The 57671-nt window shown below is 58.4% G+C and carries 46 protein-coding genes and 1 riboswitch (2 of these 47 only partly in view); of the genes, 22 read left to right on the top strand and 24 right to left on the bottom strand.

Annotated features, from left to right (window positions below; translation table 11 throughout):
• The 4 genes from sgrR to thiQ form a co-directional block, all read left to right on the top strand.
• Window positions 1-92, top strand: the end of a protein-coding gene (gene sgrR / locus F3I21_RS14950) for an HTH-type transcriptional regulator SgrR (RefSeq protein ID WP_058770626.1). 1570 nt of this gene lie to the left of the window's left edge; 92 of the gene's 1662 nt are visible here — the last part of the coding sequence; its start codon lies beyond the left edge, outside the window; the stop codon is at window positions 90-92.
• 70 nt (window positions 93-162) lie between these two features.
• Window positions 163-256, top strand: a riboswitch (TPP riboswitch).
• Window positions 257-302: 46 nt separating this feature from the next.
• A complete protein-coding gene (gene thiB / locus F3I21_RS14945; RefSeq protein WP_150059242.1) occupies window positions 303-1289 on the top strand; it encodes a thiamine ABC transporter substrate binding subunit in 987 nt (328 codons plus the stop codon).
• On the top strand, window positions 1265-2875 hold the full coding sequence (thiP, locus tag F3I21_RS14940; RefSeq protein WP_150059241.1) for a thiamine/thiamine pyrophosphate ABC transporter permease ThiP: 1611 nt from the start codon (window positions 1265-1267) through the stop codon (window positions 2873-2875). The genes thiB and thiP overlap by 25 nt, the downstream gene beginning before the upstream one ends.
• Window positions 2859-3560, top strand: coding sequence for a thiamine ABC transporter ATP-binding protein ThiQ (thiQ, locus tag F3I21_RS14935; protein WP_150059240.1), 702 nt, complete (start codon window positions 2859-2861; stop codon window positions 3558-3560). Before thiP ends, thiQ begins: the two co-directional genes overlap by 17 nt.
• Here thiQ and F3I21_RS14930 read toward each other — a convergent pair.
• Complete coding sequence (locus F3I21_RS14930) at window positions 3557-4321, bottom strand: DedA family protein (RefSeq protein WP_058759640.1); 765 nt, start codon at window positions 4319-4321, stop codon at window positions 3557-3559. The two genes, thiQ and F3I21_RS14930, sit on opposite strands and share 4 nt — an antisense overlap.
• A 168-nt stretch (window positions 4322-4489) precedes the next feature.
• Between F3I21_RS14930 and polB the strand changes: the two genes are divergently transcribed.
• The 3 genes from polB to rluA all read left to right on the top strand — a co-directional run bounded on the left by polB (window position 4490) and on the right by rluA (window position 10589).
• Entirely contained in the window at window positions 4490-6850 is a 2361-nt protein-coding gene (gene polB, locus F3I21_RS14925) for a DNA polymerase II (protein ID WP_150059239.1), read from the top strand.
• Between the two features lie 151 nt (window positions 6851-7001).
• Window positions 7002-9908 (top strand): RNA polymerase-associated protein RapA, encoded by a 2907-nt coding sequence (gene rapA / locus F3I21_RS14920; RefSeq protein WP_058770630.1) that lies wholly within the window; start codon window positions 7002-7004, stop codon window positions 9906-9908.
• 21 nt (window positions 9909-9929) lie between these two features.
• The gene (gene rluA / locus F3I21_RS14915) at window positions 9930-10589 is read left to right on the top strand and encodes a bifunctional tRNA pseudouridine(32) synthase/23S rRNA pseudouridine(746) synthase RluA (RefSeq protein ID WP_150059238.1); all 660 of its coding nucleotides are present in this window, start codon (window positions 9930-9932) and stop codon (window positions 10587-10589) included.
• A 14-nt stretch (window positions 10590-10603) separates the two neighbouring features.
• Here the strand turns inward: rluA and djlA are convergent, their stop codons facing one another.
• Window positions 10604-11416 carry a co-chaperone DjlA gene (gene djlA, locus F3I21_RS14910; protein ID WP_150059237.1) on the bottom strand — a complete coding sequence of 271 codons (813 nt, stop codon included), beginning with the start codon at window positions 11414-11416 and terminating at the stop codon, window positions 10604-10606.
• Window positions 11417-11598: 182 nt separating this feature from the next.
• Here djlA and lptD point away from each other — a divergent pair, with 182 nt between their 5' ends.
• The 6 genes from lptD to apaH are packed head-to-tail and all read left to right on the top strand — an operon-like array spanning window position 11599 to window position 18424.
• Window positions 11599-13971, top strand: a complete 2373-nt coding sequence (gene lptD / locus F3I21_RS14905) for an LPS assembly protein LptD (protein ID WP_223815704.1) — start codon at window positions 11599-11601, stop codon at window positions 13969-13971.
• Between the two features lie 54 nt (window positions 13972-14025).
• Window positions 14026-15321, top strand: a complete 1296-nt coding sequence (gene surA / locus F3I21_RS14900) for a peptidylprolyl isomerase SurA (protein ID WP_031279707.1) — start codon at window positions 14026-14028, stop codon at window positions 15319-15321.
• Window positions 15311-16303, top strand: a complete 993-nt coding sequence (gene pdxA / locus F3I21_RS14895) for a 4-hydroxythreonine-4-phosphate dehydrogenase PdxA (RefSeq protein WP_059010320.1) — start codon at window positions 15311-15313, stop codon at window positions 16301-16303. The genes surA and pdxA overlap by 11 nt, the downstream gene beginning before the upstream one ends.
• A complete protein-coding gene (gene rsmA, locus F3I21_RS14890; protein ID WP_021507587.1) occupies window positions 16296-17120 on the top strand; it encodes a 16S rRNA (adenine(1518)-N(6)/adenine(1519)-N(6))-dimethyltransferase RsmA in 825 nt (274 codons plus the stop codon). Before pdxA ends, rsmA begins: the two co-directional genes overlap by 8 nt.
• Window positions 17121-17124: 4 nt before the next feature.
• A complete protein-coding gene (apaG, locus tag F3I21_RS14885; RefSeq protein ID WP_150059235.1) occupies window positions 17125-17502 on the top strand; it encodes a Co2+/Mg2+ efflux protein ApaG in 378 nt (125 codons plus the stop codon).
• Between the two features lie 52 nt (window positions 17503-17554).
• Window positions 17555-18424 carry a bis(5'-nucleosyl)-tetraphosphatase (symmetrical) ApaH gene (apaH, locus tag F3I21_RS14880; protein WP_058759644.1) on the top strand — a complete coding sequence of 290 codons (870 nt, stop codon included), beginning with the start codon at window positions 17555-17557 and terminating at the stop codon, window positions 18422-18424.
• A 176-nt stretch (window positions 18425-18600) separates the two neighbouring features.
• On the opposite strand, the gene folA is transcribed toward apaH, so the two are convergent.
• From folA to ribF, 10 genes are all read right to left on the bottom strand, one after another.
• Window positions 18601-19083, bottom strand: a complete 483-nt coding sequence (folA, locus tag F3I21_RS14875; RefSeq protein ID WP_031279709.1) for a type 3 dihydrofolate reductase — start codon at window positions 19081-19083, stop codon at window positions 18601-18603.
• A gap of 288 nt (window positions 19084-19371) precedes the next feature.
• Window positions 19372-20514 (bottom strand): porin, encoded by a 1143-nt coding sequence (locus F3I21_RS14870; protein WP_058774843.1) that lies wholly within the window; start codon window positions 20512-20514, stop codon window positions 19372-19374.
• 235 nt (window positions 20515-20749) lie between these two features.
• Complete coding sequence (gene carB, locus F3I21_RS14865; RefSeq protein WP_021507592.1) at window positions 20750-23974, bottom strand: carbamoyl-phosphate synthase large subunit; 3225 nt, start codon at window positions 23972-23974, stop codon at window positions 20750-20752.
• 13 nt (window positions 23975-23987) lie between these two features.
• Window positions 23988-25136 carry a glutamine-hydrolyzing carbamoyl-phosphate synthase small subunit gene (gene carA, locus F3I21_RS14860; protein ID WP_031279710.1) on the bottom strand — a complete coding sequence of 383 codons (1149 nt, stop codon included), beginning with the start codon at window positions 25134-25136 and terminating at the stop codon, window positions 23988-23990.
• A 470-nt stretch (window positions 25137-25606) separates the two neighbouring features.
• A complete protein-coding gene (dapB, locus tag F3I21_RS14855; protein ID WP_150059234.1) occupies window positions 25607-26422 on the bottom strand; it encodes a 4-hydroxy-tetrahydrodipicolinate reductase in 816 nt (271 codons plus the stop codon).
• 223 nt (window positions 26423-26645) lie between these two features.
• Window positions 26646-27599 (bottom strand): 4-hydroxy-3-methylbut-2-enyl diphosphate reductase, encoded by a 954-nt coding sequence (gene ispH, locus F3I21_RS14850; protein WP_021507596.1) that lies wholly within the window; start codon window positions 27597-27599, stop codon window positions 26646-26648.
• A complete protein-coding gene (gene fkpB / locus F3I21_RS14845; protein ID WP_021507597.1) occupies window positions 27580-28050 on the bottom strand; it encodes an FKBP-type peptidyl-prolyl cis-trans isomerase in 471 nt (156 codons plus the stop codon). The genes ispH and fkpB overlap by 20 nt, the downstream gene beginning before the upstream one ends.
• A gap of 9 nt (window positions 28051-28059) precedes the next feature.
• Entirely contained in the window at window positions 28060-28560 is a 501-nt protein-coding gene (gene lspA / locus F3I21_RS14840; protein ID WP_021507598.1) for a signal peptidase II, read from the bottom strand.
• Entirely contained in the window at window positions 28560-31379 is a 2820-nt protein-coding gene (ileS, locus tag F3I21_RS14835) for an isoleucine--tRNA ligase (RefSeq protein ID WP_088516070.1), read from the bottom strand. Before ileS ends, lspA begins: the two co-directional genes overlap by 1 nt.
• Before the next feature lie 27 nt (window positions 31380-31406).
• Window positions 31407-32345, bottom strand: a complete 939-nt coding sequence (gene ribF / locus F3I21_RS14830) for a bifunctional riboflavin kinase/FAD synthetase (RefSeq protein WP_150059233.1) — start codon at window positions 32343-32345, stop codon at window positions 31407-31409.
• 319 nt (window positions 32346-32664) lie between these two features.
• On the opposite strand from ribF, the gene rpsT reads away from it, so the two are divergent.
• Window positions 32665-32928, top strand: coding sequence for a 30S ribosomal protein S20 (rpsT, locus tag F3I21_RS14820; RefSeq protein WP_013507813.1), 264 nt, complete (start codon window positions 32665-32667; stop codon window positions 32926-32928).
• A gap of 64 nt (window positions 32929-32992) precedes the next feature.
• On the opposite strand, the gene nhaR is transcribed toward rpsT, so the two are convergent.
• The 7 genes from nhaR to F3I21_RS14785 form a co-directional block, all read right to left on the bottom strand.
• The gene (gene nhaR / locus F3I21_RS14815; protein ID WP_150059232.1) at window positions 32993-33895 is read right to left on the bottom strand and encodes a transcriptional activator NhaR; all 903 of its coding nucleotides are present in this window, start codon (window positions 33893-33895) and stop codon (window positions 32993-32995) included.
• Between the two features lie 29 nt (window positions 33896-33924).
• Window positions 33925-35103 (bottom strand): Na+/H+ antiporter NhaA, encoded by a 1179-nt coding sequence (nhaA, locus tag F3I21_RS14810; RefSeq protein ID WP_031279712.1) that lies wholly within the window; start codon window positions 35101-35103, stop codon window positions 33925-33927.
• A 190-nt stretch (window positions 35104-35293) separates the two neighbouring features.
• Complete coding sequence (locus F3I21_RS14805; protein WP_164861030.1) at window positions 35294-35437, bottom strand: hypothetical protein; 144 nt, start codon at window positions 35435-35437, stop codon at window positions 35294-35296.
• A 251-nt stretch (window positions 35438-35688) separates the two neighbouring features.
• Entirely contained in the window at window positions 35689-36555 is an 867-nt protein-coding gene (locus F3I21_RS14800; protein ID WP_058780419.1) for a helix-turn-helix domain-containing protein, read from the bottom strand.
• 400 nt (window positions 36556-36955) lie between these two features.
• Window positions 36956-37123: a DUF2474 domain-containing protein gene (locus tag F3I21_RS14795; protein ID WP_021507606.1), complete on the bottom strand. Its 168-nt coding sequence runs from the start codon at window positions 37121-37123 to the stop codon at window positions 36956-36958.
• Between the two features lies 1 nt (window position 37124).
• Window positions 37125-38129 carry a cytochrome d ubiquinol oxidase subunit II gene (gene cydB, locus F3I21_RS14790; RefSeq protein ID WP_058759654.1) on the bottom strand — a complete coding sequence of 335 codons (1005 nt, stop codon included), beginning with the start codon at window positions 38127-38129 and terminating at the stop codon, window positions 37125-37127.
• Window positions 38130-39554, bottom strand: coding sequence for a cytochrome ubiquinol oxidase subunit I (locus tag F3I21_RS14785; protein ID WP_150059231.1), 1425 nt, complete (start codon window positions 39552-39554; stop codon window positions 38130-38132).
• A gap of 568 nt (window positions 39555-40122) precedes the next feature.
• Here F3I21_RS14785 and yghX point away from each other — a divergent pair.
• Window positions 40123-41013 (top strand): YghX family hydrolase, encoded by an 891-nt coding sequence (gene yghX, locus F3I21_RS14780; protein WP_150059230.1) that lies wholly within the window; start codon window positions 40123-40125, stop codon window positions 41011-41013.
• 22 nt (window positions 41014-41035) lie between these two features.
• On the opposite strand, the gene F3I21_RS14775 is transcribed toward yghX, so the two are convergent.
• Window positions 41036-41407 carry a helix-turn-helix domain-containing protein gene (locus tag F3I21_RS14775; protein WP_021507610.1) on the bottom strand — a complete coding sequence of 124 codons (372 nt, stop codon included), beginning with the start codon at window positions 41405-41407 and terminating at the stop codon, window positions 41036-41038.
• Between the two features lie 100 nt (window positions 41408-41507).
• On the opposite strand from F3I21_RS14775, the gene F3I21_RS14770 reads away from it, so the two are divergent.
• Together F3I21_RS14770 and treF are read left to right on the top strand one after the other, a co-directional pair.
• Window positions 41508-42362 (top strand): SDR family oxidoreductase, encoded by an 855-nt coding sequence (locus F3I21_RS14770; protein WP_150059229.1) that lies wholly within the window; start codon window positions 41508-41510, stop codon window positions 42360-42362.
• Window positions 42363-42710: 348 nt separating this feature from the next.
• The gene (treF, locus tag F3I21_RS14765) at window positions 42711-44369 is read left to right on the top strand and encodes an alpha,alpha-trehalase TreF (RefSeq protein ID WP_058759659.1); all 1659 of its coding nucleotides are present in this window, start codon (window positions 42711-42713) and stop codon (window positions 44367-44369) included.
• Between the two features lie 198 nt (window positions 44370-44567).
• Here the strand turns inward: treF and F3I21_RS14760 are convergent, their stop codons facing one another.
• Window positions 44568-45389: an alpha/beta fold hydrolase gene (locus tag F3I21_RS14760; RefSeq protein ID WP_010616452.1), complete on the bottom strand. Its 822-nt coding sequence runs from the start codon at window positions 45387-45389 to the stop codon at window positions 44568-44570.
• 215 nt (window positions 45390-45604) lie between these two features.
• Between F3I21_RS14760 and F3I21_RS14755 the strand changes: the two genes are divergently transcribed.
• Entirely contained in the window at window positions 45605-47194 is a 1590-nt protein-coding gene (locus F3I21_RS14755; RefSeq protein ID WP_150059228.1) for an MFS transporter, read from the top strand.
• On the opposite strand, the gene F3I21_RS14750 is transcribed toward F3I21_RS14755, so the two are convergent.
• A complete protein-coding gene (locus tag F3I21_RS14750) occupies window positions 47195-48103 on the bottom strand; it encodes a LysR family transcriptional regulator (protein ID WP_021507614.1) in 909 nt (302 codons plus the stop codon).
• Window positions 48104-48265: 162 nt separating this feature from the next.
• On the opposite strand from F3I21_RS14750, the gene F3I21_RS14745 reads away from it, so the two are divergent.
• Complete coding sequence (locus F3I21_RS14745) at window positions 48266-50134, top strand: amidohydrolase (protein WP_021507615.1); 1869 nt, start codon at window positions 48266-48268, stop codon at window positions 50132-50134.
• A 27-nt stretch (window positions 50135-50161) separates the two neighbouring features.
• On the opposite strand, the gene F3I21_RS14740 is transcribed toward F3I21_RS14745, so the two are convergent.
• Window positions 50162-51124, bottom strand: a complete 963-nt coding sequence (locus tag F3I21_RS14740) for a sensor domain-containing diguanylate cyclase (protein ID WP_150059227.1) — start codon at window positions 51122-51124, stop codon at window positions 50162-50164.
• Window positions 51125-51494: 370 nt separating this feature from the next.
• Between F3I21_RS14740 and F3I21_RS14735 the strand changes: the two genes are divergently transcribed.
• From F3I21_RS14735 to uxuA, 3 genes are all read left to right on the top strand, one after another.
• Entirely contained in the window at window positions 51495-54746 is a 3252-nt protein-coding gene (locus F3I21_RS14735) for a transporter substrate-binding domain-containing protein (RefSeq protein ID WP_058759663.1), read from the top strand.
• Window positions 54746-55450 carry a response regulator transcription factor gene (locus F3I21_RS14730; RefSeq protein WP_058759664.1) on the top strand — a complete coding sequence of 235 codons (705 nt, stop codon included), beginning with the start codon at window positions 54746-54748 and terminating at the stop codon, window positions 55448-55450. The genes F3I21_RS14735 and F3I21_RS14730 overlap by 1 nt, the downstream gene beginning before the upstream one ends.
• A gap of 132 nt (window positions 55451-55582) precedes the next feature.
• Complete coding sequence (gene uxuA, locus F3I21_RS14725; RefSeq protein ID WP_150059226.1) at window positions 55583-56647, top strand: mannonate dehydratase; 1065 nt, start codon at window positions 55583-55585, stop codon at window positions 56645-56647.
• 18 nt (window positions 56648-56665) lie between these two features.
• On the opposite strand, the gene F3I21_RS14720 is transcribed toward uxuA, so the two are convergent.
• Window positions 56666-57671, bottom strand: the 3' portion of a protein-coding gene (locus F3I21_RS14720; protein WP_223815703.1) for a DHA2 family efflux MFS transporter permease subunit. It continues 551 nt past the right edge of the window; only the last 1006 of its 1557 coding nucleotides appear in the window; its start codon lies off the right edge, out of view; it ends in the stop codon at window positions 56666-56668.

Genomic DNA, 57671 nt, shown 5'->3' with positions numbered 1-57671 from the left:
TGGAGGGCCAGCGCAGCATGCGTGGCGTGCGGCTGAACACGCTCGGCTGGTTTGACTTCAAGTCCGCCTGGTTCGCCCCGCCGGAGCTGTAAAAAGGGCAGCAGGAGACAACACGACCGGCAGGTGAACCTTTCGCGTTGTCCTGTAAATGTCTAGAATATGTCGTTCTCAACGGGGTGCCGGTTAACTGGCTGAGAGAGACCCGTCGAACCTGATCCGGCTCGTACCGGCGTAGGGATTTGAGATGCTCCGCCCTCAGATCCTTTGCGACGCAACCTTACCTTCTCCTTAAGGAACGCAAAGTGTTAAATAAAGTTCTCCCCCTGTTGCTGCTGATCGCTGCGCCGGCTCTGGCGGCCAAACCCGTCCTCACGGTTTATACCTACGACTCGTTCGCCGCCGACTGGGGCCCCGGTCCGGCAGTGAAAAAAGCTTTTGAGGCCCGGTGCGGCTGTGAGCTGAACTATGTGGCGCTGGAGGATGGCGTATCGCTGCTTAATCGCCTGCGCATGGAAGGAAAGAACAGCAAGGCCGACGTGGTGCTGGGGCTGGACAATAACCTGATTCAGGCGGCGGAAAAAACCGGCCTGTTCAGCAAAAGTACAGTGGATACCCGCGGGCTACAACTGCCGGACGGCTGGCACAATGACACTTTTATCCCGTTTGATTACGGCTACTTCGCGTTCGTTTACGACAAAAACAAGCTGAAGAATCCGCCGCACAGCCTGAAGGAGCTGGTCGAAAGCCCGGAAAAATGGCGGGTGATTTATGAAGATCCGCGCACCAGCACGCCGGGGCTCGGCCTGCTACTGTGGATGCAGAAAGTGTACGGCGATGACGCGCCGGCGGCCTGGCAGAAGCTGGCCAGCAAAACCGTGACCGTGACCAAAGGCTGGAGCGAAGCTTATGGTCTGTTCCTCAAAGGCGAAAGCGATCTGGTGCTGAGCTACACCACCTCGCCGGCTTACCACATTATTGAAGAGAAAAAGGATAACTACGCCGCCGCGCCGTTCAGCGAAGGCCACTACCTGCAGGTAGAAGTGGGGGCGCAGCTCGCCAGCAGCAAACAGCCGCAGCTGGCGCAGCAGTTCATGCAGTTTATGGTGTCGCCAGCGTTTCAGAGCACCATTCCCACCGGCAACTGGATGTATCCGGTGATCAAAAGCGATTTACCCGCCGGTTATCAGGCGTTACCGGTGCCCGCGAATGCGCTGCAATACACCCCGACAGAGGTGGCTGACCATCGCGTGGCGTGGATTAGCGCGTGGCAGCGCGCCGTCAGCCGCTGATGCCCGGCTGGCTGCTGCCCGGAGCGCTTAGCGCACTGCTATTGTGTGCGGTCGCGCTGCTGGCGCTCGGTGCCCTGCTGCTCGCCGCGCCGGCCACCGACTGGCGCGCGCTGCTCAGCGATAGCTATCTGCACCATGTGCTGGCGTTCTCCTTTGAACAGGCGCTGCTGTCAGCGCTGCTCTCGGTGCTGCCAGCCATTCTGCTGGCCCGCGCGCTCTATCGCCGCCGTTTTACCGGCCGCACCCTGCTGTTGCGCCTGTGCGCCATGACACTGGTGCTGCCGGTGCTGGTCGCCGTATTCGGTCTGCTGAGCGTCTATGGGCGCAGCGGCTGGCTGGCGCAGCTGAGTGCCACCGTCGGTATCGACTATCACTTCTCGCCCTATGGCCTGCAGGGTATTTTGCTGGCGCACGTGTTCTTTAATCTGCCACTGGCGACGCGCATGCTGCTGCAGGCGCTGGAGAGCATTCCCGGCGAGCAGCGCCAGCTGGCGGCGCAGCTCGGTCTGCGCGGCTGGTCGCTGTTTCGCCTGCTGGAGTGGCCGTGGCTGCGCCGTCCGCTGCTGCCAACGGCAGCGCTGATCTTTATGCTGTGCTTCGCCAGTTTTGCCACCGTGCTGGCACTGGGCGGCGGTCCGCAGGCCACCACGCTGGAGCTGGCCATTTATCAGGCGCTTAGCTTTGATTACGATCCCGGCCGCGCCGCGCTGCTGGCACTGTTGCAGCTCGGCTGCTGTCTGCTGCTGGTGCTGCTCAGCCAGCGCTTCAGTAAAGCGATTCCGGCCGGTAGCCAGACGGTGCGCGGCTGGCGCGATCCGCAGGATTCCTGGCACGCACGCGTTGCGGATACGCTGCTGATTACGCTGGCACTGCTGTTACTGCTGCCACCGCTGGCGGCGGTGCTGGTCGACGGCTTACGCGGCGGCATTGCCGGCGCGCTGCAACAGCCCGCGCTGTGGCAGGCCACGTGGACGTCGCTGCGTATCGCACTCGGTGCCGGTGTGCTGTGCGTGCTGCTGACCATGATGCTGCTGTGGAGCAGTCGCGAACTGCGCCAGCGTCAGCAGCGCTTCGCCGCGCAGGCCATGGAACTCAGCGGGATGCTGATTCTGGCGATGCCGGGCATCGTGCTGGCGAGTGGGTTCTTCCTGCTGTTCAACGCCACCGTTGGCCTGCCGCAGCGTGCCGATGCGCTGGTGATCTTCACCAACGCGCTGATCGCCATCCCCTACGCCATGAAAGTGCTGGAAAATCCGATGCGCGATCTCAGCGCGCGCTACGCTCAGCTGTGCGCCTCGCTGGGCATCAGTGGGTTTACTCGCCTGCGGCTGATTGAACTGCGGGCGCTGAAACGTCCGCTGGCACAGGCGCTGGCCTTTGCCTGCGTGCTGTCGATTGGGGACTTCGGCGTGGTGGCGCTGTTCGGCAGCGCCGATTTCCGCACCCTGCCGTTTTATCTATTCCAGCAGATTGGCGCCTATCGCGGTGCCGATGGCGCGGTGACCGCGCTGCTACTGCTGCTGTTATGCCTGCTGCTGTTTACGCTGATGGAAAAATTACCGGGTCGCCATGCTGACACTGAATAACCTTACTTATCTCTACCATCATCTGCCGATGCGCTTCAGCTTTAGCGCACAGGCCGGTGAACGTCTCGCCATTCTCGGCCCGAGCGGCGCGGGCAAAAGTACCCTGCTGAGCCTGCTCGGCGGCTTTCTGCCGGTGAGTCAGGGCAGCCTGCTGATCGATGGCGTCGACCATACCCGCAGCGTGCCTTCTGCGCGACCGGTATCGATGCTGTTTCAGGAGAACAATCTGTTTCCGCACCTGACGGTGCAGCAAAATCTGGGGCTGGGCCTGCATCCCGGCCTGAAGCTGACGCGCGAACAGCAGCAGCAGGTACAGCAGATTGCGGAGCAAACCGGGCTGGAATCGATGCTGACGCGTCTGCCCGGCCAGCTCTCCGGCGGTCAGCGACAGCGCGTGGCGCTGGCGCGCTGCCTGCTGCGCAATCAGCCGGTACTGCTGCTGGACGAACCGTTTTCGGCACTCGATCCGGCGCTGCGCAGCGAGATGTTACAGCTGGTGCGCGCGGTGTGCGAGGCGCGCACTATCACGCTGCTGATGGTGTCGCACAGTCTGGAGGATGCGCAGCAGATTGCGTCACGCAGCCTGGTGATTGTTGACGGTCGGGTATACTGGGATGGCAGCATCGCCAGCCTGCTGCGCGGTGAAAGCCCGGCGGCCGCCATCCTTGGCGTCCAGCCGCGTTAAGCGAAGAACACTTTCCACAGCAGCTGCAGGAAAATTGGCATCATCGGGTGGAACAATAGCGCAATAAAGGCACCCACGCCGATGAGCGCCATTAGCGGAGCCAGCCAGCGCAGCCGCGCCTGCGGCAGATAAGGCGTAGCCCAGTCGACGCTTTTGCCGCTGCGCCACCAGCGCCACAGCAGCCAGCCGCCGATCCACAGCAGCAGCGCCACCGCCAGCAGCAGCCATTTGAAGCTGTCGCCCTGCGCCGCCTGCGGCACGTCGATCGCCACGCCCGCCAGAATGCCCGGCATCAGGTAGGCCGGCGGCCACAGGATGCAGCCGATAATGTTCGGCGGCAGGAATTTACGCACCGGCAGCTCCAGCATGCCGGCCGCCAGCGGAATCAGCGGACGCGTCGGTCCGACAAAGCGCCCCACGAGGATGGTAAACATGCTGTGCTGATGCAGCGCGTGCTCGGTTTTATCCAGCAGCCCTTTGTATTTTTGCAGGTATTTCCAGCGGTGCAGCGGTCCCTGGAATTTCCAGCCAATGCCGTACGACACCCAGTCGCCAATCAGACAGCCGGCCAGCCCGGCGGCCCACGCCGGATAGAGCCCGATTTGTCCGCTGCCCACCAGCGCGCCGAGGCTGGCCATCAGGACCGTTCCCGGCAGCAGCAGGCCGACAAACGCCAGCGACTCAAGAAAGGTCACCAGCGCCACGGCAATCAGCGCGTACTCCAGCGATTGCGTAAACAGGTGTTGGATCCAGGCTTCCATAACTATCCTCTGCGGAATATAGAGGCTGGATTGTCCTGAGACAGCCCCACAGCGTCAAGCAATTCCCCGCGCTGCCGCACGCCCGCGCCGCACAGACGACGGCACCACCGCAGTACACTGTATAAACATCCATGATATACTGAAATGAATTCATTCTCCGGAGTTAACGTGACCGAACCGCGCGCAGGATTTTTGCTGACTCGCCACTGGCGGGATACCCCGACCGGCAGCGAAGTGGTGCTGTGGCTGGCCACCGACCAGGGCCCGCAGCGCCTGGTGCTGCCTGCGCAGGAGTCAGTGGCGTTTATTCCCCGGGAGTTCCAGGCGCAAACCGAAGCGCTGATTCGCGACGAGCGCCATACGCGCCTGCAACCGCTGGATCTGAAAGATTTTCGTCGCCGACCGGTGCTGGGACTCTATTGCCGCAGCCACCGACAGCTGCAAAGCATTGAAAAACGCCTGCGTGAAAACGGCATTGCGGTGTATGAAGCAGATATCCGCCCGCCGGAACGCTACCTGATGGAGCGCTTTATCACGGCGCCGGTGTGGTTCAGCGGCGAGCCGCGCGGCGACAGCCTCGTCAACGCGCGCCTCAAGCCGCATCCCGATTACCGTCCGCAGCTGAAATGGGTGTCGCTCGACATCGAAACCACCGAGCACGGCGAGCTGTACTGTATCGGGCTGGAGGGCTGCGGCCAGCGCCAGGTGTATATGCTCGGCCCGCCGAACGGTGATGCCAGCCAGCTGGATTTTGAACTGATTTACCTCGACAGCCGGCCACAGCTGCTGGAGCAGCTTAACGCCTGGTTCGCCCGTCACGATCCCGATGTCATCATCGGCTGGAACGTGGTGCAGTTTGACCTGCGCGTGCTGCAAAAACATGCCGACCGCTACGGTATTCCGCTGCGTCTTGGCCGTCAGCAGCAGCCGCTGGAGTGGCGCGAGCACGGCTTTAAGCCCGGCGTGTTCTTCGCTCAGGCCAGCGGCCGGCTGGTGATTGACGGTATCGAGGCGCTGAAATCGGCGTTCTGGGACTTCGCCTCATTCAGCCTGGAAGCGGTGTCGCGCGAGCTGCTGGGCGAAGGCAAAGCCATCAACAATCCGTGGCAGCGCATGGAAGAGATCAACTGGCGCTTTGCCCACGACAAACCGGCGCTGGCCACCTACAACCTGAAGGATTGCGAGCTGGTTACGCGTATTTTCCAGCACACCGCCATCATGCCGTTTTTGCTGGAGCGCGCCACCGTCAATGGCCTGGCAGTGGATCGCCACGGCGGATCGGTGGCGGCGTTCAGCCACCTGTATATTCCGCGAATGCACCGCGCCGGCTTTGTCGCGCCCAATCTCGGCGAAGTGGCACCGGAAGCCAGCCCTGGCGGCTACGTGATGGATTCGCGCCCCGGACTGTATGATTCGGTGCTGGTGCTGGATTATAAAAGCCTCTATCCGTCGATCATCCGCACCTTTCTGATCGATCCGGTCGGGCTGGTCGAAGGCCTGGCGCATCCGGATGACGCCGATTCGGTTCCCGGTTTTCGCCACGCGCGCTTTTCGCGCCGCACCCACTGTTTACCGGCGATTGTCGGGCAGATCTGGCAGGGGCGCGAGGCCGCCAAACGTGACGGCAACCAGCCGCTGTCGCAGGCGCTGAAGATCATCATGAACGCTTTTTATGGCGTACTTGGCACCAGCGCCTGTCGCTTTTTCGATCCGCGCCTCGCCTCGTCGATCACCCTGCGCGGTCACGCCATCATGCAGCAAACGCGTGAGCTGATTGAAGCCGAAGGTTTTGACGTGATTTACGGTGACACCGATTCTACTTTTGTCTGGCTGAAAAGCGCCCACAGCGAAGCCGATGCCGCCGCGATCGGCCAGCGGCTGGCCGGGCACGTGAATCGCTGGTGGCAACAGCATCTGCAGCAGACTTACGGTCTCGACAGCGCGCTGGAGCTGGAGTACGAAACCCATTTCAGCCGCTTCCTGATGCCAACCATTCGCGGCGCCGAACAGGGCAGTAAAAAGCGCTACGCCGGACTGATTCGCCGCGACGGTGACGAGCGGCTGGTGTTTAAGGGGCTGGAATCGGTGCGCACCGACTGGACGCCGCTGGCGCAGCAGTTCCAGCAGACGCTGTATGGCCGCATCTTCCGCGGTGAATCCTGGCAGGATTACATTCGCGACACCGTAGTACAGCTGCTGGCCGGCGAACTGGACGAGCTGCTGGTGTATAAAAAGCGCCTGCGCCGGCCGCTGAAAGATTACGAACGCAACGTGCCGCCCCACGTGCGTGCCGCGCGCCTCGCCGATGAACATAACCGTAAACTGCAGCGTCCGCTGCAGTATCAGAACGGCGGATCGATCCGCTACGTCATGGCCACCGCCGGGCCGGAGCCGCTGGAAGCGCGCAGCACGCCGCTGGATTACGATCACTACGTCAGCAAGCAGCTGCAGCCGATCGCCGAAGGGATTTTACCGTTTGTCGGTGATGACTTTGCTACACTGATCACCGGGCAACTGGGGCTTTTTTGACAGGTGACGAATGCCCTGCCATCCAGTACCATAGCGCCCTTCCTGATTCTCACCGCGTGCACCAGCTGACCAGATAACTGTCTGGCGGTGGGGTATTGTCTGAGAGCAGGCGAACGTCTTTCTATCTTTTAGAGAATCGAGCAAAAAATATATGGTTTTTACACTGGGTCAACGCTGGATTAGTGATACGGAAAGTGAGCTGGGACTGGGGACAGTCGTGGCGCTGGATACGCGCATGGTCACACTGATGTTTCCCGCCACCGGCGAAAACCGCCTCTATGCCCGTAATGATTCTCCGGTCACCCGCGTGATTTTTAATCCGGGTGATACCGTCACCAGCCACGAAGGCTGGCAGATGCAGGTTGATGAAGTCCGCAACGAAAACGATTTAGTGACTTACATCGGCACGCGTCTTGATACCGACGAAAGCAACGTGGTGCTGCGCGAAGTGATGCTCGACAGCAAACTGGTGTTCAGCAAGCCACAGGATCGCCTGTTTGCCGGCCAGCTGGATCGCATGGATCGCTTCGCCCTGCGCTTCCGCGCACGCAAATACCAGAGCGAACAGTATCGCCTGCCGATTAGCGGCCTGCGCGGTATGCGCACCAACCTGATTCCGCACCAGCTGCACATCGCACATGACGTCGGTCGCCGTCATGCGCCGCGCGTGCTGCTGGCCGATGAAGTCGGCCTCGGTAAAACCATTGAAGCCGGGATGATTATCCAGCAGCAGCTGCTGGCCGGACGCGCCGAGCGCGTGCTGATCGTGGTGCCGGAAACCCTGCAGCACCAGTGGCTGGTGGAGATGCTGCGCCGCTTCAACCTGCGCTTTGCCCTGTTCGACGACGATCGCTACACCGAAGCGCAGCACGACAGCGACAACCCGTTTGATACCGAGCAGCTGATTATCTGCTCGCTGGATTTTGTCCGCCGCAACAAACAGCGGCTGGAGCTGCTGGCCGAAGCTGACTGGGATCTGCTGGTGGTCGACGAAGCGCACCATCTGGCATGGAGCGAAGCCGCGCCGAGCCGCGAATATCAGGTTATCGAACAGCTGGCGGAAAAGACCGCCGGCGTGCTGCTGCTGACCGCGACGCCGGAACAGCTCGGCATGGAGAGCCACTTTGCCCGTCTGCGCCTGCTGGACCCGAATCGTTTCCACGATTTCGCGCAGTTCGTGGCCGAACAGCAGCACTACCGCCCGGTGGCAGACGCCGTCAGTACGCTGCTGGCCGATCACGCCATCAGTAAAGAGGAGATGAACCTGATCAACGACCTGGTCGGTGAACAGGATATTGAGCCGCTGCTGCAGGTGGCGAACAGCGATCGCGACGGCAAAGACGACGCACGTAAAGAGCTGATTTCGATGCTGATGGATCGCCACGGCACCAGCCGCGTGCTGTTCCGTAACACACGTAACGGCGTGAAGGGCTTCCCGAAACGCGAACTGCATCAGATTCGCCTGCCGCTGCCGGCGCAGTATCAGACGGCGATTAAAGTCTCTGGCATTATGGCGGCGCGCAAAACGGCGGAAGAGCGCGCGCGCGACATGCTGTATCCCGAGCAGATTTATCAGGAATTCGAAGGCGACAGCGGCACCTGGTGGAACTTCGACCCGCGCGTTGAGTGGCTGATGGGCTACCTCACCAGCAACCGTAAAGAGAAGGTGCTGGTGATTTGCGCCAAAGCCGCCACTGCGCTGCAGCTGGAGCAGGTGCTGCGCGAGCGCGAAGGCATCCGCGCCGCGGTGTTCCATGAGGGGCTATCAATTATCGAACGCGACCGCGCGGCCGCCTTCTTCGCTTCGCAGGAAGATGGCGCCCAGGTGCTGCTGTGTTCAGAGATCGGCTCGGAAGGGCGTAACTTCCAGTTCGCCAGCCGGCTGGTGATGTTCGATTTACCGTTTAACCCGGATCTGCTCGAGCAGCGTATTGGCCGTCTCGATCGTATCGGCCAGCTGCATGACATCCAGATTCTGGTGCCGTGGCTGGAGAAGACCGCCCAGGCAGTGCTGCTGCGCTGGTACCACGAAGGGCTGGACGCGTTTGAGCACACCTGCCCGACCGGCCGTACCATCTACGACAGCGCCTACCCGCAGCTGATTGAGTATCTGGCCGCGCCGGACAACCCGCAGGGGCTGGACGACTTTATCGCCCAGAGCCGCAAACAGCATGACACGCTGAAGGCGCAGCTGGAGCAGGGGCGCGACCGTCTGCTGGAGCTGAACTCGAACGGCGGCGAAGCCGCGCAGGCGCTGGCTGATGCCATCGGCGAACAGGATAACGACACCGAGCTGGTGAACTTTGCGCTCAACCTGTTTGATATCGTCGGGATCAACCAGGAAGATCGCAGCGATAACCTGATCGTCCTGACGCCGTCGGACCACATGCTGGTGCCGGATTTCCCCGGCCTGCCGGAAGATGGCTGCACCGTAACCTTTAACCGTAACCAGGCGCTGTCACGCGAAGATACCCAGTTCATTACCTGGGAACATCCGCTGATTCGCAACGGCCTCGACCTGATTCTCTCCGGCGATACCGGCAGCTGTGCGCTGTCGCTGCTGAAGAACAAGGCGCTGCCGGTGGGCACGCTGCTGGTAGAGATGATCTATGTGGTCGAAGCACAGGCGCCGAAGCACCTGCAGCTTACCCGCTTCCTGCCGCCCACGCCGGTCCGCCTGCTAATGGATCGCGCCGGAAATAACCTCGCCGGCAAGGTGGAGTTCGAAAGCTTTAACCGTCAGCTCAACGCAGTCAACCGCCATACCGGCAGCAAGCTGGTGAACGCGGTGCAGCAGGATGTCCATCACATCCTGACACAGGCGGAAAAAGTCATCGTGCCGGAAGCGCAGGCGCTGATTGCGGCGGCCAAAGTTGAGGCCGATGAGAAGCTGAGCGCCGAGCTGTCGCGCCTTGAAGCGCTGAAAGCGGTCAACCCCAACATCCGTGATGATGAGGTTGATGCGCTGGAGAGCAACCGCGAGCAGGTGCTGGCCAGCCTCGGTGAAGCCGGCTGGCGGCTGGATGCGCTGCGTCTGATCGTTGTGACACACCAATAATCGCTGAGGCCGCGCTGAATCATGCTGATGGAACCCTACAATCCGCCGCTCGACCCCTGGCTGCATATTCTGTATCAGGATGAGCACATCATGGTGGTTAACAAGCCGAGCGGTTTGCTGTCGGTGCCTGGCCGCCTTGAGGAGCACAAGGACAGCGTGATGACGCGCATCCAGCGTGATTTTCCGCAGGCGGAGTCGGTGCACCGGCTCGATATGGCCACCAGCGGTGTGATTGTGGTGGCGCTGACCAAGGCGGCTGAGCGCGAGCTGAAGCGGCAGTTTCGCGAGCGCGAGCCCGCGAAGCAGTACGTGGCGCGCGTCTGGGGACATCCGGCGGCGGAAAAGGGCATGATCGATCTGCCGCTGATTTGCGACTGGCCTAACCGGCCGAAGCAGATGGTGAGTGTGGAGCTGGGTAAGCCGGCGCAGACGGAGTATCAGGTGCTGGCGTATGACGCCGATAACAGCGCGCGGGTGCAGCTGAAGCCGATCACCGGCCGTTCCCACCAGCTGCGCGTGCATCTGCTGGCGCTGGGGCATCCGATTCTCGGCGATCGCTTCTATGCCCATCCCGAGGCGTTAGCCATGGCGCCACGCCTGCAGCTGCACGCCGAATCGCTAACCATTACCCATCCGGCGTTTGGCAACAGCATGACGTTTCGCCAGCCGGCCGATTTTTAAGGGGCCGCCGCCCCTTATTTAAAGCCCTTCTCTTTGCGAATCAGGTCGTACGCGGCCTGAATCTCCTGCGCTTTCTGCTTCGCCATCTCCATCATCTCCGGCGGCAGACCTTTCGCCACCAGCTTATCCGGATGGTGCTCGACCATCAGCTTGCGGTAAGCGCGCTTGATGGTGGTGCTGTCGTCGCTGCTTTTCACCCCCAGCACGCTGCAGGCATCTTCCAGCGTCGGGCCACGTTTCGCCTGCTGATAAGCGCCGCCGCCATACGAGGAACCGCCACCAAACTGCTGACCGCCCTCCATCATGCGCAGGAACTGATCGAACTGCGCGCGGGAAATCCCCAGCTCTTCCGCGATAACGTACAGCACCTGACGCTCGTTGGGATGCAGCGAACCATCAGCAAACGCCGCCTGGATTTGAATTTCCAGAAACATCCGAATCAGGTCAAAACGGCCAAAGCAGGCGCTGCGCAGCTCGCGCAGTTTATTACGTAACGGATATTCGCTCTGCTTACCTTCACGAAACGCACGCTGTGCCGCGGTGCGCGCCTCGCCATGCAGTTGCATGCGATCCATAAATAAAGAGGCAATCTGGATATCCGCTTCGGTGACGCGCCCTTTTGACTTGGTCAGATGGCCCATCACCTGGAACGTGGTGCTGAAGAACAGTGTCTGACGCGCCTGATTATTGGCGAAGTAGCCCTGTCCTTTTACGCTGCGCACTTTGTCAAACAGATGACCAATGATCAGACCCAGTACGATGCCCCAAAAGCCTGCTCCGGAAAGTAAGCCGAGAGCCAGACCAATAACTTTTCCCCAGTAGCGCATAAACTCCTCAATTCGCCATGCTTGCGGCTGAAAATTGCATTATCATACCTGTCATTTATCTCCGCGCCTAACGGCAACGCAGGCAGAGCAGGATTAACACTGGCGCAACGCCGGGCGGTACGTTAGTCTCTGTCCGGATTGTCGGCATGATGCCAGTTTTCATGGAATTATCGAAACCGCGTATGAAAAAACGTATACCTACCCTGCTGGCTACCATGATTGGTGCAGCGCTTTATAGTCAGCATGCACTGGCCGACGATCTGATGTCGCAGTGTATGCTGGGCGTGCCGAGCTACAACCGTCCGCTGGTCAGTGGCGACGCGAATTCGCTGCCGGTAACCATCAACTCTGACTCAGCAAAAGGGAACTATCCGAACGACGCGGTGTTCACCGGTAATGTTGATGTGCAGCAGGGGAACAGCCGTCTGGTTGCCGACGAGATGCAGCTGCATCAGCGTCAGCAGGACGGACAAACGACGCCGGTGCGTACCGTCGATGCGCTGGGTAATGTGCACTATGACGACAACCAGGTCATCCTGAAAGGTCCGAAAGCCTGGTCCAATCTGAACACCAAAGACACCAACGTGTGGAACGGTAATTATCAGATGGTCGGCCGTCAGGGTCGCGGTGATGCTGACCAGATGAAACTGCGCGGTAATAACCGCTATACCATTCTGGAAAACGGCAGCTTTACCTCCTGTCTGCCGGGTTCCAACAGCTGGAGCGTGGTCGGTTCGGAAGTGATTCAGGACCGTGAAGAAGAAGTGGCGGAGATCTGGAATGCGCGCTTCAAGCTCGGCAACGTGCCGGTGTTTTACAGCCCGTATCTGCAGCTGCCGATTGGCGACCGCCGCCGCTCCGGCTTCCTGATCCCCAACGCGAAATACGGCAGCAACAACGGCTTCGAATTCATGCTGCCGTACTACTGGAACATCGCGCCTCAGGCCGATGCCACTATTACGCCGCACTACATGAGCAAGCGCGGTCTGCAGCTGCAGAACGAGTTCCGCTACCTGACGCAGTTTGGTGCCGGCCTGTTAGAGCTGGACTATCTGCCGTCTGACAATCAGTACAACAAAGATAAAGCCGCGCGACCGTCGGTGCAGAACGACAGCAACGACGACCGCTGGCTGTTCTACTGGCGTCACTCCGGCGTCTACGATCAGCACTGGCGCTTCAACGCCGACTACACCAAAGTCAGCGATCCTTATTACTTCAACGACCTGGATTCGAAGTACTACAGCTCGACTGACGGCTACGCCACGCAGAAATTCAGCGTAGGCTACGCTGACACCAACTGGGATGCGACGCTGTCCAGCAAAGACTTCCAGGTGTTTGGTAATACCAGCAGCCAGAACGTGTATCGGGCGATGCCGCAGCTGGATGTCAATCTGTACCAGAACGATATCGGGCCGTTTGACGGTCGCATCTATGCGCAGGCGGTGAAGTTCACTAACGTCAGTAACCGAATGCCGGAAGCGACGCGTTTGCACATCGAGCCAACGCTCAACCTGCCGCTGTCCAACGGCTGGGCCAGTCTGGATACCGAGGCAAAGCTGCTGGCAACGCATTACCAGCAGGATAACGTTAACTACTACAACGAAAATATCGATACCACCCGCACCAATCAGCTGAAAGAGTCAGTCAACCGCACCCTGCCGCAGTTCAAGGTAGATGGTCGCCTGGTATTTGACCGCAATATGGACTGGGCCGAAGGCTACACCCAGACGCTGGAACCGCGCGTGCAGTACCTGTATATCCCGTATCGCGACCAGAGCAACATCTATCCGTACGACTCCACGCTGCTGCAGACCGACTACACCGGCCTGTTCCGCGATCGCACCTACAGCGGCCTCGATCGTATCGCTTCGTCTAACGAAGTGGCGACCGGCGTGACCACGCGTATTTATGATAACGATCTGGTTGAACGTTTTAACGTTTCCGTGGGTCAAATCTACTCGTTTACCCCGTCTCGTACCGGCGTAAACCAGACGAATAAAGAAGATGATACCGGTAGCCTGGTGTGGGCGGGTGATACTTACTGGAAAGTCAGCGATCGCTGGGGCGTGCGCGGCGGCCTGCAATACGATACGCGGCTGGACAACGTTTCCCAGGGCAATGCCATTGTGGAATACCGTCGTGATGCCGACCGTATGGTGCAGCTGAGCTATCGCTACAGTAGCCCGGAGTATGTGGCGCAGGCGTTGAATAACCCCAGCTATGTCACTAACCCGATCTACAAAAACGGTATCTCGCAGGTGGGCGCCACGGCCAGCTGGCCGATTGCCGATGCCTGGTCGCTGGTGGGGGGTTACTACTATGACACCCGCAACAGCCGTCCGGCCGAGCAGCTAGTCGGTCTGCAGTACAGCTCCTGCTGCTACGCCATTCGTCTGGGTTACGAACGCAAGATCAACGGTTGGGAAAACAACGACAGCAAGTATGACAACCAAATCTCATTCAACATTGAGCTGCGTGGTCTGAGTTCTAACTATGGCTTAGGCACCAATGAAATGCTGCGTCAGGGCATCATCCCTTATCAGCGCGCTTTCTGATGTTGTGATATTTGACAGGCTATCCCGCAGTGCGGAAACAACAATGGATAAAGTATGAAGAACTGGAGAATGCTGATTCTTGGTGTGGCGATCACCGCTAACACTGCGTTCGCAGCCCCACAGATGGTCGATAAAGTTGCCGCAGTCGTGAACAACGGCGTGGTGCTGGAAAGTGACGTAGACAACATGCTGCGCACCGTGAAGTCACAGGCGCAGCAGGCTGGTCAGCAGCTGCCGGATGACAAAACCCTGCGTCATCAGATCCTTGAACGCCAGGTCATGGACGCCATCATTCTGCAGATGGGCGAAAAAGCCGGTCTGCAGGTGAGCGATCAGCAACTGGATCAGGCGATCCAGAACATCGCCGCGCAGAACCGCATGAGCGTTGATCAGCTGCGCAGCCGTCTGGCCTATGACGGGATGAACTACAACGATTATCGCGCGCAGATCCGCAAAGAGATGCTGATCTCTGAAGTGCGTAACAATGAAGTGCGCCGTCGCGTCACCATTCTGCCGCAGGAAGTGGATACGCTGGCTAAGCAGATCGGCTCGCAGAATACCCAGGGCACCGAACTTAACATAAGTCAGATTCTGCTGCCGCTGCCGGAAAATCCAACTCAGCAGCAGGTTGATGACCAGGAAGCGCTGGCGCGTCAGCTGGTGGGTGAACTGAAAGGCGGTGCCGATTTCGGTAAACTGGCCGTGACCTACTCTGCCGATCCGCAGGCGCTGAAAGGCGGCAACATGGGCTGGGGCAAAATTGAAGAGCTGCCAACGCTGTTCTCGCAGGCGCTGAGCAGCGCGAAGAAAGGCGACATCGTCGGCCCAATCCGCTCTGGCGTTGGCTTCCATATCCTGAAAGTGAACGATCTGCGCGGCGAGAGCAAAAACATTTCGGTCACCGAAGTGCATGCCCGCCACATTCTGCTGAAGCCGTCACCGATCCTTACCGACGATCAGGCACGTCAGAAGATTGAACAGATCGCCGCAGACATCAAGAGTGGCAAAACCACCTTCGCCGCTGCCGCGAAACAGTTCTCCGACGATCCGGGTTCCGCGAACCAGGGCGGCGACCTTGGCTGGGCGTCACCGGAAATCTACGATCCGGCTTTCCGTGATGCGCTGCTGAAGCTGCAGAAAGGCCAGGTCAGTGCGCCGGTGCACTCCTCCTTCGGCTGGCACCTGATTCAGCTGCTGGATACCCGTCAGGTGGATAAAACCGATGCCGCGCAGAAAGAGCGCGCTTACCGTCTGCTGTTCAACCGTAAGTTTGCCGAAGAAGCGCAAACCTGGATGCAGGAACAGCGCGCCAGTGCTTACGTGAAGATTCTGGATGGCAATGGTCAGTAATTATCGTGTGGCGATCACGCCCGGCGAACCCGCCGGGATTGGTCCCGATCTCGCCGTTGCGCTGGCTCAGCGTGACTGGCCGGTTGAGCTGGTGGTGTGCGCAGACGGCGACGTGCTGCGCCAGCGCGCGGCTCAACTGGGTTTGCCGCTGACGCTGCGTGACTATCAGCCCGGGGTGGCACCGCAGCCGCAGCAGGCCGGTACGCTGACGCTGCTGCCCATCGCGACGGCGCAGCCGGTGACGGCCGGCGAACTGACGGTCGCCAACGGTCATTACGTACTGGAGACGCTGGCCCGCGCCTGCGACGGCTGCCTCAGCGGCGAGTTTGCCGCGCTGGTGACCGGTCCGGTACACAAAGGCGTGATCAATGACGCCGGCATCCCCTTCACCGGTCACACCGAGTTCTTTGCTGAGCGCGCCGGTGGCGATCGCGTGGTGATGATGCTGGCGACCGAAGCGTTGCGCGTGGCGCTGGCCACCACGCATCTGCCGCTGAAAGATGTCGCGGACGCCATCACCCGTGACAGTCTGCATGAAGTGATCACCATCCTGCATCAGGATTTGCAGCGTAAGTTTGGCATTCCGCAGCCGCATATCTTTGTCTGCGGCCTCAACCCGCATGCTGGCGAAAGCGGTCATATGGGCCGGGAAGAGATCGATACCATCATTCCGGCGCTCGACGAACTGCGCCAGCAGGGCCTGCAGCTCACCGGTCCGTTACCGGCCGATACGCTGTTTCAGCCGAAATATCTGCAGCACGCCGATGCGGTGCTGGCGATGTATCACGACCAGGGCCTGCCGGTGCTAAAATTTCAGGGGTTTGGTCGCGCGGTGAATATCACCCTCGGCCTGCCATTTATCCGTACCTCTGTTGACCACGGCACCGCGCTGGAACTCGCCGGTCTGGGCAGCGCAGAGCCGGGCAGCTTTATTACGGCGCTTAACCTCGCCATCACTATGATCAAGAGCAGTAATGAATAATCGCGTCCATCAGGGGCACTACGCCCGTAAACGTTTCGGGCAGAACTTCCTGAACGATCAGTACATTATCGACAGCATCGTCTCCGCTATTCATCCGCAAAAGGGTGAAGCCATGGTGGAGATTGGCCCAGGGCTGGGTGCGTTAACCGAGCCGGTGGGCGAGCGTCTTGATGCGCTGACTGTCGTCGAGCTGGACCGCGACCTTGCCGCGCGTTTGCAGACGCATCCGTTCCTCGGTCCTAAGCTGACGATTTATCAGCAGGATGCGATGACCTTCGACTTCTCCGCGCTGTCAAAGGAGCAGGGTCAGCCGCTGCGCGTGTTTGGCAACCTGCCTTACAACATCTCGACGCCGCTGATGTTCCACCTTTTCAGCTATACTGGTTCGATTAAAGATATGCACTTCATGCTGCAGAAAGAGGTGGTTAACCGTCTGGTAGCCGGCCCGGGCAGCAAAGCTTACGGGCGTCTCAGCGTGATGGCGCAATATTATTGTCAGGTGATTCCGGTGCTGGAAGTGCCACCACAATCGTTCACCCCGCCACCGAAAGTGGATTCGGCGGTAGTGCGTCTGGTTCCTTTTACCCAGCCACCGTATCCGGTCAGCGATGTGCGTTTACTGAGCCGTATCACCACCGAAGCGTTTGGTCAGCGACGCAAAACCCTGCGTAACAGCCTGGGACACCTGTTCACGGCCGGTGCGCTGGATGAACTCAACATCGACGCCTCGCTGCGGGCAGAAAATGTCACCGTGGCGCAGTATTGCCAGCTGGCAAACTGGCTGGGCAATCATCAGGCTGAATCTGCGGAGAACTGAGTGCATGAGTGAACTGGCCCGCGTTTGTGTTCAGGTACTGAGTCAGTATGTGGAATCGCAATCCTCTCCCGATGAGGATCGCTACGTGTTCGCCTACACCATCACTATTCGTAATCTCGGGCGCAACAGCGTGCAGCTGCGCAGCCGCTACTGGCTGATCACCAATGGCAACGGGCGCGAGACCGAAGTGCAGGGTGAAGGCGTGGTCGGTGAGCAGCCGCATATCGCGCCCGGCAATGAGTTTCAGTACACCAGCGGTGCGGTTCTGGAAACGCCGATGGGCACCATGCAGGGACACTATGTGATGATCGACGAAGAGGGCGAGACCTTCCACGTGGAGATTCCGGTGTTCCGCCTCGCGGTGCAAACCTACATTCACTAATTCCTCCTCCGCCCGGCCAGTCCGGGCGGCGCGTTTTCATCGGACTGACTTAATGAGTACATACCTGATTGGCGATATTCACGGCTGTTATGACGAATTACGTGCGCTGCTGGCGCAGGTCAATTTTGATGCGCAGCAGGACGAGCTATGGCTGACCGGCGACCTGGTGGCGCGCGGTCCGGGTTCGCTTGAGGTACTGCGCTACGTCAGGTCGCTCGGAGACTGTGTGCGCATGGTGCTGGGCAACCATGACCTGCATTTGCTGGCAGTGTATGCCGGTATCAGCCGTAACAAGCCCAAGGATCGCCTGACGCCCCTGCTGGAAGCGGACGATGCCGACGAGCTGATTAACTGGCTGCGGCGCCAGCCGCTGCTGCAGGTAGATGAAGAGAAAAAGCTGCTGATGGCGCATGCTGGCATTACGCCGCAGTGGGATCTGGAGACGGCACAGCAGTGCGCGCGCGAAGTTGAGGCGGTCTTATCCAGCGACAGCTATCCGCTGTTTCTCGATGCCATGTATGGCGACATGCCGAACAACTGGACACCGGAACTGAGCGGACTGGCGCGCCTGCGTTTTAGCACCAATGCGCTGACGCGCATGCGCTTCTGTTTCCCCAATGGTCAGCTCGATATGATCTGCAAAGAGGCACCCGCCTCAGCGCCGCCGCCGCTGAAACCGTGGTTCCAGGTGCCCGGCAAAATCAGCAGCGATTATACGCAAATCTTTGGTCACTGGGCTTCGCTGGAAGGAAAAGGCACGCCAGAGCATGTGATCGGGCTCGACACCGGCTGCTGCTGGGGCGGAACGCTGACCCTGCTGCACTGGGAGAGCGGCCAGTATTACACCCAGGTCTCGAACCGTGATCAGGCCATGGCGGAAAGCGCGGTGAATGCACCCTCCCCCCTGAGCGATATGCAGTAAACAAAAAGCCCCGCGATGTTAGCGGGGCTTTTTTTGGGTCACCATAAATGGCGACCCTACAACGACCATCTGTACCGTGACAGCCATCAGCCTGATATTGCACGGGTTTATCGCGTCAAAAACAGCGATTGATCCCTGCCTTTACAGGCTGCGCATTCATGCGCAGCAGGCCACTCTCAACGGCGGCGATCCAGAATCTCAAAGCAGTAACTGTGCGAATTCTGCGCATCGGCATCGTGGAACTCACTGAACGTCGACTGCCACTCGTCCGGCTCGTAATCCGGGAACTGGGTGTCGCCTTCCACTTCCGCATCGATATGCGTCAGATAGAGACGATCGGCGCGCGCCAGCATCTGCGCATAAATCCGGCCACCACCAATCACCATGATCTCTTCTGCCTCACCCGCTGCGGCAATTGCCTCTTCCGGAGACGTTACCCAGGTCACGCCGTCATGGTTGCCGGGCTGGCTGCTGACCACAATATTCAGGCGTCCCGGTAACGGGCGACCAATCGATTCAAAGGTCAGACGGCCCATAATCACCGGTTTGTTCAGCGTGTTGCGCTTGAACCACGCGAGGTCGGCAGGCAGGTGCCATGGCATGGCGTTTTCCATGCCAATAATACGATCTGCTGCCAGTGCCGCGATCAAACTAATCATGTTAAAAGACCTACAGGAAAAAAATTGGCGCAATGATACGTAAAGGTGAAACTTTCGTCGATAGGACGACCGTGCTATTTACGTAAAGCCCGCTTGGCTCGGCGTTTTGTCTGAGCGACAGAGTTTTACTCCGGCTTTGCGGCCGTTAGCGGAAAGAGCCGCCAGAATTCGCGGTGAAGGCGCTACAACTCAGGGTGATGCTCCACGCTGACCGCGCGCTGTGTAAAGAAAAGCGCACTGTGCCCGCCCCAAAAAAAACAGCTCCCGCAGGAGCCGTTGATTTACGCATCAGAAATCGTAGCGCAGGCGCACCAGATTAACGTTGCCCAGAGATTTATCGGTACTGGAGGTGATCACGTACTCGTAGTCGACGCGGAAACCGTAGTCGAGCTGCGCGCTGACGCCCACGCCGTTATCGATACGCTTGTAGTTACGTCCGTTGACGAACTCCAGGCGATCGCCCATGAAGTAAGGCTGGATGCTCTTCACAGCATACTGGCCGATCGGGAATTTATAACCGGCGAAGTATTCAACACCCCACGCATCATCCGCGAAGTAGTTGTTAACGGTGTTGCGTTTAGTTGGCGAGAAGTTCTCATACCAGCCCGCACCGGCGGACAGCGTCCAGTTGTCCGGCGTCCAGCTCAGCGCGGTGCCGTAGATATTCTGGTCGTAACGCTTGCTGTCACCATTGCCCGGATTGCGGATATCCGCGCGGGTGTAGTTCCACGCGGTGCCCCACGCCAGATCTTTGGTGATGTGATAGTTCACACCCAGCGAACCGCCGCCCTTGCGCTTGTAGCGCAGGCCGTTGCCCGGCAGATAGTCGTCATCTTCAAACAGATAAGCGGCATAGACATCCGCATCGCCAAAGGTGTTTTTATACTTCAGCATCTTGCGCGAGCGGTAAGATCCGTCGTAGTCACCGTTGATGCCGTTACCCGGTGCCTGGGCCAGCATATCGTAGTCCCAGATATCGGTTTTAGCGCCGACGACATCGTAATAAACGCTGTTCTGCTGGCCAAAATAGAGCTCGCCAAGCGATGCGCTTTTGAAACCGGTATACAGCTGGCGACGCGTGGTGTTATGGGCGCCGTCCGCATAGTGGTTATCCCAGCCCCACCAGGCAGGGAAGTTAACGCCCAGCTCGTAGTAACCCACCCAGCTGACATCGTCAAACAGGTAGTAGTTGGCGCTGAAGCGGAAACGTGAACCGCCGTCGTAGCCGTTACGCTTATACGATTTATCGTTAACCCCGTTCTGATGCAGATACTGCGGACGAATACTGCCGCCCACTTTGAAATCGAGACGGCTAAGCGGATCGCCGGCCTGCGGATCCTGCTTCAGCAGGGTGATTTCCGCCTGACTGGCGAGAGGTGCAGCAACAAGTAACGCAGCCACTGCGCTGAGAGTGAAAGCACGCATTTTCATTTTTATATCCCGTAAAGGTGAGCGCTCTATGATTGAGCAGCGGAATAGTACGGTGCGCTTAGCGGAGAGGTATTTATAATTTTGTGCGGATACGCCTGAATGTAACTGGTTTCGCATCAACTGATAAAAATTATGTCAAATCAATAGATTTGTAACGTATAACCTTATGCAGCACAGGCAAAACAGGCCAAAAAAAACGGCCCGCGCGGGGCCGTTTAGTCACAGAGCAGGCGGTTTAGCCTTTAATCTGCGCGTGCATTTCCTGCACCGAAATCACTTTTTCGGTCGGATCCGCATTCAGCGCCATCGCGGTAGCAAAACCACCGTTCAGCGTGGTGTCGTAATGTACTTTGTACTGCAGCGCGCTGCGGCGAATCAGTTTCGAATCCTCAATCGCCTGGCGTCCTGCGGTGGTGTTGACGATGTAGGTGTACTCACCGTTCTTCAGGCGATCCTGAATGTGCGGACGCCCTTCGTGCACCTTGTTCACCAGGCGCGGATTGATGCCGGCTTCACCCAGCACCACGGCGGTACCGTGCGTCGCATCCAGCTCGAAGCCAAACTTCTGCAGCTTCGCGGCCAGGTCAACAATACGTTTCTTGTCGCCTTCACGCACTGACAGCAGCGCACGCCCCTGCTTCTTCATATTGCTCTGCGCGCCCAGCATGGCTTTGCTGAATGCTTCTGCGAAAGTGCGGCCCACGCCCATCACTTCACCGGTCGAACGCATTTCCGGACCAAGAATCGGGTCCACACCCGGGAATTTGTTGAACGGCAGCACCACTTCTTTTACCGAGTAGTACGGCGGAATCACCTCTTCGGTCACGCCCTGTTCAGCCAGGGTTTTGCCAGCCATCACGCGTGCAGCCACTTTCGCCAGCGGCACGCCGGTGGCTTTGGAGACAAACGGCACGGTACGCGCGGCACGTGGGTTCACCTCAATCAGGTAAACTTCGTTGTCCTTGACCGCAAACTGCACGTTCATCAGGCCACGTACGTTGAGTTCAAAGGCCAGCTTTTCCACCTGCTGGCGCATCACGTTCTGAATCTCAGTGCTCAGGGTGTACGCCGGCAGCGAACAGGCCGAGTCACCGGAGTGCACGCCCGCCTGCTCAATGTGTTCCATGATGCCGCCAATCAGCACGCGTTCGCCGTCGCAAATCGCATCGACGTCCACTTCCACCGCGTCATCGAGGAAACGATCCAGCAGCACTGGCGCATCGTTGGACACGGACACCGCAGTCTGGAAGTAGCGCTTAAGATCCACTTCGTCATAGACGATTTCCATCGCCCGGCCGCCCAGCACGTAGGAAGGACGCACCACCAGCGGATAGCCAATCCCTGCGGCTTTCTCTACCGCCTGTTCCAGCGTCGCCACCGTGGCGTTAGCCGGCTGTTTCAGTTTCAGGCGATCCACCGCCTGCTGGAAACGCTCACGGTCTTCCGCGCGGTCAATGGCATCCGGGCTGGTACCAATCACCGGCACGCCAGCCGCTTCCAGCGCGCGCGCCAGCTTCAGCGGCGTCTGACCACCGTACTGCACGATAACGCCTTTTGGCTGCTCGATGCGCACGATCTCCAGCACGTCTTCCAGCGTTACCGGCTCGAAGTAGAGACGGTCTGAGGTGTCGTAATCGGTTGACACGGTTTCCGGGTTACAGTTGACCATAATGGTTTCGTAACCGTCTTCACGCAGCGCCAGCGCCGCATGCACGCAGCAGTAATCGAACTCAATGCCCTGACCGATACGGTTTGGCCCGCCGCCCAGAATCATGATCTTGTCGCGATCCTGATTAGGATTGGCTTCGCACTCTTCTTCATAGGTGGAGTACATGTAGGCGGTGTCCGTGGCGAACTCTGCCGCACAGGTATCCACGCGCTTGTAAACCGGATGCAGGTTGAACTGATGACGCAGCTTGCGGATTTCACTTTCCGCCACACCGGCCAGCGTTGCCAGACGCACATCGGCAAAGCCTTTACGCTTCAGCGCACGCAGGAAATCTGCGCTCAGCGAGTTTACACCTTCGCGCGCCACCTGCTCTTCCAGGCGCACCAGTTCTTCAATCTGCACCAGGAACCAGCGGTCAACGTTGGTCAGGTTGAACACGCCGTCCACTGACATGCCGGCACGGAACGCATCAGCGATATACCAGATGCGGTCAGAACCGGCATCTTTCAGCTCGCGGCGGATACGGGTCAGGGCTTCGCCATCATCCAGATCCACTTTCGGGTCGAAACCGCTGGCGCCCACTTCCAGACCGCGCAGCGCTTTCTGCATCGACTCCTGGAACGTGCGGCCAATCGCCATCACTTCACCAACCGACTTCATCTGCGTGGTCAGACGGTCATTGGCACCGGCAAACTTCTCGAAGTTGAAGCGGGGAATCTTGGTGACGACGTAATCGATGGACGGTTCGAACGAGGCCGGCGTACGGCCACCGGTGATGTCGTTCATCAGTTCATCGAGGGTAAAGCCCACCGCCAGCTTGGCCGCGACTTTGGCAATCGGGAAGCCGGTCGCTTTCGAGGCCAGCGCTGAGGAGCGCGACACGCGCGGGTTCATCTCAATGACGATCAGGCGGCCATCTTTCGGGTTAACCGAGAACTGCACGTTGGAACCGCCGGTTTCGACACCGATTTCACGCAGTACCGCCAGCGAGGCGTTACGCATGATTTGATACTCTTTATCCGTCAGCGTTTGGGCTGGCGCCACGGTGATGGAGTCACCGGTGTGAATCCCCATGGCATCAAAGTTTTCGATCGAGCAGACGATGATGCAGTTGTCGTTTTTATCACGCACCACTTCCATCTCGTACTCTTTCCAGCCAATCAGCGACTCATCAATCAGCAGCTCATTGGTTGGCGACAGATCGAGGCCGCGCTCGCAAATCTCTTCAAACTCTTCGCGGTTGTAAGCGATACCGCCACCGGTGCCGCCCATGGTAAACGACGGACGAATGATGCACGGGAAACCGACCTCCTCCGCTACCGCCAGCGCTTCTTCCATGGTGTGCGCGATACCGGAACGTGCGGTATCCAGGCCGATGCTCTTCATCGCCACGTCGAAGCGGCGACGGTCTTCAGCTTTATCAATCGCATCGGCGGTGGCACCAATCATGGTCACGCCAAACTCGGCCAGCACACCCTGGCGCTCCAGCTCCAGCGCACAGTTCAGCGCGGTCTGGCCACCCATGGTCGGCAGCACCGCATCCGGGCGCTCTTTTTCAATGATTTTACGCACCACTTCCCAGTGGATAGGCTCGATGTAGGTCGCATCCGCCATTTCCGGGTCAGTCATGATGGTGGCCGGGTTAGAGTTCACCAGAATGACGCGGTAACCCTCTTCACGCAGCGCTTTACACGCCTGCGCACCTGAATAGTCGAATTCACATGCCTGGCCAATCACAATCGGGCCAGCGCCAAGGATCAGGATAGATTTTATGTCAGTACGTTTTGGCATCGTGGGCTCCTGATTACTTCGCGTTAGAACGGTAAGCTTCGATCAGTTCGATAAAGTGATCGAACAGCGGCGCCGCATCGTGCGGGCCTGGGCTGGCTTCCGGATGTCCCTGGAAGCTGAACGCCGGTTTGTCGGTGCGGTGAATGCCCTGTACGGTCTGGTCAAACAGGGAAACATGGGTCACACGCAGGTTAGCCGGCAGGTTGGTTTCATCGACGGCAAAACCGTGGTTCTGCGCGGTGATCATCACGGTGTTGTTATCAAGATCTTTCACCGGATGGTTGCCACCGTGATGGCCAAGCTTCATCTTCACGGTTTTCGCACCGCTGGCCAGCGCCAGCAGTTGATGGCCAAGACAGATACCAAACACCGGAATGTCGGTTTTCAGGAAAGCCTGAATCGCGCTGATGGCGTAGTCGCACGGCTCCGGGTCGCCAGGGCCATTCGACAGGAAAATCCCGTCCGGATTCAGCGCCAGCACCTCATCAGCCGGCGTTTGCGCCGGGACAACCGTCAGGCGACAGCCGCGATCCACCAGCATGCGCAGAATGTTGCGCTTGGCGCCGTAGTCATAAGCCACCACGTGGAACGGCAGCGCGTCAGCGCTTTGCTGCTCGGGCAGGCCGCCTTTCAGCGCCCAGCTCCCCTGCTGCCACGCGTAGGTTTCCGCCGTGGTCACTTCTTTCGCCAGGTCCATGCCTTTCAGGCCCGGGAACGCCTGGGCTTTCTGCAGCGCCAGCGCCGCATCCGGACTGTCGCCGGCGATGATGCAGCCGTTCAGCGCCCCTTTCTCACGCAGCAGGCGCGTCAGTTTGCGCGTATCGATATCGGCGATACCGACAATATTGTTGCGCTGCAAATAGGCTGACAGGCTCTCTTCGCTGCGGAAGTTGCTGGTAATCAGCGGCAGATCGCGGATGACGAGGCCCTGAGCATGGATTTGACTGGATTCTTCATCGGCGGCATTGGCACCAACGTTGCCGATATGAGGATAAGTGAGGGTGACGATCTGGCGGGAATAGGAAGGATCAGTGAGGATTTCTTGATAACCGGTCATTGACGTATTGAAAACGACCTCCCCCACTGCCGATCCCGTTGCCCCGATGGCCCGACCGTGGAATTGGGTTCCGTCTTCCAGAACCAAGAGCGCTGACTTAATCAAAACATCCTCCAGGGAATAAACAGTCACAATATCTGCATATTAATTCAAAATGATGCGCTGAATCAATGCAAAAACCGCCTGACCGCTCGATTTTTGGCAAATTGCGCGCATTCTAATGATCGACCTGGTGATTGTCTACCCTGAGCGGTTATTTTTTTGTATATTTCGGGCTACTGAATGTTAAAAGTGAAGCAAGGCGACAAAATAGTGAGAGATCTCCGATAAATAATCGGTTGCCTGACGCAATTAATGGCAAAACACCGGCTGACTGCGTAAATTTTTGACCAAATGGTCAAAAAAAGCCACTCGCCATGAAAAAACGCGCAGATAAGTCACAAAAACAACCATCATAAACAAAAATAACAATCAGACTACCATTTTACAGACAAAATAAAGGGCAATGAAAACATTGCCCTGTTCAATCAATATCTTACCGATTGAAATAACCACATCACGATGGTTCACAACACTCACAACATCGATAAATCCAGCACATCACGCATATCATAAAGGCCAGATTTCTTATCTTTTAACCACGCAGCAGCCTTAACGGCCCCGTTGGCGAAGGTCATACGGCTGGAAGCCTTGTGCGTAATCTCTACGCGCTCGCCGATATCCGCAAACATCGCGGTGTGCTCACCGACAATATCGCCCGCGCGCACGGTGGCAAAGCCGATGGTTTGCGCCTTGCGCTCGCCGGTATGGCCTTCGCGAACGTAAACCGCGTGCTCATCCAGCTTCCAGTGCATGGCGTCGGCAATCGCCTCTCCCATCGCCAGCGCCGTGCCTGATGGCGCATCCACTTTATGGCGGTGATGCGCTTCCACAATCTCAATATCCGCATAGTCGCCCATCACTTTTGCCGCCTGCTGTAACAGGTTAAGCACCAGATTGACGCCTACGCTGAAGTTCGCGGCAAATACGATGCCAATCTCTTCAGCTGCTTCACGGATGGCTGCCTTACCGGCTTCATCAAAACCGGTGGTGCCAATCACCATCGCTTTTTGATGCTGACGGCAGAACGCCAGATATTCCAGCGTGCCTTCCGGACGGGTGAAATCGATCAGCACATCGAAATCATTCACCACCTGCCGCAGATCGTCGGTCACCCGTACGCCGGTTTTGCCGATTCCCGCCAGTTCACCGGCATCCGCCCCCAGCAGCGAGGAACCGCTGCGCGCCAGCGCCGCGCCTAACACCACGCCTTCCGCCTGCTGTGCGGCCTGAATCAGATTGCGTCCCATGCGACCCGGCGCACCAACAATAGCAATGCGGATTTCACTCATATTTATTCATTCCTGATACAAAACTATGCATGCAAAGCGTAAACAGGTTAACGGTCAGATAACAGTCACGCCACAATAATAACGGGATAATAAGAATTTTAGGCCAGCCGCGATAGATTATCAGTAAAAGCAATCCCGCCCGCTGGAAGTCACGGCTGAGGTGATAAAGGATAAAGAAAAGGCCGAACATTGTCGGCCTGTTTCTGTCAGCAAATTGAAGTGCTTACTGCACGTTGCGTACGTCGACGCGCAGCTCTTTCGGCACTTCAAACACGATATTCTCTTCACGGCCAATCAGCTCAATCGCCGCTTCGCCGCCCAGCTCACGCAGGCGCTGAATCACCTGCTGCACCAGAATATCCGGAGCCGAAGCGCCGGCGGTAACGCCGATACACTGCACGCCTTTGACCCACTCTTCCTGAATATCATCCGCAGAATCAATCAGCTTCGCCAGCTTGCCGGCACGCTGCGCCAGCTCCGCCAGACGATTCGAGTTGGAGGAGTTTTTCGAGCCGACCACCAGAACCACCTCCGCATCCTGCGCCAGCACGCGCACCGCTTCCTGGCGGTTGGTGGTGGCGTAGCAGATATCATCCTTACGCGGTCCAATGATTGCCGGGAAGCGCTGACGCAGCGCATCGATCACGTCCGAGGTATCATCCACCGACAGCGTGGTCTGCGTCATAAAGCACAGGTTGTTTTCATCTTTTACCTGCAGCTTAAACACATCCTCAGGCGACTCCACCAGATACATACCGCCGTTCGGGTTGCTGTACTGGCCCATGGTGCCTTCCACTTCCGGATGGCCGGCGTGGCCGATGAGGATCGCTTCCACGCCTTTACGGCTGGCACGCGCCACTTCCATATGCACCTTGGTCACCAGCGGACAGGTGGCGTCAAACAGCATAGTGAGGCTGCGCGCTTTCGCTTCGGCCCGCACGGCCTGGGAAACGCCATGTGCCGAGAAAATCAGGATGGCGTTATCCGGTACTTCACTGATCTCTTCAATGAAGATCGCACCGCGCTCGCGCAGGCTGCTGACCACGTAGCGGTTATGCACCACTTCATGACGCACGTAGATTGGCGCGCCATACATCTCCAGCGCCCGCTCGACAATGCTGATGGCGCGGTCGACGCCTGCACAGAAACCGCGTGGGTTAGCTAACAGGATTTGCATCGCTGGCCTCCAGCACCGGATCGATCTCCAGCACTTCTATCTCGAATTTAATGCGCTGACCCGCCAGCGGATGGTTGAAATCGACGGTAATCGAGTCACCGGAAATTTCACGAATCACGCCCGGCATTTCGCTGCCGCCCATGCCGCTGAACAGCATGATGGCACCGACTTCCGGCTCGCCCGCGTCGATGAAATCACGGCGCGAGAAGTACTGGATCAGATCCGGGCTGGCAGCGCCAAAGGCGTCTTCCGGCTCGAGCGTAAAGGCGTGCTGATCGCCCACTTTACGCCCGACCAACTCCTGCTCCAGCGCCGCCGACAGGCTGCCATCTCCCAGACGGAACAGCGCAGGCTTGCCGTTGGCGCGCGTGGATTCAGCCGTCGAGCCATCCTCCAGCTTCAGTGTAAAATGCACCAGCAGCGCGCTGTCGCGCTGAACGATGTCTGTCATCTGTTACCCTTATTTATTCGTGACCTGTTTGCCTTTCGGGCTGAGAAAGCCCTCCAGCACCACCAGCGCCGCACCGATGCAGATTCCGCAGTCGGCAATGTTAAAGGTGGCGAAGTGCCAGTCACCGACATAGAAGTCGATAAAGTCGACCACAAAGCCGTGCCAGGCACGATCAAACAGGTTACCCAGCGCCCCGCCGATAATCAGCGCGTAGGCAATGTTGGTTAATTTATTGCTGGCGCGATTGCGATACATCATCACCAGCAGCGACACCACAATGGCGATGGCGATACCGGCAAAGAACCAGCGCTGCCAGCCGCCTTTGTCTGCCAGGAAGCTGAACGCCGCGCCATAGTTGTGCGCGTAGAACAGGTTCAGGAACGGCATCAGCGGCTGAGTTTCATGCAGCATCATGTTGTTCATGACCCACTGCTTGCTGGCAAAATCGACCACGATCACCACCAGCACCAGCCATACCCAGCGCAGTCCGGTTGAGCACAGTTTACTCATCAGGCAAATTTCCGCACTTCACCGTTTCCGGCTACGTTGGTGTAGCAACGTCCACACACCGCAGCATGCTCCGGATTCTGGCCGACGTCAGTAGTGTAATGCCAGCAGCGCGGGCATTTCTCGCCTTCTGCTTTATGCAGCGCGATTTTCAGACCTTTTAACAGTTCGCTCTGCTGCGCTTCGTCGCTGGCCGTCACGTAATCCGCCACGGTCGCGCCCGAGGTCAGCAGCACGAAACGCAGCTCATCGCCCAGCGCCTGCAGCTTCGCCGCCAGTTCCGGATCGGCGTACAGCGTGACGGTGGCTTCGAGTGCGCCGCCGATGCGCTTGTCGCTGCGCGCCTGCTCGATCACCTTGTTCACTTCACCGCGCACTTTCAGCAGTTCTGCCCAGTACGCATCGTTCAGCGCTTCATCCTGCGCCAGACCAAACAGGCCCTGATACCACTCTTCGGTGAACACGTACTGTGGACGCTCGCCAGGCAGATAGCCCCAGATCTCATCCGCGGTGAACGACATGATCGGCGCCATCCAGCGCACCAGCGCTTCAGCGATATGCCACAGCGCGGTCTGGCAGCTGCGACGCGCCAGGCTGTCGCCCTTCGCGGTGTACTGACGATCTTTGATCACGTCGAGATAGAACGAGCCCATCTCGATGGAGCAGAAGTGCATCAGACGCTGCACCACTTCGTGGAAATCGTAGTTCTCGTACGACTGCACAATATCCTGCTGTGCCGCCAGCGCACGGCCGACAGCCCAGCGATCCACTACCACCATCTCTTCCGGACTGACGCAGTCGGTCGCCGGGTTGAAGCCTGCAAGGTTCGCCAGCAGGAAGCGCGCGGTGTTACGGATACGGCGATAGCTGTCGGCAGCCCGTTTCAGGATTTCGTCAGATACCGCCATCTCACCGGAGTAGTCGGTTGAGGCCACCCACAGACGCAGAATATCCGCGCCCAGCTTGTCCATCACATCCTGCGGTGCCACGGTGTTGCCGATTGATTTCGACATTTTGCGGCCCTGACCGTCGACGGTGAAGCCGTGGGTCAGTACCTGACGGTAAGGCGCTTTGCCTTTCATCGCCGTGGAGATCATCAGCGACGACATGAACCAGCCGCGATGCTGATCCGAGCCTTCCAGATACATATCCGGTGCGTGCCCGTCAAATTCCGGACGCGCATCCACCACCGAGAAGCTGGTCGATCCGGAGTCAAACCAGACGTCGAGGGTATCCGGCACTTTGACGTAGTGATCGGCGTCATCGCCCATCAGATCGCGCGGATCGAGATCCCACCACGCCTGGATACCGTCCTGCTCGACGCGCTGCGCCACTTTCTCCATCAGCTCCAGCGTATCCGGGTGCAGCTGCTCGCTCTCTTTATGGACGAACAGCGCCATCGGCACGCCCCAGGTGCGCTGACGCGAGATGCACCAGTCCGGACGGTTAGCGACCATCGCTTCGATACGCGCCTGGCCCCAGTCCGGGATCCACTGCACGCCTTTGATCTCTTTCAGCGACTGCGCACGCAGGCCTTTCTGATCCATGCTGATAAACCACTGCGGCGTAGCACGGAAGATGATTGGCGTTTTATGACGCCAGCAGTGCGGATAGCTGTGCAGCAGTTTTTCCACGTGCAGCAGCGCGCCTTTCTCCTGCAGCAGCGCAACGATCATGTCGTTGGCTTTAAATACGTTAACGCCATCCAGGGTTGGATAGGTGCCCGGCAGATACGCGCCGTCCGGTCCGACCGGGTTAGCGGTTTCGATGCCGTACTTCTGGCCGATCACATAGTCATCCGGACCGTGGCCTGGCGCGGTGTGCACCGCACCGGTACCGGCGTCCAGCGTGACGTGCTCGCCCAGCACCACTTTCGACTGGATCTGCTCAAGGAACGGATGCTGGAACAGCTGCAGCTCCAGCGCGGCGCCTTTGCATTCGCCCAGCACCTGCCACTCGCTGATGCCCGCGCGTTTCAGCACCGATTCCACCAGATCTTTCGCGAGGATCAGACTGCGGCCGGCAATCTGCACCAGCTGGTAGTCGAACTCCGGATGCAGCGAGATGGCGCGGTTTGCCGGCATGGTCCACGGCGTGGTGGTCCAGATAACCAGTGAAACCGGGCCTTCTGACGCCGCAACGCCAAACTTCGCGCGTACCGCATCGGCATCCAGCGCGTTAAACATCACGTCGATAGAAGGTGAGGTTTTGTCGTAATACTCCACTTCCGCTTCCGCCAGCGCGGAACGGCAGTCCATGCACCAGTGCACCGGCTTAGCGCCTTTGTGCAGATGGCCATTACCGATGATCTTGCCCAGCGCGCGAATGATGTTGGCTTCGGTCTGGAAATTCATGGTCAGATAAGGACGATCCCAGTCGCCGAGCACGCCAAGGCGGATGAAGTCCTTCTTCTGGCCTTCAACCTGCTCCGCCGCGTAGTTGCGGCAGGCTGCGCGGAATTCAGCTGCGCTGACTTTCTCGCCCGGCTTGCCAATCATCTGCTCAACTTTGTGCTCAATCGGTAAGCCGTGGCAGTCCCAGCCGGGAACATACGGCGAGTCAAAGCCCGCCATGCCTTTCGACTTAACGATAATATCTTTCAGAATCTTGTTAACTGAGTGACCAATATGAATGCTGCCGTTCGCATACGGAGGGCCATCATGCAGGATAAAGGTTTTTTTCCCTTTTTTGGCTGCGCGGATGATGCCGTACAGGTTGTCATCATACCAACGTTGCAGCATTCCCGGTTCGCGTTTGGCCAGATCGCCACGCATCGGGAACCCCGTTTCCGGCAAATTCAGGGTAGATTTATAGTCACTCATCAGATTCTCGGTTCCGTATTTCGGTCATTAAACCGGTGTTTTTAGCCCAAAAAATTGGCGGGCCGTCACCACATCTTTCGCAATTTGTTCTTTCAGCGCGTCCAGCGAAGCGAAACGCTGTTCGTCGCGAATCTTCTGCTTCAGCACCACCTCAATGTGGCGCCCATAAAGATTCATATGTGTGTCGAGCAGGTGAACTTCAAGCTGCTGACGCAGACCTTTTACCGTCGGGCGCGTACCAATGTTTGCCACGCCGGGAATCGGCTGCTCGCCCAGCCCCAGCACTTCAACCGCAAAGACACCTTTTACCGGCGTCACGGTGCGACGAAGCGGGAGATTGGCGGTCGGGAAACCAATGGTGCGTCCCAGTGCATCACCGTGCACCACGCGGCCAGAAATACTGAACGGATGACCGAGCAGCAGCTGCGCCTGAGCAAAATCGTCCTGCGCCAGCGCCTGACGTACCGCCGTACTGCTGATACGTTTGCCGCCATCACAATAGGTCTGGGTGCTGATGACCTCAAAGCCATACTCCGCACCGGCTTTCTGTAATAACAGGAAATCCCCCTGGCGACCAGCGCCAAAGCGGAAATCATCCCCCACTGCGAGGAATTTCACATTGAGCTTGTCGACCAGCAGTTCGCTGATAAAGCTTTGTGCTGAGTGTGCCGCAAAACGGCGATCGAAGCGCACGCACACCACGGCATCAACGCCCGCCAGTGCGAGGTATTTGAGCTTTTCACGCAGACGCGTCAGGCGCGCCGGCGCTTTGTCGCCGGCAAACAGCTCCAGCGGCTGTGGCTCAAACAGCATCACCACCACCGGCAGGTTGCGTTTACGTCCTTCGGCAATTAACTCCGCCATCAGCGCCTGGTGGCCGCGATGCACGCCGTCAAAATTACCAATGGTCAGGACGCAGCCGCGATGCTGCTCTTTCAGATTGTAAATACCGCGGATAAACTTCATGGCTGACTCAAACCGGTGGAAATCGGCGGATTATACCCTTGAATAGCGTTCAGGTTAACCCGTCTGCGTGCCTTTCCTGCGCCTGATTCAGCGTCAGGCGCCCGCTGGCTGGCGGCTCCGGCCCCATCACAACAATTTTGTTGCGAAATACTGTATTCAGCGCGGTGTTGCTGGTAGAATCTTGCGCCATCAATTACGTAAGCGGGTGTCGTGGTTAAAACGACGCTTTATTGCACAAATCCATTGACAAAAGAAGGCGCAAAAGGCATAGTCCTCGGCCTTTGATTTGTCCATATAGAACACATTTGGGAGTTGGACCTTGGCTAATATCAAATCAGCTAAGAAACGCGCCGTAACATCTGAGAAACGTCGCAAGCATAACGCGAGCAATCGTTCTATGATGCGTACTTTCATCAAGAAAGTATACGCGGCTATCGCAACCGGCGACAAAGCTGCTGCGCAGAACGCATTCAACGAAATGCAACCAATCGTGGACCGTCAGGCTGCTAAAGGTCTGATCCACAAAAACAAAGCTGCACGTCATAAAGCAAACCTGACTGCTCAGATCAACAAACTGGCTTAATCGCCGTCTGTTTATCGCTTTGTTAAAAGAACCGGCGCTTCGCCGGTTTTTTTATGCCTGCGATTTATGCCTGCGATCTGTGGCTGAACAGCGCGCTGAAGTCGCGATGGCAAATGCGCTGCACCGCCGGATGCTGAATCATGCGCCCGGCAAAAATAACGTGATACTCCTCCATCACCGTCTCCAGCCTGCCGATCTCGCGCACGCTATCGTCACGATAGACATCATCCCCGTACAGCGTCGGTGCGACAAAGATCGCATTATTCTGCGCGCCAAACGCCTTCATCAGCGCCGCATCATCAAATTCACCGAGAATCTCAACCTGTAACCCCTGGCTGTGGATCCAGTTCAGCAGCTTGTGCCCCAGCATCGAACGCCGGCCGGGCAGCAGCAGGCGCCGCTGCTCCAGACAGGCCGGAAACGGCAGCTCAGGCAGTGGCGCATTACACCAGAAGCTAACCGGACATTCGCCGAGCTTGACCGAAAACAGCCCGGCCTGCTGGGTTGAATCTATCGGGCAGTCGGAGAGGATCATATCCAGCTTGTGCTGGCTGAGCTGCTCCAGCAGCATTTCATGCGTGGATTCAAAGCAGCGCAGCTGAATTTTCTCGCCGGCCATCACCACCGTTTCCAGCACCTTGCTCACCAGCTGTTTTGACAGCGCATCCGCCACGCCAACATCAAACAGCAGATGCGACTCCTTGCGGTAGTTAACGATATCAAGCATTTCCTGGCTGAGCATAAACATGCGATCGGCATAGCGGAACACCAGCTGCCCCAGCTCGGTGGGCACCAGGCCGCGCCCCTGACGGCGAAACAGCACGCCATTCAGCTGCTCTTCCAGCGCTTTGATCTGGCCGGTTACGGTCTGCGGCGTGAGGCACAGCACTTCAGCGGCGCGCACCACCGAACCGGTTTTGCACACCTGCCAGAAGTAGTAGAGATGATTAAAATTGAGCTGATTCATACCATAAAGGAGGCTTGCGCCTCTCCTTATTAGCGCAGTTTGATGCGCAGCAGCGTGTAACCTATCACCGCCGACAGCAGCGAACCGCTAAGAATGCCCAGCTTCGAGAACGTCACCAGCTGTTCATGCGCGGCGTCAAACGCCAGCGAACTGATGAAGATCGACATGGTAAAGCCGATACCGCACAGCACGCCGATGGCCATAATGTCGCGAATGGTGGTGCTGCCAGGCAACGCCGCCAGCCGCAGCTTCACCGCCAGCCAGCAGAACAGCGTGATACCTAACGGTTTACCAATCAGCAGACCGAGGATAATGCCAAGCGGCTCCGGCGACAGCACATCGCCAAAGGTGATGCCGCTGAGCGAGATGCCGGCGTTGGCGAACGCGAACAGCGGCAGGATCAGCCAGTTCACCCACGGCATCAGGCCGTGCGCCAGGTGCTCAGCCGGTGAGTGTCCCTCTTTCTCCTCCAGCGGCACAAAGAAGCCCACCACCACGCCCGCCAGCGTGGCATGCACGCCGGACTTCAGTACCGCAGTCCACAGCACCACGCCCACCAGCATATACACCGCGATGTTGCGCACCCCGCAGCGATTGAGGATCGCCAGCAGCACGATGGCGCCGCCCGCCACGCTCAGCGACAGCACTGACAGATCGCTGGTATAGAACAGCGCAATAATCACGATGGCACCGAGGTCATCAATGATCGCCAGCGCCATCAGGAACACTTTCAGCGCCGCCGGTACCCGGCTGCCGAGCAGCGCCAGCACACCGAGCGCAAAGGCGATATCGGTGGCCGTGGGAATTGCCCAGCCGTTGCGGGCAACCTCGTTATCATGATTGAACAGCAGGAAAATGAGCGCCGGCGCAACCATGCCGCCCAGCGCTGCAATCACCGGGAAGATCGCGCGATCGCGGCTGGCCAGCTCGCCGCTGATCAGTTCGCGCTTCACTTCGAGGCCAATCAGCAGAAAGAACAGCGCCATCAGCGCATCGTTAATCCACAGCAGCAGGTTTTTGCTGATATCCAGCGCGCCGAAGCGAATCTGTACCGGCTCCGCCAGCAGGTTTTGATAGCCTTGCGCGGTGGCGGCATTATTGGCCAGCACCATCGCCGCCACCGCCGCCAGAATCAGCACCATGCCGTTGCTGGCGTCACTTTCGATAAAGCTTTTCAGCAAGCTTCGAATACTACGGGGTTTGTTCACAACTCCTCCTGAGCAGAGACATTTGGTGGAGAAGTTTAGCCGCTGTAACACCTCGTTAAAAGCAGCTTATGTCTCGTTTATTGCTCGGGATTTTCGAGTTATTCGCCAGGCCGGGCGTATTGCAGCGGAGGGAGAGGCTGAAAGCGGACGGACGCAATACGGCGCTGGTCACTAAGCAGGTAGCGCGCCGTCAGGCCTGGTGGTTAGTGCAGGTCAGCAGCGTCACGTCATCCGTACGCTGCTGTGGCAGCGCATTATCGCCGGCAATCTCATGCTGGGCGCAGTGAGGCTGATGCGGATGCAGACCGCCTGGCGGTGAGAAAGGCTCAGCCATCTGGGCACTTGCCAGCGCGGAAAACGCCACAAGCGCTGTTGAAAGTAACAACGGTAATAGTCGCATAATTTTTTGTCTTTTCACTATAACGGTCCGGAATGGACCAGGCATGCAGGTGATGATCCAGCCTGAGAAGTGGCAAACAGTGTTTTCCACGGTCAGTCAGGTTTCAGTGAAGGATTTTACGCCACTCAGGCACAGGAATTTATAAAATCGTGCGGTTTATCACAGTTTACCGCACGATTTATGCATTATCCGACTTTAACCGGAATGTAAAAGGTGCCCTGCAGCAGATCCGGCGTGCTGTAGCGGAGATCGAGCTTAATCAGATCCTTGCCCGGCCGCCGCGCCACGCCGAGCGCAGGCAGATGGTTGTAGTACACCTCTGCGGTGAACGCATTGATCTCTTCCGGCGCGCCGTGCCAGTCAATCTCCGCATACAGTCCGCTTTCACCGGTCCAGTTCTGTACATTGCCGGTCAGCACGTCGGCGTACTGGCTCTCCAGCGCCTGGAACAGACTGATATGCTGCTGATCGCTGGAGTTGACGCCCGGACTGAACTGAAAACCGAGCCAGCCACGCTGCACGTGCTGGCCGGCGAAGGCGATGAAATCACGCGTATGCTGCGCCACCACGTGATTGTGGTGGTCAATGTATTCGCCGAAGCGGCACTCCCACTCGATCACTTCTCCACACAACTTCAGCTCCGGCTTCTCTGCCAGGCGCGCACTCACCCACTGCCGCTGGGTGGAGATGCGGCTGTGGAAGTCTTTCATCTGCATCTCAGGAATGCGGCGATAAGCGCCTGGCGTCATGGCGAAGTGGCTTTTAAACACCCGGGTAAAGTTTTGCTGATTATCAAAGCCAAACCGCACGGCGATATCAATTAGCGGCATGCTGGTCAGGCGCAGCGCCATGGCAGAGAGCGTCAGACGACGTTTGCGCGTGTACGAGGCCAGCGTCTGGCCGGTCATCTCTTTGAACATGCGCTGCATGTGCCACTTGGAGTAACCGGATTTCAGGGTAATCAGATCGATGTTGAGCTCGTCGGTCAGATTGGCCTCGATCCAGTCCACCAGATCGTTGATGTACTGTTTTTTCAGATTCAGGCTGAGCATTTTTTTTAATTGAATGGGTTGGGAAAGGCGGTGCTTTTGCGTAATCCGTCACATAAATATAACAAAATCGTATGGATAACGTAAGGAAGAGTAAAGACAGCGAGACGCGAAAAGCATTAATTGCTTAGGTAACTAACCTTTTATCGTCTTAACGGCATCGCATGATTGAGCAGTGATTTGCCTGCGCATAGCGGTGCGCATTAATGCGCACCCTACGAAAATCGTGCCGGTACTCTGTCGGGGCGCCATGAATGGCGACCAAATGCTGGTCAATCTGATGGGCCGACACATGATCGGTGCGCATCAATGCGCACCCTGCGAACATCGTGCATTACCTTGCAGGGTCGCCATTTATGGCGACCGATAATGCCGGGCAGGCGTGCCTGCCCTCATCGACCACTCAGTGCGAACGCATGCCCGCTGCCGTCATCATCATACGAAACAGTGATGCCACCACGCCCAGTGCCAGCACGCTTGCGCCGTAGATGATTACTAACCACAGCACGCGCTTCCACCAGGGGGCTTTCGTTTCAGTGGGGTTGTTCATATTGCTGACCTCGGTTTGCATCTCAGTGGTATCCTTCGTCGGCTTTGATTTTTCCGCGGAACACATAGTAACTCCAGAAGGTGTAACCCAGAATCACCGGAATAATCAGTAAGCTACCGACCAGCATAAAGGCCTGACTCTGCGGCGGTGACGCGGCGTCCCAGATGGTGATCGACGGTGGAATAATGTGCGGCCATACGCTAATACCGAGGCCGGAGAAGCCGAGAAACACCAGCGCCAGCGTCAGCAGGAACGGCGAGTAGTGCGCCTCACGCTTGATGGCGCGCACGATGCCCCACGAACACAGCAGCACCAGTACCGGCACCGGCAGGAACCAGAACAGATTAGGACGACTGAACCAGCGGTGCGCAATCGCATCGTGGGTGAACGGCGTCCACAGGCTGATAATGCCGACAATCAGCAGCAGCGCGATCACCAGCGGCGTCGCCAGCGCGGACATCTTACGGTGCAGTTCATGCTCGGTTTTCATGATCAGCCAGGTACAGCCCAGCAGCGCGTACGCCACCACCAGACCGACGCCGCAGAACAGCGGGAACGGCGCCAGCCAGTCCATCGCCGAGCCGGCAAACTCGCGCCCTTTCACCGGGAAGCCGTCGATAATCGCACCGACCGCAACGCCCTGACTGAAGGTCGCCAGCAGTGAACCGGCGATAAATGATTTATCCCAGAACGCACGGTGCTCTTCCGTGGCCTTAAAGCGGAACTCAAACGCCACGCCACGGAAAATCAGGCCAATCAGCATCGCGGTGAGCGGAATGGCCAGCGCATCGGCAATCACCGAATAGGCCAGCGGGAACGCACCGTACAGACCGGCACCGCCCAGCACCAGCCAGGTTTCGTTACCATCCCAGACCGGCGCAACGGTATTCACCATCATGTCGCGCTCAACTGCATCTTTGTTGAACGGGAACAGGATACCGATGCCAAGATCGAAGCCATCCATCACGATATACATCAGGGTGGCGAACACGATAATGGCGAACCAGATAATGGAGAAATCGATCATTTATTTACCCTCCTGCGGTTCGTTCAGACTCTCATGGGCCGCAGAAAGCGGACGCGCAGGTGTTTTATCCTGCCCCGGACCACCGTGGCGCACATCTTTACCCTCGCCGGTCAGCGGACCTTTCTTAATCAGGCGCATCATGTAAACGTAGCCGACACCAAACACTGACGAATAGACGAGGATGAAGGCCAGCAGGCTGATGCTCATATGCAAATCACCATGCGCCGACACCGCATCAATGGTGCGCTGCACGCCGTACACCACCCATGGCTGACGACCAATTTCCGTGGTAAACCAGCCGGCAAGAATGGCGATCAGGCCGGACGGGCCCATCAGCAGGGCGAACCACAGGAACGGCCGGGAGTTATACAGCCGCTTTTTGTAACGCAGCCACAGGCTCAGCACGCCGAGGGTGATCATCAACAGGCCCATCGCCACCATGACGCGGAACGACCAGAAGATCACCAGCGAATTCGGGCGGTCCTCTTTCGGGAAGCTCTTCAGCGCCGGGACCTGTTTGTCCAGGCTGTGGGTCAAAATCAGGCTGCCGAGGTACGGCACTTCCAACGCATATTTGGTGCGCTCTTCATCCATATCCGGAATACCGAACAGAATCAGCGGCGTCGATTCTCCCGGCGGGTTTTCCCAGTGGCCTTCAATCGCCGCAATTTTTGCCGGCTGATGCTCAAGGGTATTCAGGCCGTGCGCATCGCCGATCATCGCCTGAATCGGCGCAACGATCAGTGCCATCCACAGTGCCATAGAGAACATTTTGCGGATTGCCGGGTTGTCGTTACCGCGCAGCAGATGCCACGCGCCAGACGCGCCAACAAAGAAGGCGCTGGCGAGGAAGGCCGCCACCGACATATGGAACAGGCGGTACGGGAACGACGGGTTGAAGACAATCCTGAACCAGTCCTGCGGCACCACGATGCCATTCTCTATGATGTAGCCCTGCGGGGTATGCATCCAGCTGTTGGACGCGAGGATCCAGAAGGTCGAGATGATGGTACCGAGCGCAACCATGCAGGTGGCAAAGAAGTGCAGGCCCGGCCCAACGCGGTTCCAGCCAAACAGCATCACGCCGAGGAAGCCCGCTTCAAGGAAGAAGGCGGTGAGCACTTCATAGGTCAGCAGCGGACCGGTAATACTGCCGGCAAACTGCGAGAAGCCACTCCAGTTGGTACCAAACTGATACGCCATCACCAGTCCGGACACCACGCCCATACCGAAGTTAACGGCAAAGACTTTGGACCAGAAGTGGTAGAGATCGCGATAGGTCTCGTTACGGGTTTTTAGCCACATGCCTTCGAGCACCGCCAGGAAACTGGCGAGACCGATGGTGATGGCCGGGAAAATAATATGGAAGGAAACAGTAAAGGCGAACTGAATCCTGGCCAGGTGGAAGGCATCTAATCCAAACATTGCTTACCTCTTTGCCACAAGATTGCACCGAATTTTTACTTATAATTAACAAGTTTGACGCACAAGATTATTATTTCGTGACGTCGGAAGAGATTCACGCCAATTGTAAGGCAAGCGGCGAGAACAAAAAGAAACAGTGGGAATGGCTAAAACTATAACAGTATTTTTTGATTTCGATCATTGTTTTCACCAGAAACTACTTGTTTAAAATCACTAAGTTAAGGTTAAAGCCCGTGATTTATTGTGACAATCTTGTTATTAAGCAGAGCGAGAGGAAAAGGCGTTAATCTGGTAACTGGCTAATTTAGCTGTTAATTACTGCGCCAGACAAAACGGCACAGGACCGCACCGTCACGTTACGCTGTAAAATTTCCTGCACAGTCGCCAGAAAGAAACTTTGTTAATTAAAAGATAATTTTTATAGACCAAAAAGAAATTAATTTGCTGCCTTTCGGTGACATTCTGTGAGCCATCGCGCATTAACCCGCTGGGGCATGGCATTTGCCAGCGGCGTCAGGCTGTGCTTTGTTAAAGCAGCACAGTCCGGTTAATCAGCGAAGGAGAGGTTATGACCCGTCTTACCGCCCAGGATTTTCCCCAGGAACTGCTTGAGCTTTATGACTACTATGCGCACGGTCGCATCAGCAAGCGCGAGTTTCTCTCGCTGGCCGCGAAGTTCACCGTCGCTGGCATGACCGGAGCCACCCTGCTCAGCGCCATGAGCCCCAATTATGCGCTGGCAGAGCAGGTGTCGTTTACCGATCCTGATATCAACGCCGAATACATTCACTACCCGTCGCCCCAGGGACATGGCGAGGTACGCGCTTATCGGGTGCGCCCGACTCACGCCATCGGCAAGCTGGGTGCCGTGGTGGTGGTACACGAGAATCGCGGCCTGAATCCTTACATTGAAGACGTGGCGAGACGGGTCGCCAAAGCGGGCTATGTCGCGCTGGCGCCGGATGGCTTAAGCTCGCAGGGCGGCTATCCGGGCAATGATGAAGAGGGCCGTGCGATGCAGGCCAAAGTCGACCCGACCAAACTGATGAACGATTTCTTCGCGGCAGTCGATTTCCTGATGCAGCATCCCGAGGGGAACGGCAAGGTCGGCATCACCGGCTTCTGTTATGGCGGCGGCGTGGCCAATGCGGCGGCAGTGGCGTTTCCTGAGCTGGCCTGCGCCGTGCCGTTCTACGGCCGCCAGCCAAAAGCGGAAGATGTGGCGCGCATTCGGGCGCCGCTGCTGCTGCACTATGCCGCGCTGGATAAAGGCATCAACGAAGGCTGGCCAGCTTATGAAGCCGCTCTGCAAGCCAGCCACAAAACCTATGAAGCGTATATTTATCCCGGCGTGAATCACGGCTTTCACAACGACTCAACGCCACGCTATGACAAAGCTGCCGCCGAACAGGCATGGGGTCGCACACTCGGCTGGTTTGAGAAATATTTGCACGCCTGAGCCTGGCGCGCCGCGACGGCACTCACGCTGTCTGCGGCGCTTTAATGATGCGGTGGACATTGCTTTCCAGCCAGTCGGCGAGGCCAATGACCTGCCCTTCCACCTCATGCCCCAGCGCCGTCAGCCGGTACTCCACGTGCGGCGGCACCACTTCATAGGCGATACGCTCAATGAAGCCATCCTCTTCCATGTAGCGCAGCGTCTGCGCCAGCATGCGTTCACTGATGCCACCAATCCGGCGGCGCAGTTCGCTGAAGCGCAGCGTCTCAGCGCGCAGCGCCAGTAACACCAGCACACTCCAGCGGCTGGTAATCCGTTTTAACACTTCACGTGACGGGCAGTTCACATTGAGTAATTCACCACGGGAAAATTTATCACTCAGGTTTTCAGCCATTTACATCACTCCGCTCAAACTAACAAATCTGTAAGTACTTACTAAAAGTTAGTTTATCTCGTAGGCTGTTTCCATACCAGTTCAACCTGAGGAAAACACCATGATTGCGATTACCGGAGCCACTGGCCAACTGGGCCGTTTAGTGATTAATGCCTTGCTGAAGAAAGTACCGGCCAGCGAGATCATCGCTGTGGTACGTTCACCGGAAAAGGCGCAGGACCTGCAGGCACTCGGCGTCGCGCTGCGTACCGCTGATTACAACCAGCCACAGACGCTGCACAGCGCCTTTGCCGGGGTGCAGAAAGTGCTGCTGATCTCCTCCAGCGAAGTGGGCCAGCGCGAAGCCCAGCACCGGGCGGTGATTGATGCCGCCAAAGCGGCGGGCGTGTCATTTATCGCGTATACCAGTCTGCTGCATGCCGATACCTCGCCGCTGGGTCTGGGCGTCGAACACCGCGCCACCGAAGCGCTGCTGCAGGCTTCAGGCATCCCTTATGCCCTGCTGCGTAACGGCTGGTACAGCGAAAACTATGCGGCCAGCATCGCACCGGCGTTAGCGCATCATGCCTTTATCGGCGCGGCGGGCGACGGGCGCATCGCGTCGGCGGCGCGCGAGGATTATGCAGCCGCGGCGGCAGAGGTGATCAGCCGTGACGATCAGGCCGGCAAAGTGTACGAACTGGCCGGCGATGACAGCTATACGCTGGCAGAATTCAGTGCGGAGATTGCCCGCCAGTCCGGCGAACAGGTGGAGTACGTTAACCTGCCGCCTGCGGAGTTCAGCGCGGCGCTGATCGGAGCCGGTTTACCCGCGCCGCTGGCCGAACTGCTGGCGGATTCCGACGCCGGTGCCGCTCAGGGTGCCCTGTTCGACGACAGCCACACGCTCAGCAAACTCATTGGCCGCCCGACCACACCGTTCGCCGCGGTAATTAAGGCCACGCTGGCAAAGTAAGGCGCTGACGGCGCCCTCACCTGCGGTGAAATCCGGGGTGAGGGCGACGAAAAGCCCTCTTTTCCCCGTCTCGTTTGCCATCAAATGATCAACCTCTTCCCGCTTTTTTGCCGTCATCACTGACGATTTTCTTATTTACAGATAATTCTGTTCACTTATTTAAAGCTTCATCTGAAACACTGCTTTCAATTCCTGAAATATAGGACGTTGTATTCGCTGAAAAAAGCCTTAAATAGCCGATCAATCGACAAGTTTTATTACGTTCATAGATATTTCGCATTGTTGTCTCATCGGGTCAGAGATCTATAATTTGTCCTTTGAGCAACCAGGCAATTTCAGGAGGCCGCTATTAATACTAACCACCAGCAACGTCAAGCTTTCGGAGAACACGAAGCCCATGCTGATCTGGGGTATCAATACGATCCTCACGAGTTTATCCGCGAAGGTATGCAGGATTCGGAGCCGGAACCCGAGCTGATTGAAGGCCTGCCTGCGCCTGATGCGCTGACGCCTGCCGATCGCTATCTGGAGCTGTTTGAGCACGTACAGACGTCACGTATTTTTGCCGACAGCAAAACGTTTCCGGACTGCGCGCCTAAATTCGATCCGCTGGATATTTTAATCCGCTATCGCCGCCGCAAACGCTCGGCGGAGTTCGACCTGGAAAAATTTGTCCACGAGCATTTTTATTTACCGCAGGTCAATGAGAGTTTTTATGTTTCCAATCCGGATAAAACCCTGACGGAACATATTGACGATCTGTGGCCTGTGTTAACCAAAATGCCGCAGCAGCATTTACCGCATTCGTCGCTGCTGCCGCTGCCGAAGCCTTACGTGGTGCCCGGCGGGCGTTTTGGTGAAACGTATTACTGGGACTCCTACTTCAGCATGCTGGGACTGGCCGAAGCGGGCCGCGACGATCTGCTGCGTCATATGGCGGACAACTTCGCCTGGCTGATTGATAACTACGGTCACGTGCCGAATGGCAACCGAACCTATTACCTCAGCCGCTCGCAGCCGCCGGTGTTCGCGCTGATGGTCGAGCTGTTTGAAGAGGACGGCATTCGCGGCGCGAAGCGCTATCTTGACCAGTTGATGAAAGAGTATCAGTTCTGGATGGACGGGGCCGGCGAGCTGATGCCGCATCAGGCCTATCGTCACGTGGTGCGCATGCCGGATGGTTCGCTGCTCAACCGCTACTGGGACGATCGCGACACGCCGCGCGATGAGTCGTGGATGGAAGATGTGGAAACCGCCAGCAAATCGCGTCGTCCGGCCAGCGAGGTCTATCGCGATCTGCGCGCCGGTGCCGCTTCCGGCTGGGATTACTCTTCGCGCTGGTTGCGCGATCCGCAGCGTCTGGCCAGCATTCGCACCACCCAGTTTATTCCGGTGGATCTGAATGCGTTTCTCTACAAGCTGGAGCTGATGATCTCGACGCTGGCGCACGCGAAGGGCGAAGAACTTACCGGCCTGGCGTGGCAGAAGAAAGCGGATGCGCGCAAGCAGGCGATTCATCGCTATCTGTGGGACAACACCGCAGGCGTGTACCGCGACTACGACTGGCGTCGTGAACGCTTTGGTGCCTTTACCGCAGCGGCGGTGGTACCGCTGTTCCTGGGGCTGGCTTCACCCGAGCAGGCGCATCTGCAGGCGGTGGCGCTGCGCCAGCTGCTGCTGACGCAGGGCGGGCTGGTGACTTCCATGGTGGAGAGCGGAGAACAGTGGGATAAACCCAACGGCTGGGCACCACTGCAGTGGATGGCGGTGGTCGGACTGAATAACTACGGTGAAGAGACGCTGGCAACCGAGATTGCGGTCAACTGGCTGACCACGGTGAAGAATTTCTATTCGCTGCACCACAAGCTGGTAGAGAAGTACGATATCAGCGGCGATCGCGCCCGCCCGGGCGGCGGCGGTGAGTATCCACTACAGGACGGCTTCGGCTGGACCAACGGCGTCACCCGTCGCCTGCTGGCGATGTACGGGCATTTGCTGGCGGACTGACGCGGGACACTGCGGTCTGATGCGGGATGCTGCGGCCTGATGCCCTCACCCTGGCCCTCTCCCACCGGGAGAGGGAAACGCTGCCATATGCAGGACTGAGACAGCCCAGGTTAATTCAAGAGCCAATCCCCCGCTCGCTCGGTTCCCTCTCCCGCTGGCGGGAGAGGGTTAGGGTGAGGGGAAAAACGCACTCCCCCCTCAATTCCCCTGCAAAAACGCCAGCAGATCCGCATTCAGCTGGTCCTGATGCGTCACGGCAAAACCGTGCGGGCCGTTCTCATACACTTTCAGCTGCGAACCCGCAATCATCTCGTGCACCAGCTTGCCGGTGGCTTCAAACGGCACTACCTGGTCGTTACTGCCGTGGATCACCAGCGTCGGCACATCCACTTTGGCAATATCCGCACGGAAATCCGTCTCAGAGAACGCGGTCACGCAATCCAGCGTACCTTTCAGCGACGCCAGCAGCGCAATGTTCAGTGTCTGCGTCAGCACCCCATCGGAAACCGTCTGGCCCGCGTTGGTACCGTAAAACGGCGTAGCGAACTCTTTAATAAACTGCGCACGATCCTTCAGCAAACCCGCTTTGATCCCGTCAAACACCGCTGATTCTACCCCTTCCGGGTGGTCGTCGGTTTTACCAAAGATCGGGGTGACGGCGCCCAGCAGCACCAGTCCTTTCACTTTCGCGGTACCATAACGACCAATGTAGCGCGACACATCCCCGCCGCCCATTGAGAAGCCCACCAGCGTCACCTCATCCAGCTGCAGATGCTCGATCAGGCCGTGAATATCGTCGGCAAAAGTGTCGTAATCGTAGCCTTCCCACGGCTGATCGGAGCGACCAAAGCCGCGGCGGTCAAACGCGATGACGCGATAGCCGCGCTCGGCGAGGAAGTTGAGCTGGCTGTCCCACATATCGGCATCCAGCGGCCAGCCGTGGCTGAACAGCACCGGCTGCCCCTTGCCCCAGTCTTTGAAGTACAGGTTTACGCCGTCTTTAGTCTTGAATGTGCTCATGTTTTTTCTCCGTTAGTCAGTGATGTTGTGTCTGGGAATCAAACTAGCGTGGGATGCTGGAAAAACCTAAAGCAGAGATTTTGACAACTTGTGCAAAGATTTTTGCTAAGCCCTGCCATCAAAAATCCTTGTACAAGTTGGCCGATTTTTTCCGCTATCTCCTGACGGGCGAGCTTCGTATCGTGCTCTCATCGCTCACTGACAGGAACAGCCTGATGAACCAGCCAAATCCACAAACAGCGCGCAGCGGCGCGTTTTCCCCTTTCGCCTACGGGCTTTTCGCCGTGATCTGGACCGCTTCGGTGCTCGGCAATACCGGTAGCTTTATCCGCGACGTCGCCAGCGCCTGGCTGATTACCGGACTGTCGGATAACCCAACCGCCGTCGCGCTGATGCAAACCGCCGCCACCCTGCCAGTGTTCCTGCTGGCGCTGCCGGCCGGCGTGCTGTCAGATATTGTTGACCGCCGCCGCCTGCTGATTGTGGTGCAGCTGCTGATGGCCAGCGTCAGCGGCACGCTACTGCTGCTGTCGCACAACCACTGGCTCACCGTTGAATGGCTGATCGGCCTGACCTTTGTCGGCGGCGTCGGCGCGGCGCTGTTCGGTCCGGCATGGCAGGCCATCGTGCCGGAGCTGGTACCCCGCCATGAGCTGAAAAATGCCGTCGCGCTCAACTCGCTGGGCATCAATATCGCCCGGGCGATTGGACCGGCTACCGGCGGCCTGCTGCTGGCAAGTTTAGGTGCTATGGCCGCTTACGGTGCCGATGTCGCCAGTTATTTTTTCGTCATCGCCGCGCTGCTGTGGTGGAAACGTCCGGCGAAAGCCGCTACCGCGCTGAATGAGCACTTCTTTGGCGCTTTCCGCGCCGGGCTGCGCTATGTGAAAGCCAGCCGCGAACTGCACCGCGTACTGTTGCGCGCCGCGCTGTATTTTGCCTTCGCCAGTGCCATCTGGGCGCTGCTGCCGCTGGTGGCGCGCACCATGCTGCACGGCAGCGCGGGCTTTTATGGCTTGCTGCTTGGGGCCGTCGGTGCCGGTGCCATTGCCGGCGCGCTGCTGCTGCCGCGCCTGCGTGCCCGGCTGAGCCATGATGGACTGATGCTGCTCTCCGCCGTGCTCAGCGCGCTGGTCATGGTGGCGCTGGCGCTCAGTCCGCCACAGTGGCTGGCGCTGCTGCTGATGCTGGTACTGGGCACCGGCTGGATCATCGCGCTGACGACCCTCAACGGCGTGGCGCAGGCGGTGCTGCCCGACTGGGTGCGCGGTCGCGGGCTGGCGGTCTATCTGATGGTGTTCAACGGCACGCTGGCGGGTGGCAGTCTGGCCTGGGGGCTGATCGCCCAGCACATGGGTCTGGCGTCAACGCTGATGCTGGCCGGTGCGGCGCTGCTCATCACGGCGCTGCTGGCAAAACGGCTGGCGCTGCCGGCGGGCGAAGCGGATCTGCAGCCAGCGCAACACTGGGCTGAACCGGTGGTGAGCGATGCGGTGGATATCCGTCGTGGTGCCGTACTGATCCAGATTCGCTACCGTGTTCCCCAGGCCGATCGCGCCGCTTTCCAGCACGCCATGCACAAACTGGCTCAGGCGCGACGCCGTGACGGTGCCTATGCGTGGGGATTAATGGAGCAGACCGACGATGCCGGAGCGCTGCTGGAGTGGTTTATGGTGGAGTCATGGCAGGAGCATTTGCGTCAGCACCAGCGCGTCTCGCGCGCCGATGCTGAGTTACAGCAGGCGGTACTGCAGTTCCATCAGGGTGATGAACCCCCGCAGGTCAGCCATCATATTGCGCTGTGATCAGGCTGGCGCGTAGATGTCACTCAGGCCGGGCAGCGTCGGCAGGCGCTCGCGCCACCAGATAGCCGCGTTGCCGCAGGCGCTCTCATTCCACGCCAGATAGGCGATATCGCGCCGGCACTCGCTGTCCAGCTGGCGCGCCACCAGCGCACCGCTCGCCAGGTGCGGGCGCGCCAGATAAAGCGGCAGATAACCACAGCCGAGCCCGGCGAGATGCGCCTGCAGTTTGGCCGGGAAATCATGCACGCTCAGCGTCTTCTGCTCATCCAGCACGCGTAAATCCATCCCGGCACCGTGGCGGGATGAATCATGCACCGTGACCGCGCGATACTGGCGAATCTGTTCGCGCAGCAGCGGTTCGGGCTCCGCCGCCAGCGGATGGTCAGGAGCGACAGCGAACACATACTCCAGCCAGCCCAGCGGCTGGCAGACAATCTCTTTGCGCGTGGCGGGTTCCTGAACCGCGCCAAAGACAATGTCCGCTTCGCCGTAGTGCAGCGCTTCCCAGCAGCCGGCCAGCACGTCCTGACGGAACTGCAGCTGGGTGTGCGGGTGCTGCTGATAAAATTCGTCAATCAGCGGCGTGAGGATGCTGAACGGCAGCGAAGCATCCACGCTGATGGTCAGCAGACTCTCCCAGCCGCTCTCCACGTAGCGCGCCTGCTGCTCCAGCTCGTTCACCGCACGCAGCAGCGTCCGCCCTTTTTCCAGCATCAGACGGCCGGTCGGCGTGAACGTGGCGCGATGGCCGGAGCGATCGAGTAGCGTGATTTTTAAATCGCTCTCCATCTTCTGCACGGTATAGCTCAACGCCGACGCAGTTTTGAACAGTCGCGCGGCCGCAGCGGCAAAAGTGCCATGACGATCGAGCGCATCCAGAATCAGCAGCGCCTCCAGATTTAAACGCATTCCCTACCCTCCGTAAAAAAAGTTGAACGACAACGTAAAAACAATCCGTTATCAATAACTGCTGTCATTTCGTATTTTTTTCCTCATCGGCGCAAGCATTTTTAACCGCGCATTAACACGGTGGCTGAGGGCCGCTACGCTTAATTTAACGGAGAGAACAGAATGACGACCGCATCCCTGATTTTTACCAACGGTAAGTTTCACACCGTCGATCGCGCAAACCCGCTGGCCACCGCCGTAGCCATCAAAGACGGCAAGTTTCTCGCCGTAGGTAGCGAAGCGGACGTCATGCGCTTTGCCGGCAGCGACACGCAAATCATCGACGCCAAAGGGCATACCGGCATTCCCGGCCTGAACGATTCCCACCTGCATCTGATTCGCGGTGGCCTCAACTACAACCTTGAGCTGCGTTGGGAAGGCGTTCCGTCGCTGGCCGATGCGCTGCGTATGCTGCGCGAACAGGCACTGCGTACGCCGTCACCGCAGTGGGTGCGCGTGGTCGGGGGCTGGAGCGAGTTCCAGTTTGCTGAGCGCCGCATGCCGACGCTGGACGAAATCAACGCCGCCGCGCCCGATACGCCGGTCTTCATTTTGCATCTGTATGACCGCGCGCTGCTCAATCGCGCCGCGCTGAAAGTGGTAGGCTACACCAAAGAGACCCCCAACCCGCCGGGCGGCGAAATCCAGCGCGACAGCAATGGCAATCCGACCGGCATGCTGATCGCCCGTCCCAACGCCATGCTGCTGTACGCCACGCTGGCGAAAGGGCCCAAACTGCCGCTGGAACAGCAGGTTAACTCAACGCGTCAGTTTATGCGCGAGCTGAACCGCCTCGGTCTGACCAGCGCCATCGACGCCGGCGGCGGCTTCCAGAATTACCCGGACGATTACGACGTGATCGCCGAACTGCACGCGAAAAAGCAGCTGACGGTACGCATCGCCTATAACCTGTTTACCCAGCGTCCCGGCCACGAGCTGGAAGACTTTGAGAAGTGGACCGATATGCTGAAGCCGGGCCAGGGCACCAATTTCCTGCGCCACAACGGTGCCGGTGAAATGCTGGTGTTCTCGGCGGCGGACTTCGAAGATTTCCTCGAACCGCGCCCGGATCTGGCACCCGGCATGGAAGATGAGCTGGAGCGCGTGGTGCGCCACCTGGTGGAGCATCGCTGGCCATTCCGCCTGCACGCCACCTATAACGAATCGATCAGCCGCATGCTGGATGTGTTTGAGAAGGTGAATCGCGACATTCCGTTCAATGGCCTGCACTGGTTCTTTGACCATGCGGAAACCATCACTGAAGCCAATATTGAGCGGGTAAAAGCGCTCGGCGGCGGGCTGGCGGTGCAGCATCGCATGGCTTTCCAGGGGGAATACTTTGTCGATCGCTACGGTAAAGAGGCCGCGAAGCAGACGCCGCCGGTGGCGCGCATGCTGGAGGCCGGCGTGCCGGTCGGCCTCGGTACCGATGCCACCCGCGTTGCCAGCTATAACCCGTGGACCGCACTGTACTGGCTGGTTTCAGGCCGTACCGTCGGCGGGATGCAGCTGTACGATGACAACGCACGCATCGACCGTGAAACCGCGCTGATGCTGTGGACCAAAGGCAGCGCCTGGTTCTCCAGCGAGCAGAGCGCCAAAGGTGAGATCAAAGTCGGCCAGCTGGCAGATCTGGTGCTGTTGTCGAAAGATTTCTTTAGCGTGCCGGAAGAGGAGATCAAAGGCATTGAATCGGTGCTGACGCTGGTGGATGGCAATGTGGTGTATGCCGCCGGCAGCTTCACGCCGCTGGCACCGCCGCCGGTGCCGGTGTTGCCGGAGTGGTCGCCGGTGGTTACCGTGCCTGGTCACTACCGCAGCGCCCCGCCGCAGACCAGCGGCCGTGCCGCGCGGATGCCGCAGGTACACCAGTGCAGCGGCCCCTGCGGCGTGCACAGCCACGCTCATGATGTCGCGCGCCAGTCATCGGTGCCGGTGTCAGACAACAACGCGTTCTGGGGGGCGCTGGGCTGTTCCTGTTTTGCGTTTTAAGTGATCAAGGGGTGCGGGCGCTGGCCCTCACCCCATCGATATATTGCCTGCCAGGCCAAAGCCCTGCTTACCGTTCTTCTTAATCTGGTACATCGCGCCATCCGCCCGGGTCAGCGCGTCGTCGAAGCTGTCGCGCCGGTGTACCGGGGCGATACCGATCGAAGCACCAATCCGCGCATGACCATTGTCGACATCAAACGGCGTCAGCGCCGCATCCAGCACCGCCTGCGCCAGAATGCGCACCTTGGGGTAATCAATCAAAAACGGCAGCAGCAGCACGAACTCATCGCCGCCAAGCCGCCCGACGATGGCCTCTGACGGCAGCAAATCGCGGATGCGCTGGCTGAGCTGAATCAGCACCTCGTCACCGCTGCGATGGCCGAGCGTGTCATTGACGTGCTTGAAGTTGTCGAGGTCGATAAACGCCACGCACAGCGGCCCGGCGCGTTGCAGCTGACTAAAATGCGCCTGCAGCGCGTGGCGGTTGGGCAACGCGGTTAACGGGTCGTGATGCGCCAGCAGGGAGAGCTGGGCTTCGTAATTCTTCTCTTTGGTCATGTCGATATGGGTGCCGGTCACTTTGAGCGGATTACCCTGCTCGTCCCACTCGCTGACGCGTCCGCGATCCAGCACCCAGGTGATTTTGCCGTTCTTGCCGATCATACGGTGCAGCGCCTCGTAATAGGGCGCGCGTCCTTCAATATGATCGTAAAAGGCGCGCAGCACCTCATCGGCATCTTCCGGATGCAGGCACTCGCGCCAGGCATCAAAGCGCGCTTTGGTCTCTTTCGCCTGAAAGCCGAGCATCGCGCCCCAGCGCCGGTTAAAAATCACCAGCTTGCCGCTGGGAATATCCAGCTGCCACAGGCACAAGCCGGTGCCGTCCAGCGCCGCGTTCAGCTTATTACGCGCGTCGTGCGCCAGGCGCTTGAGGCGCGCATTGTGCTTTTTCAGGTTCTGAATCTGCTGGCGCAGCGCTTCTTCGGACATGGTTGATCGCTGGAGAGAAAATAAGGGCTATTTTGCCTGCACGATAGATTCTGTAAATAAAACAAATGAAAAGGCGATTAGCGTCGGAAAATTGCGCCGGGTTCAGCAGGAATGGCGAAGCAACGCGGTAATTTCAGCAAACAAAACTTACACTTACTAAAAATAGCAGCGCGCTTCGCTTCGGCGCGCTGGCGAAACCTGGCTTTCACCAGGAATTTTCCCTCCTGTTTTTAAGAAATTTCTTAAGCGCGATTTAAGTCCACTTGTATTAAGTCGCTGTTGAAGGATGCCTGACGCGCAACGTGCTGTCAGAGAAGAAGCGCCGTCATGGTGGCGGCGCGCGCAACCGGTCCAGCGAGTGAAACCATCCGTGAGTAAACGCATCCTCAGCCTCCTTCTGTTACTGGGCTTTTGTCTGTCTGCCTGGGGTGCAACCACGTTAAATTTCTCGCCGCGCTATGGTCTGGTAGCACCGGAAGTCACGCTGTCGCCGCAGAGCCAGCAGTGGCTGAAACAGCACTCTGTACTGCGCGTCGGCGTGTGGAACAACCCGCTGCCGCCCTATTCCGTGTCGTTTGAAGCCAACACCTACGAAGGACTTTCGGCCGATTATCTGGCCATCGTGGCGAAGGCGTTAAATCTGCCGGTGAAAATCAAGGTGTATAAAACCCGGCTGGAGCTGGTGGATGCGCTCAACGACGGTGAAGTCGATCTGATTCCTTACTACACGCTGGCCGCCAATCAGGATACGCAGCTGGCGCTGAGCCTGCCGTATTCACTGGCGCGCAGCGTATTAATCAGCAAACGTAACGCGACCTTCGATAGTGAACTGAAAAATAGCCGCTATCGTCTGCTCTATTACGGTGATGCAGAACTCAAAGCGCTGCTGCACAAGCGCTATCCGCGCGCCACGCTGGCCCCGGCCGCGCCGCCGCTGTGGGCCTACACCGATACCGCGTTTAGCGAAAACACCCTGTTCTGGAGCAACAGCGCCACTCAGCGCTTTCTTTCGCATCGCGGCCTGCAGAACGTGATTGAGGCGCACAGCACGCCGTACACCAACGATGTCGACGCGCGCTTTGCCAGCAACAGTGCCAATCTGCCGCTGATCGCAGCCATTGATGAAATCCTGAAAAACATTCCGCTGCGCAACGCGGTACAGATTGCGGAAGCCTGGAGCCTGGATTATCAGTCGGTGGTTAAAAACCATCCGCTGGATCTCAGCGATCAGGAGGCCGCGTGGCTGGCAGAACACCGCGAGATCACCGTTAACTACGATCCTTCGCATACGCCGTTTACCTTTATTGATAACCGCCAGCGCGTGGTCGGCCTGAGCGTGGACCTGCTGAAAATGATTTCCCAGCGCACCGGCATTCGCTTTCGCTACAATCCGATTCAGGGGTTGAGCAACATGCGCGATACGCTCAACCGCCAGCGCGATGCGATTATCGCCGTCAGCGACGCCACCGCGCAGCAGGACGACAAAATCCGCTACACCCGCTCCTACATCTACTCGTCGTGGGTCGTAGTGACGCGCAAAGACAGCCCGTGGAAAAGCTTTGATGAGATGGCAGGCAAGCGCGTCGGTATCTATGAGCGCGCTTACTATCGTTACGATTTACGTGAACGCTGGCCGGGCATCAACTTCGTCGAAAACGGCGTATCGATTGATTCACTCGGTCAGCTACTCGATAAGCAGCTGGATGGCTTTATCGTGCCGTACGAGTCGTCGCTGTTTCTGCTCAACAATCACTTTAATGACAGCTTTAAGGTCGCGTTTGTCGCGCCGCTGCCGATGTTCCGCATGGCGATGGCGGTCAATGGCCAGGATCAGGTGCTGCTGTCGATCCTTAACAAAGCGCTGTCCGATATTCCGCAGCCGACCATGCAGTCGCTGATGGAGCGCTGGATCAAATACACGCCGCCCGCCACCAGCACCTCATGGCAAAGCTATCGCAGCTATATATTGCGCATCGTCGCCGTGGCCGGGCTGGGCCTGCTGTTTTTCCTGTGGCGTAACCATCTGCTGAAAGCCTCGCTGGCCAAACAGCGCGAGCACGAGCGTGAAATCAGCGAGCAGCTGGCGCATATCGAAGCGCTGATGGCCGACCTGCGCAAAGCCAACGAAGTCGCGGTGCGCGCCAGCGAAGCGAAAAGCACCTTCCTGTCGCACATGAGTCATGAAATCCGCACGCCGCTGGCGGCGCTGATTGGCCTGCTGGAAATCGAGCATCTCGGCCAAAGCGACGCACAGCAGCGGCAGAAAAATATTGATGTCGCCTGGGAGTCGTCGCGATCGCTGCTGTCGCTGGTGGGCGATATTCTCGACCTGGCAAAAATCGAGTCCGGTCATTTCAGTATTCAGCTGCAGCCAATGTCGCTCAGCGAAGTGGTGCATGACTGCGAAGCGCTGTTCCGCCAGGTGGCGCTGAATAAAGGCCTTGAGCTGAATATTGTGCTGGAGCTGACGCAGGATCAGGTGCTGTTTGACCCGGTAGCACTGAAGCAAATCCTCTCCAATCTGGTGAGCAACGCCATCAAGTTTACCTCGCAGGGCGCAGTGGAAGTGGCGCTGTATCAGGCAGAAAGCACGCGGCCGGAGTATGTGCTGGAGGTGAGCGACAGCGGGGTTGGCCTGACGGCAGAGCAGCAGCAGGCGATCTTCGAGCCGTTTATCCAGGTCGGTCAGGGCAGCAACCGCGCCAGCGGCACCGGGTTAGGCCTGAATATCTGCCGCCGGCTGGCGGTGATGCTCGGCACCGAGCTGCACGTCGAGAGTGAACCGGGTGACGGCAGCGTGTTTATGCTGCGCTTCCGCGCGGAAGCGGCGAGCATTGAACATGAGCAGCCCGCCCTGCCACAGCCGGTGGAGCCAGCAAAACAGGCTGCACTGCGCATTCTGATTGTCGATGACAACGCCACCAACCGTCTGCTGCTGGCCCAGCAGCTGCGCTACGCCGGGCACCATGTGCTGGTTGCCGACAGCGGTGCAGCGGCACTGGCGCTGTGGCGCGAAAATCAGCCGGACCGCGTAATTACCGACTGCAACATGCCGGAGATGGACGGCTTCGAATTCACCCGCCAGCTGCGCGCCGAAGAGAAGCGCCTGGTGCGACGCGCGGTGCCGGTTTACGGCCTGACGGCGATGGCGGAGGAGCGCGTGGCTCAGCTGGCGCAGGACGCCGGCATGAACGGTTGTCTGTTTAAACCGCTGGAGCGCGCGCAGCTGCTGCAGGTGATCACCGGCGCACCGATGAACCCGACGCGCGACGATACCCTGCTGACGCTGGAAAATCTGGCGGCAAACAACCCGCAGGCGTGGCGCGACCTGGTGACCACCGCGCGCCAGCAGAACAGTTACGATCTCGCCCAGCTGACGCAGGCGGTGGCTGCGAACAATTTTGCTTCGGCGCGTCACGCCGCGCATCAGCTACTCGGCAGTGCCCGAATGCTGCGCGCCGACGCGCTGCAACATCGCTGCCGCGCCGCCGAACAGGCGGCGGAGCATGAAGATGGTGCGCTATTACAGCAGCTGCTGCCGGAGGTCGCCGGGGCGGTGGCCGAGCTGGACGCACTGTTCCTGCGTGCCCTGGAAACACCTATTCCTGAAGAGGTGATGTAATGAAAGAGAGCGCAATCTGGCAGATTGCCGTGCTGGACGATCATCCGCTGATTGGTAAAGCCATGCAGTACCGTTTAGCGCAGGAGCCGCAGCTCGATCTGGCCGGGGCCTTTGCCCAGCGCCAGCAGCTGATGAATTTCCTGCAGCGCCACCCGCTCGATATCCTGGTGCTGGATTACATGCTGGGTGAAGACCAGCTCGACGGGCTGCAAATGGTGAAACAGCTGCGCCTGCACTACCCGCAGCTGAAGATTCTGGTGTCGTCCGCGGTGGAAAAACCGGCAATTGTCCAGCTATTGCTGAAAGCCGGCGTGCAGGGATTTGTCGGCAAAAGCCACGATCAGGAGGTGCTGATCGATGCCATCCATCAAATCTGTCGCGGCAAGCGCTTCCTGACGCCGGACATGATGCTGGAGCTGGATAAATTCCAGGAGAGCGATCGCGAGATGCACGACTACCTGACACCGCGCCAGGCGGGCGATGACATCTCGCTGCTGCTGCGCGAGCTGAGCCCGCGCGAAATCGAGGTGATTCGCTGTTATCTCGACGGGTTGAGCATTACGCAGATCGCCGGTAAATACGCGCGCAGCCGCAAAACCATCAGCGGTCAGAAGCAGACCGCGCTGCGCAAACTGGGGCTGCGCTCGGATCTCGAACTGTTTAAGTACAAGCAATATTTCACCGAGCTGGTGACCACCCAGTAAGCGACTGCGCTGCGGATAAAACCGGTTCTGTGACGCGGATCAAGGCTTAATCGCCGCACAATGCTGCCCTCATGAATTCTAGTATGGTAGTTTAGCCGTTATCATACAGACACGATGACGGTGGATGACATAATGCAGCTGACAATGCGGTGGTTTGGGCCGAAGGAAGACAAGGTTTCGCTGGAATATATTCGCCAGGTGCCGGGCGTACGCGGCGTGGTGGGCGCACTTTACGATGTGCCGGTGGGCGAAACCTGGCCGCAGGAGAAGATCCAGGCGCTGGTCGATCAGGTGCACGCAGCCGGACTGACGGTCGAAGTGATTGAGAGTGTTAATATTCACGACGACATCAAGATCGGCCTGCCGAGCCGCGATCGCTATATCGCTAATTATCAGCAAAGTATCCGCAACCTGGCGGCCGCCGGGGTAAAAGTGATCTGCTACAACTTCATGCCGGTGTTCGACTGGATGAAGACGGATATGAATTATGTGTTGCCGGATGGCTCCATCACCATGGCCTTCGAGAAACAGGGCATTGATAAAAGCCTCGAGGAAGTGGTGAAAGAAGTACTGGGCAGCGCCAACGGCTTCGCGCTGCCGGGCTGGGAGCCGGAACGGCTGGCAAAAGTTCAGGAGCTGTTTGCCAAATATCAGGACGTTGACGACGCGAAGCTGCGTGAAAACCTCGCCTATTTCCTCAAAGCGGTGATCCCGGTGTGTGAAGAGGTGGGCGTGAAGATGGCGATCCACCCGGACGATCCGCCGTATTCGATCTTCGGTCTGCCGCGCGTGGTGAAGAACCGCGACGATCTCGACTGGATCTGTAACGTCGTCGATTCTGAAGCCAACGGCATTACGCTGTGCACCGGATCGATTGCCGAGGATCCGCAGAACGATGTCTATGCCATTCTGGCCGAGTTCTCACGCCGCAGGCGCATCCCGTTTGCCCACGTGCGCAACATCAAGATCATCCGCGATAAAGATTTCTACGAGTGCGCGCATCCGACGGAATATGGCTCGCTGGATATGTATAAAGTGCTGCAGTCGATGTATGACAACGGCTTTGACGGCTATATCCGTTCGGATCACGGCCGCTTTATCTGGGGTGAAACCGGGCGCCCAGGCTACGGTTTGTACGACCGCGCGCTGGGCACCACCTATCTGCTGGGCCTGTGGGAAGCGCTGAGTAAGCGTTAATGGGCTACGATCTGGCGCTCACCCTTGCGGCTTTTTCAGTAACGGCACCAGCAGCGCCGCGACGAAAAAGCCTGTCATGATCAGCCAGAACGCGTCGGAAAAGGCCTGGGTGCGCGCTTCACGCAGCGTCAGCGCCGCCAGCGACTGCAGCGCGGCCGTATGCGCGGCATCCGGGCTCAGGCCGCTGGTCATCAGCGCCTGAGCGCGCCCCTGCAGAAAATCACCCAGCGTCAGGCTGGCGCTGTTGAGATGATCCGCCAGCCGGCTAAAGTGCAGGTTGGTGCGGTCGTTGAGCACCGTACCGCACAGGGCAATACCAATCGCACCGCCAAGGTTGCGCATCAGATTAAACAGGCCAGACGCGAGCTTCAGGCGGGCCGGTGGCAAACTGCCCAGCGTCAGCGTTACCGTCGGTGCCACGGCAAACTGCTGCGCCATACCGCGAAATGCCTGCGGAAACAGCAACTCCTTAGCCCCCCAGTCATGGGTAATCGGCACGAAGAAATGCATCGACAGCGCAAAACAGATCAGCCCCGCCGCCAGCAAAATACGCAGATCGACGCGGTTCGCCAGCCAGGCATACAGCGGGATCGACAGAATCTGAAACACCCCGGTGGAGAAGATCGCCAGTCCAGTCTCCAGTGCGCTGAAGCCGCGCACCTGGCTGAGAAACAGTGGCGTAAGGTAAATGGTGGCGAAGATCCCCACGCCCGCCATAAACGAGAAGTAGCAGCCGAGGCTAAAGTCGCGGTCCCTGAGCGCGCGTAAATCGACGATCGGTTTGGCATGCCGCAGCGTGCGGATCACAAACAACACGCCCGCCGCCAGCGCAATCCAGCCGGTGGTGGCAATGGTGTCATCATCAAACCAGCCCCAGCGCGGCCCCTCTTCCAGCGTATATTCCAGACAGCCGAGCGCCAGCGCCAGCAGCACGATGCTGAGATAATCCGCGCCGCGCAGCAGTTCGCGGTTGGGCGCGTCAATGTTCACCAGCAGCGGAACCGCAATGGTGATGTAAATACCG

Origin of the sequence: Pantoea sp. B_9 (assembly GCF_008632015.1) — a bacterium.
Classification (GTDB): domain Bacteria; phylum Pseudomonadota; class Gammaproteobacteria; order Enterobacterales; family Enterobacteriaceae; genus Pantoea; species Pantoea dispersa.
Note: the sequence above shows the minus strand (reverse complement) of the source record. Positions and strands in the feature narration are given on the sequence as shown.

Bases quoted from the DNA above. Each gene is read 5' to 3' on its own strand.
- thiQ (WP_150059240.1), top strand. From the start codon at position 2,859: ATGCTGACACTGAATAACCTTACTTATCTCTACCATCATCTGCCGATG.
- F3I21_RS14930 (WP_058759640.1), bottom strand. From the start codon at position 4,321: ATGGAAGCCTGGATCCAACACCTGTTTACGCAATCGCTGGAGTACGCG.
- rapA (WP_058770630.1), top strand. From the start codon at position 7,002: ATGGTTTTTACACTGGGTCAACGCTGGATTAGTGATACGGAAAGTGAG.
- rluA (WP_150059238.1), top strand. From the start codon at position 9,930: ATGCTGATGGAACCCTACAATCCGCCGCTCGACCCCTGGCTGCATATT.
- djlA (WP_150059237.1), bottom strand. From the start codon at position 11,416: ATGCGCTACTGGGGAAAAGTTATTGGTCTGGCTCTCGGCTTACTTTCC.
- lptD (WP_223815704.1), top strand. From the start codon at position 11,599: ATGAAAAAACGTATACCTACCCTGCTGGCTACCATGATTGGTGCAGCG.
- surA (WP_031279707.1), top strand. From the start codon at position 14,026: ATGAAGAACTGGAGAATGCTGATTCTTGGTGTGGCGATCACCGCTAAC.
- pdxA (WP_059010320.1), top strand. From the start codon at position 15,311: ATGGTCAGTAATTATCGTGTGGCGATCACGCCCGGCGAACCCGCCGGG.
- rsmA (WP_021507587.1), top strand. From the start codon at position 16,296: ATGAATAATCGCGTCCATCAGGGGCACTACGCCCGTAAACGTTTCGGG.
- apaG (WP_150059235.1), top strand. From the start codon at position 17,125: ATGAGTGAACTGGCCCGCGTTTGTGTTCAGGTACTGAGTCAGTATGTG.
- apaH (WP_058759644.1), top strand. From the start codon at position 17,555: ATGAGTACATACCTGATTGGCGATATTCACGGCTGTTATGACGAATTA.
- folA (WP_031279709.1), bottom strand. From the start codon at position 19,083: ATGATTAGTTTGATCGCGGCACTGGCAGCAGATCGTATTATTGGCATG.
- F3I21_RS14870 (WP_058774843.1), bottom strand. From the start codon at position 20,514: ATGAAAATGCGTGCTTTCACTCTCAGCGCAGTGGCTGCGTTACTTGTT.
- carB (WP_021507592.1), bottom strand. From the start codon at position 23,974: ATGCCAAAACGTACTGACATAAAATCTATCCTGATCCTTGGCGCTGGC.
- dapB (WP_150059234.1), bottom strand. From the start codon at position 26,422: ATGAGTGAAATCCGCATTGCTATTGTTGGTGCGCCGGGTCGCATGGGA.
- ispH (WP_021507596.1), bottom strand. From the start codon at position 27,599: ATGCAAATCCTGTTAGCTAACCCACGCGGTTTCTGTGCAGGCGTCGAC.
- fkpB (WP_021507597.1), bottom strand. From the start codon at position 28,050: ATGACAGACATCGTTCAGCGCGACAGCGCGCTGCTGGTGCATTTTACA.
- lspA (WP_021507598.1), bottom strand. From the start codon at position 28,560: ATGAGTAAACTGTGCTCAACCGGACTGCGCTGGGTATGGCTGGTGCTG.
- ileS (WP_088516070.1), bottom strand. From the start codon at position 31,379: ATGAGTGACTATAAATCTACCCTGAATTTGCCGGAAACGGGGTTCCCG.
- ribF (WP_150059233.1), bottom strand. From the start codon at position 32,345: ATGAAGTTTATCCGCGGTATTTACAATCTGAAAGAGCAGCATCGCGGC.
- nhaR (WP_150059232.1), bottom strand. From the start codon at position 33,895: ATGAATCAGCTCAATTTTAATCATCTCTACTACTTCTGGCAGGTGTGC.
- F3I21_RS14805 (WP_164861030.1), bottom strand. From the start codon at position 35,437: ATGGCTGAGCCTTTCTCACCGCCAGGCGGTCTGCATCCGCATCAGCCT.
- F3I21_RS14800 (WP_058780419.1), bottom strand. From the start codon at position 36,555: ATGCTCAGCCTGAATCTGAAAAAACAGTACATCAACGATCTGGTGGAC.
- F3I21_RS14795 (WP_021507606.1), bottom strand. From the start codon at position 37,123: ATGCAAACCGAGGTCAGCAATATGAACAACCCCACTGAAACGAAAGCC.
- cydB (WP_058759654.1), bottom strand. From the start codon at position 38,129: ATGATCGATTTCTCCATTATCTGGTTCGCCATTATCGTGTTCGCCACC.
- F3I21_RS14785 (WP_150059231.1), bottom strand. From the start codon at position 39,554: ATGTTTGGATTAGATGCCTTCCACCTGGCCAGGATTCAGTTCGCCTTT.
- yghX (WP_150059230.1), top strand. From the start codon at position 40,123: ATGACCCGTCTTACCGCCCAGGATTTTCCCCAGGAACTGCTTGAGCTT.
- F3I21_RS14775 (WP_021507610.1), bottom strand. From the start codon at position 41,407: ATGGCTGAAAACCTGAGTGATAAATTTTCCCGTGGTGAATTACTCAAT.
- F3I21_RS14770 (WP_150059229.1), top strand. From the start codon at position 41,508: ATGATTGCGATTACCGGAGCCACTGGCCAACTGGGCCGTTTAGTGATT.
- F3I21_RS14760 (WP_010616452.1), bottom strand. From the start codon at position 45,389: ATGAGCACATTCAAGACTAAAGACGGCGTAAACCTGTACTTCAAAGAC.
- F3I21_RS14755 (WP_150059228.1), top strand. From the start codon at position 45,605: ATGAACCAGCCAAATCCACAAACAGCGCGCAGCGGCGCGTTTTCCCCT.
- F3I21_RS14750 (WP_021507614.1), bottom strand. From the start codon at position 48,103: ATGCGTTTAAATCTGGAGGCGCTGCTGATTCTGGATGCGCTCGATCGT.
- F3I21_RS14745 (WP_021507615.1), top strand. From the start codon at position 48,266: ATGACGACCGCATCCCTGATTTTTACCAACGGTAAGTTTCACACCGTC.
- F3I21_RS14740 (WP_150059227.1), bottom strand. From the start codon at position 51,124: ATGTCCGAAGAAGCGCTGCGCCAGCAGATTCAGAACCTGAAAAAGCAC.
- F3I21_RS14730 (WP_058759664.1), top strand. From the start codon at position 54,746: ATGAAAGAGAGCGCAATCTGGCAGATTGCCGTGCTGGACGATCATCCG.
- uxuA (WP_150059226.1), top strand. From the start codon at position 55,583: ATGCAGCTGACAATGCGGTGGTTTGGGCCGAAGGAAGACAAGGTTTCG.